The following is a 57,671-nucleotide window of genomic DNA, read 5'->3' as shown; positions in this document are numbered from 1 at the left end:
GGCCGCCTACCAGATTTTCCGCGACGCCAACACCACTGCCGTGTTCCAGTTTGAATCGACGGGCATGAAAAAAATGCTCAAAACGGCGCATACGACCAAGTTTGAAGAACTCATCGCCTTCGTGTCGCTCTACCGTCCCGGCCCGATGGACAACATCCCCGACTTTGTCGCCCGTATGAAAGGCGGCAAGTTCGAGTATATCCATCCCCTGCTCGAACCGGTACTCGAACCGACCTACGGCATCATGGTGTATCAGGAACAGGTGATGCAGGCCGCGCAGATTATCGGCGGCTACTCGCTAGGCGGGGCTGATTTGCTGCGCCGCGCGATGGGTAAGAAAAAACCCGAAGAAATGGTGAAACACCGCGGAATCTTCGCCGAAGGCGCCGCCAAACAAAACATTCCGCGCCAGAAAGCCGACGAAATTTTCGACTACATGGAAAAATTCGCCGGCTACGGTTTCAACAAATCCCACGCCGCCGCCTACGCCCTGATTTCCTATCAGACGGCCTGGCTCAAAGCCCATTATCCCGCCGAATTTATGGCCGCCACCATGTCGAGCGAGCTGGACAACACCGACCAGCTCAAGCATTTCTACGACGACTGCCGCGCCAACGGCATCAGTTTCCTGCCGCCCGACATCAACGAATCCGACTACCGCTTCGTGCCCAATGCCAATAAGGAAATCCGCTACGCTCTCGGTGCGATTAAAGGCACGGGCGAAGCCGCCGTCGAAGCCGTTATCGCCGCGCGCCAAGGCGGCGGGAAATTTACCGGACTGCTCGATTTCTGCGAACGCGTCGGCAAGGACCACGTCAACCGCCGTACCATCGAAGCCCTCATCAAAGGCGGTGCGTTCGACAGCATCGAACCCAACCGCGCCATGCTGCTGGCCAACATCGACCTGTCCATGGCCAACGCTGACCAAAAAAACGCCAACGCCAATCAGGGCGGTCTTTTCGACATGATGGAAGACGCCATCGAACCCGTCGCCCTTGAGCCGTGCGAAGCCTGGAGCGAATCAGAAAAACTCGCCGAAGAAAAAAACGTCGTCGGTTTCTACCTCTCCGGCCACCCGTTCGGTCCCTACGCATCCGAAGTGCGCCTCATCGCCCCGACCAAATTAGGCCGTCTGAAACCGCAGGACAGCGCCCGCGTCGCTGGTTTCGCCACCGCCGTGCGCACCATGATGGGCAAACGCGGCAAAATCGCCTTCGTCACCCTCGAAGACCAAAGCGGCCAAGTCGAAATCCTCATCAGCGGCCAAACCCTCGAAGAGAGCGTCGACATCCTCAAAGCCGACCAAGTATTAATCGTCGAAGCCAAAATCAGCCGTGACGATTACGGCGGCGGCGACGGCCTGCGCATCATGGCCAACCACGTCATGACTCTGCAAACCGCCCGCGAACGCTACGCCCGCAGCCTCAGCCTCGCCCTGCGCCCCGGCCACAATATCCCGCGCCTCGCTGAAATCCTTGCCGCCAACCGCCAAACCGTGGGCAACGCCGTTCCGCTGCAACTGTCGTACAGCAACGACCACGCCTCCGGCGCGCTGAAAATCCCGCCCAAATGGATGGTCAAAGCCAACGCCGCGCTGTTCCACGATTTGGAAGAATTATTGGGGAACCGCGCGGTTAGGGTGCATTGGTAGGATTGGGGGATAAAAAAAAGGCCGTCTGAAAATTTTTTCAGACGGCCTTTTTCAGGTGTGGTATTTAAGTTTGATATAAATTATTTCCCATTTGTTCATATTAAAATTTTCTCCTAAAAAACAATTTACTTGTTTGAGTAGTATAATTTCACAGGGTTTTGTGTAGTATGAGCTTGTGGTATCTTTGTTTCGTTTGTTAAAAAACATTAATTTCAAACCATCAAAAGAGGTATTCAAAATGGACGGCTTTACCCAGACCCTGAGTACGGGAACGCTCTTGGGGATTGCAGCGGGCGCGATTCTGCTGATTCTGCTGCTGATTGTAAAATTCCGTATCCATGCGCTGGTGACGCTGGTGTTGGTCAGCCTGCTGACGGCGGTGGCGACGGGGCTGCCGACGGGTAGTATTGTGAACGATGTTTTGGTGAAAAACTTCGGGGGCACGCTCGGCAATGTGGCGCTGCTGGTCGGTTTGGGAGCGATGCTTGGGCGGCTGGTGGAAACGTCCGGCGGCGCGCAGTCGCTGGCGGATGCACTGGTGCGGCTGTTCGGTGAAAAACGCGCGCCGTTTGCGCTGGGCGTGGCTTCGCTGATTTTCGGTTTCCCGATTTTCTTTGATGCGGGTTTGGTGGTGATGCTGCCGATTGTGTTTGCCACCGCACGCCGCATGAAGCAGGACGTTCTGCCTTACGCGCTGGCTTCCATCGGCGCGTTTTCGGTGATGCACGTTTTCCTGCCGCCTCATCCTGGGCCGATTGCGGCGTCTGAGTTTTACGGCGCGAACATCGGTCAGGTTTTGATTCTCGGCCTGCCTGCGGCGGTAATCACGTGGTATTTCAGCGGTTATCTGCTCGGTCAGGTTTTGGGCAGACGCATTCATGTGCCCGTTCCCGATTTGTTGGGCGGCGGCGCCTTGGATAACGATGTGCCGAAAGCGCCGGCCAAAGCGGGTACGGTAATCGCCATCATGCTGATTCCGATGATGCTGATTTTCTTGAACACCGGTTTGGCGACGTTGATTGCCGAGGGCGTGGTCGGCAAGGATGAGGCTTGGGTACAGGCGTTGCGGATGATTGGCTCGACACCGGTTGCGCTGCTGATTTCGGTATTGGTTGCGCTGTTTGTCTTGGGTCGTGCGCGCGGCGAAAAAGGCAGCGCGCTGGAAAAAACCGTTGACGGCGCATTGGGGCCGGTCTGTTCCGTGATTCTGATTACCGGTGCGGGAGGGATGTTCGGCGGCGTATTGCGCGCATCGGGCATCGGCAAAGCACTGGCTGACAGCATGTCTGATTTGGGTATTCCTGTTTTGCTCGGTTGCTTCTTGGTTGCATTGGCACTGCGTATCGCGCAGGGTTCGGCCACTGTTGCCCTGACGACTGCCGCCGCGCTGATGGCGCCTGCCGTTGCCGCCGCAGGTTACAGCGACTGGCAGGTTGCCTGCGTAGTTTTAGCGACCGCCGCCGGTTCGGTCGGTTGCAGCCATTTCAACGATTCAGGCTTCTGGTTGGTCGGCCGCCTGTTGGATATGGACGTTCCGACCACCCTGAAGACGTGGACGGTCAACCAAACGCTGATTGCCCTAATCGGCTTCACGCTGTCTGCCCTGATGTTTATGGCCGTCTGAAAAAAGGAGGCATCAAATGACCGTACACTTCGTTATCATGGGCGTCTGCGGCTGCGGTAAAACCACCGCCGCCCTCGCCATGCAAAAACATCTCGACTGTCCCTATGCCGAGGGAGACGAGTTTCATACCCAAGCCAACCGCGACAAAATGGGCGCCGGCATCCCGCTGACCGACGAAGACCGCTATCCGTGGCTCGGTAACCTGCGCGACTGGATGACGCAGCAGGCCGAATCCGGCGCGGCGCACACCGTCGTTACCTGCTCGGCTCTCAAACGCCAATACCGCGACATCTTGCGCGGTGCAAAAGGCAAAGTCGCCTTCGTCCACCTCTCCCCGCCGCACGACACCAACCTCGAACGGATGCTGGCGCGCAAAGGGCACTACATGAAAGCCGAAATGCTGACTTCGCAACTGGCGATTCTGGAAGAATTGGGCGCAGACGAATACGGCATCAAAATCGACAACGCCGGCGCGCCCGAAGCCGTCGAAGCCGAAATTCTGGCGTGGCTCAAGACGGAAAACCTGCTTTGATGCGGAACGGACGTCAGGCATAAAAAAGGCCGTCTGAAACTTCGATGGTTGGTGAGCGGGAGGCTTAGTAACCGGGTTTCAGACGGCCTTTTATTTCGGCGATTGCCGCAACGGCTCGGGCAGGCGGAGCCGAAAATGAAGTATGCAGTACCGGCTTCGTGCGCGTTTTCTCTAATTTAATGCCGTCTGAAAACCTATTTTCTTTTTCAGACGGCATCAATTTATTGCCTGCGACCGTTGCAAAAATCAAAAAGACCGTCTGATACTTCGTCTACGTTCAGTGCAAGCACTTCGGCTACGCTCAGCACCAGAACTTTCACGAACGTCATTCCCGCGCAGGCGGGAATCCACGTTTGATTTTCTGCAACTGTGTTGAAACAAAATATTGCCTGTTTTTAACCGTAGATTCCTGCCTGCGCGGGAATGACGTCTGTTGAAAGATTAACCGTTTCAGACGGCATCATGCCGTCTGAAAACCGAAAAGGCCGTCTGAAAACCCATATCGGATTTCCAGACGGCCTTTTGTTCAAACGGCTTCGGTTTTAGGCGTAATGGCGCTCTTCGCTTTTGCCGTCCACATTATCGGCGCAGCGTTTGCACACGGTTTCGTGGCCGGCGACGCTGCCGATGTCGTCGGTGTAGTGCCAGCAGCGTTCACATTTTCTGCCTGCGCTGGCGCGGGCGGTGGCGGCGAGTTCGTCGCCTTTGTTGACGGCGGCTTTGGAAACCAAGAGGGCGAAGCGCAGCTCGTCGCCGAGGGCTTTGAGATAGCGGTAGGTTTCTTCCGGCGCGGTGATTTCGACTTCGGCCTGAAGCGATGAGCCGATGGTTTTGTCGCTGCGCAGCGGTTCGATGGCGGCAGTCACGGCTTCGCGCACTTGGCGGACAACCTGCCATTTTTCCAGCAGCGCGGCTTCGGCTTTTTCGTTGACGGCGGGGAACTCGTGCCAGGTGTGGAACAAAACGCTGTCTTCTTCGCCGCCGCCGATGATGTCCCATGCTTCTTCTGCGGTGAAGCAGAGGATGGGGGAGATCAGCAGAATGAGGCTGCGGGTGATGTGGTAGAGTGCGGTTTGGGCGCTGCGGCGGGCGTGGCTGTCGGCCGGGGTGGTGTAGAGGCGGTCTTTGAGGATGTCGAGGTAGAACGCGCCGAGGTCTTCCGAGCAGAAGGCGACGATGTCTTTCACGGCGAAGTGGAAGGCGTAGCGCGGGTAGTAGTCGCCCGCGAGGCGCTCTTGCAGTTTGCGCGCGAGGATGACGGCGTAGCGGTCGATTTCGACCATCTGGTCTTGCGGAACGGCGTGTTCGATGGGGTTGAAATCGCTCAGGTTGGCAAACAGGAAGCTCATGGTGTTGCGGATGCGGCGGTAGCTTTCGGTCACGCGTTTGAGGATTTCTTTGGAAATCGCCAGCTCTCCTGAATAGTCGGTGGAAGCCGCCCACAGGCGCAGGATGTCGGCACCGAATTCGTTATAGACTTCCTGCGGGGCGACGACGTTGCCGACGGATTTGGACATTTTTTTGCCCTCGCCGTCCACGACGAAACCGTGGGTCAGCAGCTGCTTGTACGGTGCGCGGCCAAGCGCGGCGCAACCGGTCAGCATGGAGGACTGGAACCAGCCGCGGTGCTGGTCGCTGCCTTCGAGGTACAGATCGGCCGGCCATGCCAGTTCGCCGCGCTGTTTCAGCACGGAAAAGTGGGTGCTGCCGGAATCGAACCAAACGTCCATGGTGTCGGTGAGTTTGTCGTATTGCGCGCAGTCTTCGGCGCTCAGCAGTTCGGCTTTGTCCAAGCTGAACCACGCCTCGATGCCTTTTTCTTCGATGCGTTGCGCGACTTTTTCCAAAAGCGCAGCGGAATCGGGATGCAGTTCGCCCGTTTCTTTATGCGCGAAAAACGTCATCGGCGTGCCCCAGTTGCGCTGGCGCGAAACGACCCAGTCGGGACGGCCTTCGATCATGGCTTCCAAGCGCGCGCGACCCCATGCGGGGAAGAATTCGGTGTCGTCCACCGCTTTCATGGCTTTGTCGCGCAGGGTTTTGCCGTCTGAACCGGCTTTGTCCATGCCGATAAACCATTGGCCGGTGGCGCGGTAAATCAGCGGGGTTTTGTGGCGCCAGCAGTGGGCGTAGCTGTGCTCGATTTTGGTGCTGCACAGCAGACAGCCTGTTTCGGCGAGCCACTCGAGAATCACGGGATTGGCTTCCCATACGGTCAAACCGGCTACACGCGGCAGTTCGCCGATATAGCGGCCTTCGCCGTTGACGGGGTTGTAAAGCTCGATGCCGTATTTGTTGCAGACGAAATAGTCTTCCAAACCGTGCGCCGGCGCAGTGTGTACCAAGCCCGTACCCGATTCGGTAGTCACGTGGTCGCCGTTGAGCATCAGGATGTCGCGTTCTAAAAACGGATGGTTCAGATGCAGATTTTCCAAACGGTCGCCCGTGGTTTCCGCCAAAATGCTGATGCCGTCTGAAAACCCGTAGCGTTTGAGCGCATCTTCGGCCAAATCTTTGGCCAAAACCAGTTTGCCTTTGGGCGTGTCGATTAATTGGTAAACCACTTCCGCGCCGGCGGAAACCGCTTGGCTGGCGGGCAGCGTCCACGGCGTGGTCGTCCAAATCACAGCAAAGGCTTCGCCGTCGATGTTGTCCAAACCAAACGCAGCCGCCAGCGCGGCGTTGTCTTGGAACGGATACGCCACGTCGATGGCCGGCGAAACTTTGTCTTTATATTCCACTTCCGCTTCCGCCAGCGACGAGCCGCAGTCCAAACAAAACTGCACCGGCTTCGCGCCGCGGTAGAGATAACCCGCTTTGTAGATTTCGCCCAGCGTGCGCACGGTGTCGGCTTCGGTTTTGAAATCCATGGTCAGGTAGGGGTTGTCCCAATCGCCCAAAACGCCCAAGCGGACGAAGTCTTTTTTCTGGCGCGCAATCTGCTCGGCGGCATATTCGCGGCAGAGTTCGCGGAACTTCGCTTCGGGCATACTTTTGCCGTGCAGCTTTTCCACCATCACCTCAATCGGCAGGCCGTGGCAGTCCCAACCCGGAACATACGGCGCATCGAAACCCGCCAGCGTTTTGCTGCGGATGATGATGTCTTTCAGGATTTTGTTGACGGCATGACCGATGTGGATGTCGCCGTTGGCATACGGCGGGCCGTCGTGCAGAATAAATTTCGGCCGCCCCTGCGCCTTTTGGCGCAGCTTCTGGTAACGCTTGAGCTCGTACCAGCTTTTCAGCCAGCCGGGTTCGCGTTTGGCCAGATTGCCGCGCATCGGAAACGGGCTTTCGAGCAGATTGACGGTTTTGCTGTAATCGGTCATGGTGGTTCTCGCGGATTGGGATAAGTTAAAACAGTTTTCAGACGGCATCAGGCCGCCTGAAAGAATAATATTAAGGAAGTCATTGTAGCGGAAAAGGGCTGTTTTTATAAGGGGTTTGGGGCGTTTGAAGTATCGGGAACAATATTAAAGTCAGGCCGTCTGAAGTTTTCAGACGGCCTGTGTCGTTGCGGAGGAATTACGGCTGCCAGGCTTGGGCTGCCTCGATGTCTTGCGAAATCTGTGTTTTCAGCGCTTCAATACTGTCAAATTTGGTTTCGTCGCGGAGCTTGTGCAAAAAGCGTACGTTCAGGCGTTGGCCGTATAAGTTTCCTTCAAAATCAAATAAATGCACTTCCAATTTCTGCGCACGGCTGTTGCTGACCGTCGGGTTAAACCCGAAACTCGCCACGCCGCGTTTGGTGCCGAAACTGCCGTCGGCCTCGGCAACAAATACGCCGCTCAAGGCGTAACGGTGGGGAGGGAGCTGGATATTGGCGGTCGGTGCGTTGATGGTGCGGCCGAGTTTTTTACCGTGCCGGACTTTGCCGCTCAATATATAGTCGTGCCCCAGCAGTTTGCCTGCATATTCCAAAAGGCCGTCTGAAAGCGCTTGGCGGACGGCGGTGCTGCTGGTGCGGACGTCTTCCACCAAAACAGACGGTGTGCGCTCGGTATCGATGTCGGGCTGCGCCGCCAGCATTTCAAAATCTCCTTTGCGGCCGGCACCGAAACGGAAATCGTCGCCAATCAATAAGTATCGGGTATTCAAGGCCTTGCGGAGCAGGGCGTCGATAAAGTCCTGCGCAGTCATGTCGGCAAATGCCTGATTGAAACGCAAGACCCAAACCGTATCCACGCAGCCGGTTTGGCGCAGAAGCTCTAATTTGGTACGCAGCGGGCTCAAACGGCTGGACGGCGTTTGCCGCATTTTGCAGGCAAAAAACTCTTTCGGCTGCGGTTCGAATAAAACGGCAACGACAGGCAAACCGCGCATATCGGCTTCTTGTTTGAGCTTTTGAAGAATATGCTGATGCCCCAAATGGACGCCGTCGAAATTGCCGATGGTTACCGCCGAATCTTGCGGAAATTCAGGAGGATGATGCAGGCCGAGCCGGATGTTCATAATGGATAGTGGTTTGGTGTAATAATAGGCGGCTATTGTAAACGGAATCTTTAAGCGGATAAACAGGACGGATTTTGCGGTTTGTATCGGGCCGGTCAGAAGACGGTCTATTTCAGGCGGTCCCGGTTTTTTTACGGGAGGTTGGGATTGGGGTGAAACAAAATACGTTTGTAAAACAGCGGGTTTGTATTTTTTGGTGAAATAGTTTCCGGGATATGGTTGACGCTGAGTGGTGGGGGTGTGTATAGTTCGGTTCTTCGCTGCTTTTGCAGCGGTTTTTTCGGGCCGGAGTTTGGTCCGGAAGCGTTCTTTAACAGTACAGATTACCGATAAGTGTGGGTGCTTGGGCCCCACACTGTTTGAAAGACAGGCAAGAAAAAAATCTTGTCGGTTTCTTTGAAGCAGACCAGAAGTTAAAAAGTTAGAGATTGAACATAAGAGTTTGATCCTGGCTCAGATTGAACGCTGGCGGCATGCTTTACACATGCAAGTCGGACGGCAGCGGGGGAGTGCTTGCACTTCTGCCGGCGAGTGGCGAACGGGTGAGTAATGCATCGGAACGTACCGAGTAGTGGGGGATAACTGTCCGAAAGGATGGCTAATACCGCATACGCTTTGAGAAGGAAAGCGGGGGATCGCAAGACCTCGCGCTATTCGAGCGGCCGATGTCTGATTAGCTGGTTGGTGGGGTAAAGGCCTACCAAGGCGACGATCAGTAGCGGGTCTGAGAGGATGATCCGCCACACTGGGACTGAGACACGGCCCAGACTCCTACGGGAGGCAGCAGTGGGGAATTTTGGACAATGGGCGCAAGCCTGATCCAGCCATGCCGCGTGTCTGAAGAAGGCCTTCGGGTTGTAAAGGACTTTTGTCAGGGAAGAAAGGGTTTGGGCTAATACCCCGGGCATATGACGGTACCTGAAGAATAAGCACCGGCTAACTACGTGCCAGCAGCCGCGGTAATACGTAGGGTGCGAGCGTTAATCGGAATTACTGGGCGTAAAGCGGGCGCAGACGGTTCGTTAAGCAAGATGTGAAATCCCCGGGCTCAACCTGGGAACTGCGTTTTGAACTGGCGGACTAGAGTGTGTCAGAGGGGGGTAGAATTCCACGTGTAGCAGTGAAATGCGTAGAGATGTGGAGGAATACCGATGGCGAAGGCAGCCCCCTGGGATGACACTGACGTTCATGCCCGAAAGCGTGGGTAGCAAACAGGATTAGATACCCTGGTAGTCCACGCCCTAAACGATGTCAATTAGCTGTTGGGGCACTTGATGCCTTAGTAGCGTAGCTAACGCGTGAAATTGACCGCCTGGGGAGTACGGTCGCAAGATTAAAACTCAAAGGAATTGACGGGGACCCGCACAAGCGGTGGATGATGTGGATTAATTCGATGCAACGCGAAGAACCTTACCTGGTCTTGACATGTACGGAATCCTTCGGAGACGGAGGAGTGCCTTCGGGAGCCGTAACACAGGTGCTGCATGGCTGTCGTCAGCTCGTGTCGTGAGATGTTGGGTTAAGTCCCGCAACGAGCGCAACCCTTGTCATTAGTTGCCATCATTAAGTTGGGCACTCTAATGAGACTGCCGGTGACAAGCCGGAGGAAGGTGGGGATGACGTCAAGTCCTCATGGCCCTTATGACCAGGGCTTCACACGTCATACAATGGTCGGTACAGAGGGTAGCCAAGCCGCGAGGTGGAGCCAATCTCACAAAACCGATCGTAGTCCGGATTGCACTCTGCAACTCGAGTGCATGAAGTCGGAATCGCTAGTAATCGCAGGTCAGCATACTGCGGTGAATACGTTCCCGGGTCTTGTACACACCGCCCGTCACACCATGGGAGTGGGGGATACCAGAAGTAGATAGACTAACCGCAAGGAGGTCGTTTACCACGGTATGCTTCATGACTGGGGTGAAGTCGTAACAAGGTAGCCGTAGGGGAACCTGCGGCTGGATCACCTCCTTTCTAGAGAAAGAAGGGGTTTTGGCATCCACACTTATCGGTAAACTGTATAGAAGATGCAGGACGGTACCGCATGGTACGGTCAAGGACCTTGGGTTTGTAGCTCAGCTGGTTAGAGCACACGCTTGATAAGCGTGGGGTCGGAGGTTCAAGTCCTCCCAGACCCACCACAAGACGGCAGCCGGAAGGTAGTACACTGGGGGCATAGCTCAGTTGGTAGAGCACCTGCTTTGCAAGCAGGGGGTCATCGGTTCGATCCCGTTTGCCTCCACCATTACTTCCCAAATCAAAGCAGATTGAAGAGTCTGTTTTGATTTGCGGAGTAGATGGCAATATCGAACGCATCGATCTTTAACAAATTGGAAAGCCGAAATCAACAAACAAAGACAATGTCGGTTTGATTTGAAGATTCTGTTTGCAAAAGCAGGCAGGTTGGAGAAGCAAACCACAGTATTTGGGTGATGATTGTATCGACTTAACCCTGAAACACAAAAGGCAGGGTTAAGACACAACAAGCAGTAAGCTTTATCAAAGTAAAGACTTCAAGCCAAGTTGCCTAGTCAACGGGAACGAAAGCGGAGTCAGAGAGGTTCTTGAAATGATAGAGTCAAGTGAATAAGTGCATCAGGTGGATGCCTTGGCGATGATAGGCGACGAAGGACGTGTAAGCCTGCGAAAAGCATCGGGGAGCTGGCAATAGAGCTATGATCCGGTGGTGTCCGAATGGGGAAACCCACTGCATTCGGTGCAGTATCCCTACCTGAATCCATAGGGTAGGAGAAGCGAACCCGGAGAACTGAACCATCTAAGTACCCGGAGGAAAAGAAATCAACCGAGATTCCGCAAGTAGTGGCGAGCGAACGCGGAGGAGCCTGTATACGATAGCCGTTGAGATAGAAGAACAAGCTGGGAAGCTTGACCATAGTGGGTGACAGTCCCGTATTCGAAATTTCAACGGTGGTACTAGGTATACGAAAAGTAGGGCGGGACACGTGAAATCCTGTCTGAAGATGGGGGGACCATCCTCCAAGGCTAAATACTCATCATCGACCGATAGTGAACCAGTACCGTGAGGGAAAGGCGAAAAGAACCCCGGGAGGGGAGTGAAACAGAACCTGAAACCTGATGCATACAAACAGTGGGAGCGGACAAGTTCCGTGACTGCGTACCTTTTGTATAATGGGTCAACGACTTACGTTCAGTAGCGAGCTTAACCGGATAGGGGAGGCGTAGGGAAACCGAGTCTTAATAGGGCGACTAGTTGCTGGGCGTAGACCCGAAACCGAGTGATCTATCCATGGCCAGGATGAAGGTGCCGTAACAGGTATTGGAGGTCCGAACCCACGCATGTTGCAAAATGCGGGGATGAGCTGTGGATAGGGGTGAAAGGCTAAACAAACTCGGAGATAGCTGGTTCTCCCCGAAAACTATTTAGGTAGTGCCTCGAGTATGAGACTGATGGGGGTAAAGCACTGTTATGGCTAGGGGGTTATTGCAACTTACCAACCCATGGCAAACTAAGAATACCATCAAGTTGCTCCTCGGGAGACAGACAGCGGGTGCTAACGTCCGTTGTCAAGAGGGAAACAACCCAGACCGCCAGCTAAGGTCCCAAATGACAGATTAAGTGGTAAACGAAGTGGGAAGGCCCAGACAGCCAGGATGTTGGCTTAGAAGCAGCCATCATTTAAAGAAAGCGTAATAGCTCACTGGTCGAGTCGTCCTGCGCGGAAGATGTAACGGGGCTCAAATCTGTAACCGAAGCTGCGGATGCCGCAAGGCATGGTAGGGGAGCGTTCTGTAGGCCGAAGAAGGTGTGTTGTAAAGCATGCTGGAGGTATCAGAAGTGCGAATGTTGACATGAGTAGCGATAAAGCGGGTGAAAAGCCCGCTCGCCGAAAGCCCAAGGTTTCCTACGCAACGTTCATCGGCGTAGGGTGAGTCGGCCCCTAAGGCGAGGCAGAAATGCGTAGTCGATGGGAAACGGGTTAATATTCCCGTACTTTGATTCAATGCGATGTGGGGACGGAGAAGGTTAGGTTAGCAAACTGTTGGAATAGTTTGTTTAAGCCGGTAGGTGGAAGACTTAGGCAAATCCGGGTCTTCATAACACCGAGAAGTGACGACGATTGTCTACGGACAAGAAGTAACCGATACCACGCTTCCAGGAAAAGCCACTAAGCTTCAGTTGGATCAGAACCGTACCGCAAACCGACACAGGTGGGCAGGATGAGAATTCTAAGGCGCTTGAGAGAACTCGGGAGAAGGAACTCGGCAAATTGATACCGTAACTTCGGGAGAAGGTATGCCCTCTGACGTGAAGGACTTGCTCCGTAAGCGTTGGAGGGTCGCAGAGAATCGGTGGCTGCGACTGTTTATTAAAAACACAGCACTCTGCTAACACGAAAGTGGACGTATAGGGTGTGACGCCTGCCCGGTGCTGGAAGGTTAATTGAAGATGTGAGAGCATCGGATCGAAGCCCCAGTAAACGGCGGCCGTAACTATAACGGTCCTAAGGTAGCGAAATTCCTTGTCGGGTAAGTTCCGACCCGCACGAATGGCGTAACGATGGCCACACTGTCTCCTCCCGAGACTCAGCGAAGTTGAAGTGGTTGTGAAGATGCAATCTACCCGCTGCTAGACGGAAAGACCCCGTGAACCTTTACTGTAGCTTTGCATTGGACTTTGAAGTCACTTGTGTAGGATAGGTGGGAGGCTTAGAAGCAGAGACGCCAGTTTCTGTGGAGCCGTCCTTGAAATACCACCCTGGTGTCTTTGAGGTTCTAACCCAGGTCCGTGATCCGGATCGGGGACCGTGCATGGTAGGCAGTTTGACTGGGGCGGTCTCCTCCCAAAGAGTAACGGAGGAGTTCGAAGGTTACCTAGGTCCGGTCGGAAATCGGACTGATAGTGCAATGGCAAAAGGTAGCTTAACTGCGAGACCGACAAGTCGAGCAGGTGCGAAAGCAGGACATAGTGATCCGGTGGTTCTGTATGGAAGGGCCATCGCTCAACGGATAAAAGGTACTCCGGGGATAACAGGCTGATTCCGCCCAAGAGTTCATATCGACGGCGGAGTTTGGCACCTCGATGTCGGCTCATCACATCCTGGGGCTGTAGTCGGTCCCAAGGGTATGGCTGTTCGCCATTTAAAGTGGTACGTGAGCTGGGTTTAAAACGTCGTGAGACAGTTTGGTCCCTATCTGCAGTGGGCGTTGGAAGTTTGACGGGGGCTGCTCCTAGTACGAGAGGACCGGAGTGGACGAACCTCTGGTGTACCGGTTGTGACGCCAGTCGCATTGCCGGGTAGCTAAGTTCGGAAGAGATAAGCGCTGAAAGCATCTAAGCGCGAAACTCGCCTGAAGATGAGACTTCCCTGAGGGTATAACCCTCCTGAAGAGCCGTTCGAGACCAGGACGTTGATAGGTCGGGTGTGGAAGCGCGGTAACGCGTGCAGCTAACCGATACTAATTGCTCGTGAGGCTTGACTCTATCATTTGAAGAATTTCAGAGATAAAAGCTTACTGATGATTTGATCATCACCATACAGTTGATTTGCCAATCCTGAGGGATTGCGGCTTTACCGGTTTGTACAGTTTAAGTTTGGCGGCCATAGCGAGTTGGTCCCACGCCTTCCCATCCCGAACAGGACCGTGAAACGACTCAGCGCCGATGATAGTGTGGTTCTTCCATGTGAAAGTAGGTCACTGCCAAACACCCATTCCCAGCCCCCGACGATGTCGGGGGCTTTGTTTTTGGACGGAGCAAACGGTGGAGAAAACAAAGAGAGGGTGCAAAAGAGGCGATGCAGGGGAGGCGGATAAGAGCGGGTAAGGGGGTAGCCGATGGGGGAGGAAGGGGTTGTGCTGTCAGTCAGGAAAGGGAGGGCTGTAGGAAGGGAAAGTGAGTGAGAAGAGAGTGAGGGGCGGACGGGAATGCAGATAAGGGAAAAAGACAAACGGTTCCGGTGTTGTTCGGATGAAACATTTGATGACTATAAATGCCACGATAATCAGAAAGGGTTTAAAACGGCGTGGAAAGTTATTTATCATAACGACTGGTGCATCGGTGCAGCCGCGGAAAAACAGCCGGCGGTTGGGCGGATGCGGTGAGTGTTTGGACATTACGGATTTCACAGGAAACGGAAAAAAATCATGAAAAAATTCATTTTTGCTGCGGTAGCGGCATTGGGTACAGCGCTGTCGCTGGCGGCAGTCAACATCAATACTGCGGGTGAGGCCGAGCTGGAAACGCTGCCGGGTGTGGGTCCGGCCAAAGCGAAGGCGATTGTGGCCTACCGTAGTCAGCACGGACAGTTTAAGAGTGTGGACGAGCTGAAGAACGTCAAAGGCATCGGCGAAGGCATTTTTGCGAAGCTGAAGGCCGAGGTGGCGGTTGGCGGTGCGCCTGCGAAGAAGGCAGCCGTACCGGCAGTGAAACAGCCGGTGGTGAAGAAATAGGGCAGATCCTGCCGGAGGCCGTCTGAAACCGGAAACGGGGTCGGGCGGCCTTTGCTGCATCTGCGGGACGGAAAAAAGGTCAAAGTTCCGGTAGTCGGTTAGAAATACGGAATACCTGATGCCGTCTGAAACGGTTCAGACGGCAACCGAAGTTATTTCCATGTCTGTTATAGTAAAACGGCACACGGCAAAGTAGACAAAAGGGAAACAATGAAACAGATTCATCCGCAAACACGGCTTTCCGGCTTTACCTTGACGGAACTGTTGGTCACGCTGGCCATTACCGGCATTTTGGCGACGGTTGCCTATCCGCTCTATCGGGATCATGTCCGTGCTGCGAATCTGCGGGCTGCCCATGCGGCGCTGTTGGAGAATGCGCAGTTTATGGAGCGGTTTTATGCGCAGCGGGGGAGTTTTAAGGCGAATTCGACGACCTGGCCGGAGTTGCCGGTTAAGGAGGCGGGCGGATTCTGTATCCGTTTAAACGGAAATCCGCGTGGGGCGCGGGCGGATAAGTTTATGCTGAAGGCGGTGGCGAAGGATCATGAGGGCGAACCGCGGGTGCTGAAGCTGGACGGGGGTTTGTCGGCGGTGTTGTGCGGGCGTTCGGACAGCCGGTGTACGGACGGGAAGGCGTATTTCGGCGGGGGCGGGGATAAGGAGTGCCGGCCTTTCGGGTAAAGCCTTGGATGAAGGTGGGGGCCTTTGTAAAAAAACAGCCCAAAACGGGTACCCCCGTTTTAGACCGGTAATTTCTACGGCTCGGGCCGTCTGAAAATTCAGACGGCCTTTGTTTCCTTCAAAATTAAACCACAATATTCACCAAACGTCCGGGAACGACGATGATTTTTTTGGCGGCTTTGCCTTCCATAAAGCGGGCGGCGCCGTCGGTTGCCAGCGCGGCGGCTTCGAGGTCGGCTTTGGATGCGTCGGCGGCGACGGTGATTTTGCCGCGCAGTTTGCCGTTGACCTGAACCATGATTTCGATTTCGGATTTGACCAGCGCAGCTTCGTCAACTGTCGGCCAGCCGATGTTCCACAGGTTTTCAGACGGCCTCAGGCTGCTCCAGAGGGTTTCGCAGATGTGCGGCACAATCGGCCACAGCAGGCGCACGGCGGTTTCTAAGACTTCCTGTGCGACGGCGCGGCCTTGTTCGCCGGCGGTGTCGGTTTTGTCGAACTGGTTTAAGAGTTCCATCACGGCGGCGATGGCGGTGTTGAACTGCTGGCGGCGGCTGTAGTCGTCGCTGACTTTGGCGATGGTGCGATGCAGTTTGTGGCGCAAGTCTTTGAGTTCTTTACTCAAACCGTCTTGATTGCCGCTGAACGCCGCAACCGCGCCGCCCTGTTGCAGGTATTCATACACGGTGCGCCAGAGGCGGCGCAGGAAGCGGTGTGCGCCTTCGACGCCGCTGTCGCTCCATTCCAGCGACTGTTCGGGCGGGGCGGCGAACATCATGAAGAGGCGCGCGGTGTCGGCGCCGTAGGCATCAATCAGGGCTTGCGGATCGACGCCGTTGTTTTTCGATTTCGACATTTTTTCCGTACCGCTGATGACGACGGGAAGGCCGTCGGCTTTCAATACGGCGGAAACGGGGCGGCCTTTTTCGTCGAAACTCAGCCCGACATCGGCGGGATTGATCCAGTCTTTGCCGCCTTTGTCGTTTTCGCGGTAATAGGTTTCGCAAACAACCATACCTTGAGTGAGCAGGCGTTCGAACGGCTCGTCCACTTTGACCAAGCCTTCGTCGCGCATCAGTTTGGTGAAGAAACGCGCGTAGAGCAGATGCAGAATGGCGTGTTCGATGCCGCCGATGTATTGATCGACCGCACCCCAGTATTGCGTGGCTTCGGGGTTGACCATACCATCTGAAAACTTGGGCGACATGTAGCGGAACTGATACCAGCTCGATTCCATGAAAGTATCCATGGTATCGGTTTCACGCTTGGCCGGCTTGCCGCAGCAGGGGCAGGCGGTTTCGTAAAACTCGGGCATTTTTGCCAGCGGCGAACCCATACCGTCGGGCACGACGTTTTCAGGCAGAACGACGGGCAGTTGGTCGGCGGGGACGGGGACGTCGCCGCATTGTTCGCAATGGACGATGGGAATCGGGCAGCCCCAGTAGCGTTGGCGCGAAATACCCCAGTCGCGCAAGCGGTATTGGGTTTTCGGTTCGCCCGCGCCTGATGCCTGCAGTTTTTCCGCCATCGCGTCATAAGCCGTCTGAACGCTCAATCCGTCAAACTCGCCGCTGTTGATTAATTTGGTGTGTTCTTTTTCGGCATACCAATCCTGCCATTGCGTTTTATCGTATTCAGACGGCCTGTTGTCCAGATCGACGACTTGCGTAATCGGCAAATCATATTTCAGCGCAAACGCAAAATCGCGCTCGTCGTGGGCGGGAACGACCATTACCGCGCCGTCGCCATAGCCCCACAAAACGTAGTTGGCAATCCACACTTCCAGCTTGTCGCCGTTGAGCGGATTGATGACGAAACGGCCGGTCGGCAGACCTTTTTTTTCCATTGTCGCCATATCGGCTTCGGCCACGCTGCCGGCTTTGCATTCGGCGATAAACGCCTGCAATTCAGCATTGCCTTCGGCGGCGGCGGTTGCCAGCGGATGCTCGGCGGCAACGGCCACAGCACACGCGCCGAATACGGTGTCGGGGCGGGTGGTGTAAACCTGTACAAATTGCGCCGCATCGCCGTTCAAACCCGCTTTACTGGTTTCATCGACAGCGAAACGGATGGTCATGCCGCGCGATTTGCCGATCCAGTTGCGCTGCATGGTTTTAACCTGTTCCGGCCAGTTTTCCAATTTATCCAAATCATTGAGCAGCTCTTCGGCGTAATCCGTGATTTTGAAGTAATACATTGGGATTTCGCGTTTTTCGACCAATGCGCCGCTGCGCCAGCCGCGCCCGTCGATTACCTGCTCGTTGGCCAAAACGGTCTGATCGACCGGATCCCAGTTGACCGTGCCGTTTTTGCGGTACACGATGCCTTTTTCAAACAGCTTGGTAAACAGCCATTGCTCCCAGCGGTAGTAATCGGGTTTGCAGGTGGCGATTTCGCGCTGCCAGTCGATGGCGAAGCCCAGACTTTTGAGCTGGGTTTTCATGTATTCGATGTTGTCGTATGTCCAAGCTGCGGGCGCGACGTTGTTTTTCATCGCCGCGTTTTCAGCCGGCATTCCGAACGCATCCCAACCCATCGGCTGCAACACGTTGAAACCGTTGAGCAGCTTGAAACGGCTCAGTACGTCGCCGATGGTGTAGTTGCGCACATGCCCCATGTGCAGCTTGCCGCTCGGATAGGGGAACATTGAGAGGCAGTAGTATTTCGGTTTGGAAGCGTCTTCGGATACGTTGAACAGGCGGGCTTCTTCCCACTTCGCCTGCGCCGCCGGCTCGATGGCGGACGGTTGGTATTGCTCTTGCATGATATTGTCGCTCTGAAAAAGGCGTTGAATAAAAAATAAGCCGTAATTATAGCCCATTCAAGGAGTTGGCGGTATGGCGGATTGAACGCAGAAGGCCGTCTGAAAACACCGGCTGCCGAGCGTAGCGGTTCGACTAAGCTCGCCAACCATCAAAGTTTTCAGACGGCCTTCAGTAGGATTTCCGATATTATTTTCTCTGCTTGAAAACGGTATAAAGAACGGCAGTAAGAACGCCGACGGAAATCAGACTTTCCAGCAGTAATTTTAAAGGGGATTTATCGGGATAAAGCAGAATATTGGCTGCCGATACTGTCAAAACACCCAAGACAGACTTTAACAGCAGTTTCATTGAAATAGTGCCTGCGGCTGGACTATCAGCGGCGCATTTCGCCCTGAATCGCCCGAATATTGGCTTCTCGGTCTTTCACCGCCTGATTCAGACGGCTGATTTTCGCCACATCGCCTTTTTTCTGCGCTACGCTCAACTGCGCTTTGGCGCGCACCAGCGCGGCCTGCTCGTTGCGCACTTCGTTTTGCAGAATCTGCTTGCGCGTCAGCTGCGGCTTGGATTTGGCCGCAGGGGCGGCAATAACGGGGGCGGGGATGATTTTGGCTTTGCGGTTGAGTTCGGCGGCACGCTCTTTGGCCGATTTCAAATCTGCCGTTCCCGCCGTTCCGCCCTTGCGAAGTTTGATGTTCAGGCGGGGATTGGCCGCATCGGCGGAATTGGTTACGCTGCCGCTTTGTTTGCTTGTCAGGATTTTGATGTCGTCGACCTCGGGCGCGGCTTCGCCGGGCGGCTCTTTCAGGTTGATTTTTTCGGGCTGCGCCTGTTGGGCGGTTTCATCGGAGATTTCCGCTGTGCCGTCGGTTTGGGAGGCCGTGCAGTCTTTGCCGACTTTTTTATTGGTAAAGACGGGCGTGCCGTCAACGTTGCAGATATAGTTTGCCGCCTGCGCCTGCCATGTAGTCAGGCCGAGAATCAATGCAGGAAGCAGTCGGGTGTAAATCGTTTTCATGCTGTTGTGTGTCTTTTCAATAGGAGCGGCCATTATACTATGCCGTCTGTTAACTGCTTGACGGGAACGGTTAACGCTTTTATTTTTTCAGACGGCCATTCTTTACCCAAAGGCGCAGAGATTTCCAGCGTGCTGCCGTGCCGGTCCAAACAGATTTTCCAGGCATGAAGAAACAGGCGCGGCGCCGGGCTGCCGCCGTAGCGGCTGTCGCCCAGAAGCGGGCTGCCGAGGCTTTTCGCCGCAACGCGCAACTGATGGGTTTTACCCGTGTGCGGCTCGAGAATAAACAGCCGCAGGCTGTTTTCCAAGCCGAAACTCTGAAAGCGGGTCACGGCAAAATTTTCCGCCGCACGCGTCAGCTTCCACGAACCGCGCCGCGATTTTTCCATTCCGCCCTTAACCCAGCCCTGCTTTTTCGACGGCTTGCGGTCGCTCAAAGCCAGATAGGTTTTCTTCACCGCCTTGTCCGTAAACATCTGCGCAAGTTCAGACGCCGATTCTGCGTTTAAAGCCAACAGCAAAACCCCGCTCGTTTCCTTATCCAAGCGGTGCACCAGCCAAAGCCGCGCCACACCAAGCTGCGCGGCCAAATCGGGCAGCAGCGATTCCTGCTGCACCGCCACCCCGCAAGGCTTGTTAACCGCGACAAAATCTTCGTTGCGAAACAGAATCTCAAACATTTTCAGACGGCCTAACCCAGCGCAATTCCCCGCCCTGCCAGCGTCACCAAGCCCAATACGCAAAACAGCACGCAGGCCGCGATGCGCACAGCTTTGGCGGGAATTTTCTTCATCAGCATCTCGCCCAGATACACTACCGGCACATTCGCCAGCATCAGCCCCAGCACGCTGCCCGCCACCACCATAAACAATGCCTGATATTTCGCCGCCAGCAACACCGTCGCAATCTGCGTTTTATCACCGATTTCCGCCAGAAAAAACAGCACCACCGTCGCACCAAACGCCCCGTATTTCAGCCATTTGCTGTCGGGATTATCGTCTTTGTCTGGCAGCAGCAGCCACAGCCCGACCGCAATAAAACTGCCGCCGACGATCCATTTCACCATCTCGGGTGACACAAACTGCGCCAGCCACACGCCCAAAGAAGCCGAAACCAGATGGTTTAACAGCGTCGCCACAAAAATGCCCGCCACAATCGCATTTTTCTGCGCAAAACGGGCGGCAAGAAACAAGGCCAAAAGCTGGGTTTTATCACCGATTTCGGTGATGGCGACGCCGAGCGTCGAGGAAAGGAAGGCTTCCATTTTTTAGATACTCAAACCGAAAACGCGGGCGGGAAAGCGCCGCAGATACCGCCCGCGCGGGTATCTGCAACGCTTACGTCTCGCCGGTCTTCCGTTTGGCAGAAGATGCCGCGGCCACGCACAAGGGCGATGATGTTGACCGGGGCTCTGGGAAAATTCAGATAGCTACTCCCGTAAGAGTGGCGGAATTATAATGAAAGACGTTAGGTAAAACAAGGCAGGCCGTCTGAAAACCGCCGCTGCGCCGTTTTCGGACGGCCTTTATTTGTCCCGCCGCCCTTGAGTTTCCTGCCACCGCCCATATTATAGAATCCGATTTCATTACATTTTCATTCAGACCAAACCATGAGCAACAAAGACTATTACGAAACGCTGGGTGTCGCCAAAGGCGCTAGCGACGACGACATCAAAAAAGCCTACCGCAAGCTGGCGATGAAATACCATCCCGACCGCAATCCCGACAACAAGGAAGCGGAAGAGAAATTTAAGGAAGTTCAAAAAGCCTACGACACGCTTTCCGACAAGGAAAAACGTGCCGCATACGACCAATTCGGCCATGCCGCGTTTGAACAGGGCGCCGGCGGATTTGGTGGCGCGGGCGGGTTCGGCGGATTTGGCGGCGGCTTCGGCGGTGCGCAGGGCTTTGATTTCGGCGACATTTTCAGCCAGATGTTTGGCGGCGGCGCAGGCGGCGGACGCCAGCCCAATTATCAGGGAGCAGACTTGCAGGTCGGCGTGGAAATTACGCTCGAAGAGGCCGCCAAAGGTATCAAAAAGCGCATCAACATTCCGACTTACGAAGAATGCGACGTCTGCCACGGCAGCGGCGCCAAGCCGGGAACATCCGCTTCAACCTGTTCGACCTGCCACGGATCGGGAACGGTGCACATCCGTCAGGCGATTTTCCAGATGCAGCAGACCTGTCCGACCTGTCACGGCACGGGACGCGAAATCAAAGACCCGTGCGTCAAATGCCGCGGCGAAGGGCGTACCAAAACCAGTAAAACCGTGGAAGTCAACATTCCCGCCGGCATCGACGACGGACAACGCATCCGCCTGAGCGGCGAGGGCGAACCCGGCCAACACGGCGCACCCGCCGGCGATTTGTACGTCAACGTGCGCGTGAAAGAACACAAAATCTTCGAGCGCAACGGCTTGGATCTGCATTGCGAACTGCCCATCAGCTTCGCCGTCGCCGCGCTCGGCGGCGACGTGGAAGTGCCTACGCTTGACGGCAAAGTCAAACTCAACATCCCGAAAGAAACCCAAACCGGCCGCCGTATGCGCGTCAAAGGCAAGGGCATCAAATCGCTGCGTTCCAGCGCCACGGGAGATTTGTACTGCCACGTTTTGGTCGAAACCCCCGTCAACCTGACCGATCGCCAGAAAGAGCTGTTGGAAGAATTTGAAAAAATCTCCACCGGTCTTGACCGCAGTCAAACACCACGTAAGAAGTCGTTTTGGGATAAAGTAGGCGATTTGTTTGACTGATTTTTGTCGTGTTTTATCAGAAGATTGGTAATGCCGACGGAAAACAGAGGCCGTCTGAATATTTTTCGGACGGCCTCTGTTTTTGTTTGGTGTGAGTGTCAGGAATTAAAAATCGACGGTTAAAAATTAATTAAAACCAAAATTGGTAGAAAAACAGTTTGTGTTAGGAGGAAGAGGTAAGCGTTATGTGCAAAAAAGCACCGCAGAAAACGGTGCTTTTAAAATTTGGCGCGGCGGACGGGGCTCGAACCCGCGACCCCCGGCGTGACAGGCCGGTACTCTAACCAACTGAGCTACCACCGCGCATTTCAACGCATAAGCGGTGAAAGGGAAACTGGTGGGTGATGACGGAGTCGAACCGCCGACATTCTGCTTGTAAGGCAGACGCTCTACCAACTGAGCTAATCACCCGAAACTTCTTAATTAAAAAGCACCGTTAAACGGTACTTTTGGAATTTGGCGCGGCGGACGGGGCTCGAACCCGCGACCCCCGGCGTGACAGGCCGGTACTCTAACCAACTGAGCTACCACCGCGCATTTCAACGCATAAGCGGTGAAAGGGAAACTGGTGGGTGATGACGGAGTCGAACCGCCGACATTCTGCTTGTAAGGCAGACGCTCTACCAACTGAGCTAATCACCCGTTTACGCAAAACTGCGAAGACGTTATTAAATCAAAAAACCGTTTGTTACGCAAGTTTTATTTGCGGGGAATCAGGCTTTTCCCTGCAAACTCCAGTTTTCAAAAGAAATAATTTCTTCTTTTCGGCCGGCAACCACCAAAATGTCGCCGGATTGGAAACGGAAGTCGGGATCGGGGTTTTCGATGCGGCCGGTATTGCGGCGGATAAACAGCAGTTTGAGGTGTTTGCGGTCTGTCGGCAGCTCGTGGATGCTTTTGCCGATGGCGTGGGCTTCGCCGACGAGGGTAAACGCGTGGCGGCTGATGTTGTGGCTTTCTTCGGAAAACGTGGTTTCGTCATCGCTGCCGACAAACAGATCCTCCAGCGAGGCGTAACGGCTGCGGCGGATGTTCATCAGGGTTTGGTAAACGCGGTTGTACGGCACGCCGTTGGCGAGCATGGCGTAGGCGGCGAGGGCGAGGCTGGTTTCTTTGGTGTCGGAAACGGCTTCTTCGGCGCCCATGTCGGTGAAGTGTTTGACGTAATCGTCGTCGATGGCGCGGGCGTAAACCTGCATACCCGGGTGCATCGCCATGATGTTGTCGAGAATGTGTTGGGTTTCGTGCATATTGTTGATGGTTAAAACAACCATTTTGGCGCGTGCCAGGCCTGCGGCTTCGAGCACTTCGCGGCGTTTGGCGTCACCGAACGCCACCGGCTCACCCGCGCTGTGGGCGATATGGACGCGCTCGGCGTCGAGGTCGAGGGCGAAGTAGGGAATGTTTTCCTGCGCGAGGATACGGCCGATGGTTTGTCCGCCGCGTCCGAAACCGATGATGAGGACGTGTTCGGATTTGCTCATGGTTTCGACCAGCATGGCGTGCAAATCGACGGCTTTTAAGTCCCAATCGTTGGATTTAAACAGCAGCGAAACGATTTTGTCGCTGCTTCCCAAGAGGAACGGCGCGGCAATCATGGAAAGCAGAATGGCCGCGGTAGCGGCTTGTTCCAGCGCGGGCGAAACCATGTTGATTTTGCTGGAAACCGCCAGCATCACGAAACCGAATTCGCCGCCTTGCGCCAGATACAGCGCGGCTTTCAGACTGTCGGCGTTTGGGTGCTGCATACGGCGGGCAATCAGGAAAATGACCAGCGCTTTCAGAAGAATCAACACGGCAAACAAAACCAGCACCATCTGCCAGTTGCTGCCGAGCGCCTGAATGTCGAGCTTCATGCCGACAGTGATAAAGAAAAAACCGAGCAGAATGTCGCGGAACGGACGGATGTCGTCTTCCACCTGAAAGCGGTATTCGGTTTCGGACAACAGCATTCCAGCCACAAACGCGCCCAACGCCAGCGACAGACCGGCCGATTCGGTCAGATAAGCCACGCCCAGCGTCACCAGCAGCACATTAATCATAAAAAGTTCGGACGATTTGCGTTTGGCGACCAGTCTGAACCACGGCGACATGATTTTATTGCCGACAACAAACAAAATGCCCAGCATCGCCGCCATTTTCAGCGCGGCTAAACCCAACTCTACCCAAAGGCTGCCTTCGCTGCCGCCAGAGAGCGCGGGGATTAAAATCATCAGCGGCACGACGGCGATGTCCTGCATCAGCAGCACGCCCATTGCCATCTGGCCGTGCGGCTGGTCAAGTTCGGACTTTTCCGAAAGCAGGCGGCTGACGATGGCGGTGGACGACATCGCCAGCGCGCCGCCGACGGCAAACGCCCAGTTAAACGGCGTGCCCGCAATCATCAAAACGCCCATCACCGCCAGCATGGTCACGCCGACCTGCAAACCGCCCAATCCGAACACCAAACGGCGCATGGCTTTGAGCTTGGGCAGCGAAAATTCGAGACCGATGCTGAACATCAGAAACACGATGCCGATTTCGCCCAAATAATCCGTAGCCTCGCTTTTCGGAATCAGGCTCAGCATACCCGGGCCCGCAATAAAGCCGACCAGCAGGTAGCCCAGCATGGACGGAACATTGAATTTGCGGCAGAAAATCACGGTGATGACCGAAACGAGCAGAACGATAACGACGGGGGCGAGCGAGATGTGTGGCATGGGCGCAGTTTCTGTAGCGTAGGGTTTCAGACGGCATCGGCACGTCAGAACGGCGGACAGGCCGTCTGAAAGATTGGTTGGGCGCGGCGATGCGGCGGCGGGTTGTTGTGTTGTTTTGGGGTTGGACGGCGGTGTTTTCAGACGGCCTGTTTGTTGCTTGCGAAAATTTCAGATTGAGACCGTTGCGAAAACCGAAGAGACCGTCTGAAATTTTCACAGACGTTATTCCTGCCTGCGCGGGAATAACGTCTGTAGCGGGTTTTCCCTTTTTCAGGCGGCATCCAACCGTCTGTTTTTTGATTTTCCAAAAAGCTCAGACCGTCTGAAAAAATCGCCGAAAAATGCAGAAGTCATTCACGCAAACGGCGTTTCGATTATAGCAAGAAACACCGCAGGATAATGTTTTATCTAATAAAAAGGCCGTCTGAATAAGTAAACATTCAGACGGCCTTTGCAAAAATAATACACTTCGGAATTATTTCTAATCTTACGGCATCAGCATCCCGCCGTTGACGTGCAGCGTTTGGCCGGTAATGTATTTCGCCTGGTCGCTTGCCAAAAACAAAACCGCATCGGCGATGTCTTGCGCGTCGCCGAATTTGCCCAGCGAAGTTTGCGCTTCAAACATTTTGCGCGTTTCTTCAGGCAGGACACGGGTCATGTCGGTGTCGATGAAGCCCGGCGCCACGCAGTTGACCGTGATGCCGCGGCTGCCGGCTTCGCGTGCCAGCGATTTGGAAAAACCGATTAAGCCCGCTTTGGCGGCGGCGTAGTTGGTTTGGCCGGCATTGCCCATTACGCCGACAACCGATGTGATGTTGATGATGCGGCCGGCGCGCTGTTTCATCATGCCGCGCAACACTGCTTTAGACGCGCGGAACACTGATTTCAGGTTGATCTGCATGATGTCGTCCCATTCTTCTTCTTTCATGCGCATCAACAGGTTGTCGCGGGTAATGCCGGCGTTGTTGACCAAAATATCCAGTTTGCCGAATGTTTTTTCAATGTCGGCAATCAGCGCTTCGATGCTGCCTTCTTCTCCCGCATTCAGCGCGCGCCCCTGACCGCCCCATTGCGTCAAACGCTCGCTGATGGCCGCCGCGCCGCTTTCAGAGGTTGCCGTGCCGACAACCGTTGCGCCGGCCGCAGCCAGTGTGTCGGCAATCGCTGCGCCGATACCGCGTGATGCGCCGGTTACTAGGGCAATTTTGCCGCTCAGGTCTTGCGTGCTCATGATGAATCCTTTTTGATGGTTGATCTTCAGACGGCTTTATAGCATAAATAGGTTTTTTAATCTAATTTTGTGGGGAAAGACCGTCTGAAACGGGAACGGATGTTTCTTTCAGACGGCCTTTCTGTCTAGGCGGAATCCAACGGCTGATAAGGCGGAATATCCAACAGGTAATGCAGCCAGTTGCGAAAACCGTATTTGGCGTAAATTTCAGACGGCAACTCGTGATAGGAGCGGGTAAGGAAATCAGCCAGTTTGCTTTCCGCTTCATTATCCCAAATCAGAATATTGTCGGGATGGTAAAAATCGTAAGCCACGACCTGCGGGTTGGAGGTAATCAGTTTTTTACGGTAACACATGGCATCGAAAATGCGGAACGACAAGCCTTGATGGTCGGCGCTGACAAAGTCGGTTACGGCAGAGGCCGTCTGAACTTTTTGCAGGTTTTGCTCGAAGCTTAAAATGCTGCTGCGGTCAAGATAAGTCATGCCTTCATCGCCGAAGACTTGGCAGGCGCGGCCGTTTTTGCTGTAAATGTGGAAATCCAGCGGTAGATCCAGACGGCGTGCGGCTGCAATAAAGCTGAGAATTTCGGCGGCGCGGCTGGGGTCGTCGCCGCCGAGAAAGTAGATACCGCCCGATGTGTTTGCGGTTTCCGGCAGCGGGTAGTCGAAATGGAAATTGGTGGCCGTCTGAAAACCGTATTGCGGGTATTTTTCTGCATCTTGGCGGTCGAAGACGAAAAAGCGGTCGAAATAGGGCAGGTAGTCGAAAATATCGGGAAAACGGTCGATACCGTCCCATTGGTAGTTGATGCATGTTTCGCTGTGCGCGCGGATTTGGGCAATGATTTCTTTGGGGTAAATGTTGGCGCGGATACAGAGGGCATACTCGGCTTTTCGGCCGCCCAATGCCATCAGTTTGCGGTTGATGTCGGCTTGATAGCGGCTGAAGCGCAAGGCTTTTTTGTAATTGCCGTCATGAGTAATGTATTTGTGATACAGGTTTTTCAGACGGCTGAAAGGGCTGGGATAGTAGGAATCGCGGTTGTTGTAGCAAAGATTAATGACCTCGAAGCCGTGGAAACGCAGGTTGGTTTCGATGCAGCGGTCGAGACCGTAAAGATACGGGCAGGCGAGGATGACGGTTTTTTTCATGAGGCGTTTCAGACGGCCTGAGGCTGTTTATTCGGGCAAACTGATTTTCTGATGCGGTTCGATGTCGAGAATGTAGTTAATCCAGTTGCCGAAGCTGTATTTTTGATAGATTTCGGGCGGGAATTCGTGTAAAGGGCGTGCTATAAATTCGGTAAGGCCGTCGAGGTGTTCGCCGTCCCAGACAAATACGTTGTCGGGGTGGTAGAAGTCGTATTTTTTGATTCCGGCGTTGGTGGTGATGAGTTTTTTGCGGTAGCCGAGGGCTTCAAACGGGCGGAATGAGAGGCCGTTGTGTGCCGGTGTTTTGAAATCGACCAATATTTCGGCCTGTTGTGCGGCTTTGAGGTTGTCTTCGAAACGGCGGATGCCGATGAAGGTGCGGATGTTTTCGGGATAGAGGCGGCGCAGCTCGGCTTCGGACATGTCGAGGCCGCCGATGGCGAGGTCGGTTTTCAGACCGAGTTTTTCGGTTTCGCGGGCAAACGCGGTAATGGCGGCGCGGCGCGGTTCCATATGGAAACCGACGAAGTAGATGTCGTTGGGCGGGGTCTCGGGGAGGTTGATGTTGTGGTCGAAATAGAAATTGGTGGCGGGCAGGTAGTTTTCAGACGGCCTGATGTCGGCAGGGTCGAAAACGTAGAATTTATCGAACAGGGCGGCGCAGTCACGGATATTGGGGAAGCGGCTCATGCCGTCCCATTGGTAGTTGACCGTATTGCCGCGCACGCGCCGTTTGACGTCTTGCAGAAATTCGGGGGTGTAGGTGTCGCCGCGGATAAACAGGGCATAATCTGCGCTGCCGCCCGCTGCGTCGAGCTGCTGTTCGAACGATTCGGTCAGCAGTCGGGATTTCAGGCGGCGTTTGGCGTGTTTGTCGCCCAAAGCCTGCCTGATTTTGACGCTCAGGCGGGAGGCAAACGAGGGGTAGCGGAATTCTTGGCCGTCAACGGCGATGTTGATGACATCGAAACCGTGATAAGTCAGGGCGGACTCGATGGTTTTGTGGATTTGGTTGTCGGCGGGCATTCCCAAAACAATGGTCGGTTTGCGGTCGTTCATGGCGCGGCCTTACTCGGTTTCTGCGGTTTGCAGCGGGATGCCGAGCAGCCGGTATGCCCAATGTTTGAAGGAATATTGCTGTTTGATTTCAGACGGCACGGGGCGGTAAGGCCGTCTGAAAAAGTCTTTGAGGTCGTCTAAGGTGTTGCTTGTCCAGATGAAGATGTTGTCGGGATCGTAGAAGTCGGTATCGGCAACGGTTTGGTTGGTGGTAATGAGTTTTTTCTCAAAACGCAGGGCATCAAATACGCGGAACGACAGGCCGTAGTGGTCGAATTGGGCGAAATCGACGATGGCTTTGGCGCTTTTGGCTTTTTCCATATTTTCTTCGTAACTCAAGGCGGTGGAGCGGTCGAGGTAGGTGATGCCGTCGATACCGAAAACACGGCGGGCACGGTCGTCTTTGCAGTAGATGTGGAAATCCATCGGAATGCAGAGCCGGCGGGCTTCTTCGATAAAGAGTTTGGTACGCTCTTCGCGGCGGGATTCGTAGCCGCCGAGAAAATACAGGGCATCGTTGGGCAGGCTGCTTTCAACGGGGAGGTCGAAGAAGAAGTTGGTGGTGGCTTTCAGACGGCATTCGGGGTAGCGTTTGACGTCTTCGGGGTCGAATACCCAGCATTGGTCGAAATAAGGCAGGTATTGGAGGATTTCGGGAAAACGGCCTATGCCGTCCCATTGGTAGTTGACGCAGACTTCGCTGTGTTCGCGGATTTGGGCGATGATTTCTTTGGGGTAGATGTCGGAATGGATGCAGAGGGCGTAATCGGCCTTCCGTCCGCCCAATGAAGCGAGTTTTGCACGAATGTCCGGCTGAAAAGGCAGATATTTCAGCGTTTTTTTGTAGTTTTTATCTTTGGTAACGATTTTGTGGTAAGTGCTCAGCAGCCGGCAGCCGAAATGCGGGTAGCGCGAGTCGCGGTCGTCGTAACAGAGATTGATGACGTCGAAGCCGTGAAAGCGGAGATTGTTTTCGATTTGTTGGTCGAAGCCGTAAATGTGGGGCATGGCGAGAATGACGGTTTTTTTCATAGCGCGTGCTTGATGACAAATCGGTTTTTTTGAAGTGTAGGTGCGTTCAGACGGCCTGTCGTCAAAACAAGGCCGTCTGAAAGTTTTTATGGATGCGCTTCGATAAATGCGGCGAGCTGCTCGGAATTGGTGAGCGCGGTGCAGACTGCTTCTTTGTTTATCCGTTTTGCCAAGCCTGCCAGCACTTTGCCGGGACCGCATTCGGCGGATTCGGTAATGCCGTCCGAAACGAGGGCGTTGACGGTTTCCGTCCAGCGCACGGGGCTGTAAAGCTGGCGCACCAGCGCGTCTTTGATTTGCGCGGCGTCAGAGTGGGCGGCGACGTCGGCATTGTGGACAACGCGGATTTGCGGGGTTTTGATTTCGACGTTTTGCAGCGCTTCGGCCAGTTTGTCAGCAGCAGGTTTCATCAGGCTGCAATGCGAAGGCACGGAAACGGGCAGCGGCAGGGCGCGTTTGGCTCCGGCGGTTTTGGCCGCTTCCATCGCGCGTTCTACGGCGGCGGCGTTACCTGCGATAACGACTTGGCCGGGCGAGTTGAAGTTAACCGCTTCCACCACTTCGCCTTGCGCGGTGTCGGCGCAGATGGTTTTCACCTGTTCGTCTTCCAATCCCAAGATGGCGGCCATTGCGCCGACGCCTTGCGGAACGGCGGACTGCATCAGTTCGGCGCGCAGGCGCACAAGTTTGACAGCATCGGCGAAATCCAATGCACCGGCGGCAGCGAGGGCGGTGTATTCGCCGAGGCTGTGCCCTGCGACAACGGCGGGTGCTTTGCCGCCTGTTTCGAGGTAGGCGCGGTAGGTGGCGACGCCGGCGGCTAGCATAATCGGCTGGGTGTTGACGGTTTGGCCGATGATTTCGGCGTCTTCGCCGTTGATCATCGCCCACAGGTCTTGGCCGAGTACGGCGGAAGCTTCGTCAAACGTGGCTTTTACGACGGCTTGTCCGTCGAAGCCGTTCATCATGCCGAGGCTCTGCGAGCCCTGACCGGGAAAGAAAAATGCAAAAGACATGATATTCCTCAGTTTTTCAAGATGGAAAGAATGGGATTATCGGCATAATGTATCAGCAGGGCATAGGTAATGGCAATATTTACGGCGATTGTAAACCAAAAAATATAAACAAACGGGACTTTTTGGGTTTTGTGGTTGAACGCGGTGCGCGCGGCGAGTGCGCCCGGCCAGCCGCCGAACAGTGCGTAGGCGTGCAGCTTGTTTTCGGGAATGCGGCCGGCGTAGGCGCGGCTGTTTTTATCGGTTTTCTGCGCAGTCAGTTTGTCGTCGCGGTAGAGGAAAAACGTGATGACGCTCAACACCAGATAAACGGCGGCCAGTTTGTAGGAAAAATAAGCTGTGGCGAGCAGGTAGGCGGCGCCGGTGAAAATTTTGGTCAGCAGGTCGGAAATCAAAATATCGGGGCTTCCTTCGTCCGGTTTCTGTTCGCCGAACAGACAGTTTTCATCACCGCGTAAAACCACGCGCACAGCCTGCCGGCGCTCGCCTTTGACGGGCGGCTTGCAGTAGAAGCTGACAGCCTGGCCGTTTTTCGGGCGGCGCGATTGGTAATGGAACGCGCTGATGTGGAAAAACGCATTTTGGTGTTCGTCACCGTAGCGGATAAAGCCGAACCCTTTTTCGTCGTTCCAATTCAGAATGGTTCCGTTCAAAACGCGGTTGGCCGGCGGCGCAGCGGCTTCGTCATACTCGACAAGCGGATCGTCGGGCATAGGCGCAGATTCGCGCACGACGGATTGCAGCGGCGCGGCTTTGGCTTCGGCGGGCGTTTTGTGAATGGGAATGTCAGAGCGCGCGGGTGCGGTTTGCAGGTTTTCAGACAGCCTTTGCATGGCCTGTTTTTCAGACGGCCTGACGGTTTGCGCGGCGGATTCGGGCGGAACGTAAGCCTGAATGGCGGCTTCGGTCAGCATCCATTGGCCGTTGCGGTGTTGCTGCAATACGCCTTCGACGCAGTCGCCGACTTTGGGAATACGGCTTTGGTCGGTAAGAAATGCGCCGATGACGAACACGGGCTGGCCGGGAAAATTTTCATCGTGGCCGAAACCGCCGTTTTTGGAAAAATCCCAGTCTTTCAAAGTGATGCGCAGGATCTGGCCAGGTTTGTAGTCGGGTTTGAGCAGCTCGACCTGGCAGGCGGTGGGGCGCTCTTTCGAGCTGTCTTCGGAAAAACAGACGCGGTCACCCGTTTTCGGAAAAAGATAGCTGCCGGCCAATGCGGCTTTATCGGCGAAAAAGCGGCGGCCTGAGTCGTCGGCGATAATCGAACCGCGCTGCATGGCGTCAAACCAATGGACGATGGTTCCGTAATGTAATTGTGGATTCATTTTTATCGTTTCAATCTTGTCAGTCGGGATACAGCCGAATCGTTTGATTTTTAAAGGCAAACGGCCGGATGAAATATCCGGCCCGAATTTTGCTGCCCGCAGCGTGTGCGTTTTTGCTATGGTCAACAAAATTATTGTTGCGTTAAAGACATATGGAAGTATAGCAACGAATGCCGAAATATGCTTTTGAAATAAAACAGTCGGGTTGCCTGAATGGCAAAACTGCAACGGTTTGCCGTTCAGACGGCATTTGGGATTGTGTGAAAATAAGAAACGTCCGCCCGGATGCTGTCTGAAACGGTTAATTTTTCAACCGACGCCATTCCCGCGCAGGGGATCTGCGTTTGATTTTCTGAAGCTTATTTTAAAACAAGATTGCCTGTTTTAGCTGTGGATTCCCGCTTGTGCGGGAATGACGTCCGTGAAAGTATCAGACGGCCATTCTGATTTTTGCAAAGGTCTCGGCTTTTGGGATTTTGTAAAATAAGAACGCAAATGTTGCGGATGAAGAAAGGCCGTCTGAAAACCAAACCGCTTCTTTCAATATACAGTAAAGTTTTCAGACGGCCTTTTGCGCTTAAACAGCCGAATCAGTATTTCACCAAAACCGCGCCCCATGCGAAGCCGCCGCCGATGCCTTCGAGCAGCAGGTGTTGGTCGCGTCGGATTTGGCCGCTTTGGATACCGGCATCTAAGGCCAGCGGAATCGAGGCGGCGGAGGTGTTGCCGTGATCTTGTACGGTCAGGATGACTTTTTCAGACGGCAGGTGCAGGTGTTTGGCAGTAGAGTCAATGATGCGTTTATTGGCCTGATGCGGAACCAGCCAGTCGATTTTGTCGGTGGTAAAACCCGCTTCGCGAATCACGTCGTCGGCGACTTTCGCCAGCATTTTGACCGCGAATTTAAACACGCCCGGGCCGTCCATTTTAACGTAGGGCGAACCGCAGATCTTTCCGCCGGCAATCTGGCCGGGTACTTTTAAGAGGTCGAGATAATTGCCGTCGGCCTGAAGTTTGCTGTGAATAATGCCCGGCTCGTCGGACGCGCCCAGCACTACCGCACCGGCGCCGTCGCCGAATAAAACGCAGGTGGCGCGGTCGTTCCAGTCAACAATGCGGCTGAACGTTTCTGCGCCGATGACCAGTGCTTTTTTCGCCATGCCGCTTTTGATATAGGCATTGGCAGTGGTCAGCGCATACATAAAGCCTGCGCAGACGGCCTGCACGTCAAACGCGGGGCTGCCGTTGGTGATGCCGAGTTTCTGCTGGATGATGGTGGCGGTGGAAGGGAACTGCATATCGGGTGTGGCGGTGGCGACGATGACGAGGTCGATTTCGTCGGCGGAAAGATTAGCGGCTGCCAATGCGCGGCGTGCGGCGGCGGCGCCCAAATCGCTGGTTTTTTCGTCATCAGCGGCGATGTGGCGGAATTTGATGCCCGTGCGCGTGGTAATCCATTCGTCAGAAGTATCGACTTTTTTGGCTAAATCGTCGTTGCTGACACGGTTGGCGGGGAGATGGCTGCCTGTGCCTAAAATTTTGGCATACTGCATGGAAAATCCTTCGGGCGGGTTGCTTTTACGGCGGGTATTGTAAGCGAAAACCTTAGCGTTTTGAAACAGCAAACACGGGTTTTTGCAGGGGATTTTCGGAATATTTCAAACGAATAATATATTGTGTTTTCAGGTGTTTTTATGATTAAAGCGAGAGGCCGTCTGAAAACGGCACGCTTGCTTTTTCAGACGGCCTCTCGCTTGCGGACGTGTTAACATCGCTTCTTTTTTCTATTCCAGCAACCATGCAGATTCGCAAAACACTCGCCGAAATTTCCGCTATGTTCGCCAAACAGAGCGGAAAAACCATCACTTTCATGCAAACTGCGCCGGATAAAATCCGCGCCCGCTACCTCGCCGATTTGGATTTGACGCTGGCCGGACACGGCGGCGATTATCTGCTGTTTGACTATCATTTGGGCTGGGGCGCGGCTTTGCTGGCGAAAACGGTCGGCGGCATTTTCGGCAGCATCCGCACGAAAAAGCTGACGGTCGATACCGCCAAGCAAACCGTGCGCCTGAATCTGGCGGCGTTCGCCGAATTCCGCCCCGCGCTGGAAACGCGGCGCATTGCCGCGGCGCGGATTGAAGATGGAATTTTGACTGTGGATTTGGCGGATGATTGAAGCGCGGGAAAAGAAAGTGAAAAAAGTCACAGGCCGTCTGAAAAATGTTTTTCAGACGGCCTGTGACTTTAAAAAACAAACAAATCAAACCTGAAAATGTATAAGCGTCCTTCTTCCTGCACAGGCGGACCGGCAGGCGAAATTCACGCAACTTTTTGTTTTAAAAACATTACCTATCTCAAACTTCTGGATTCCTGCCTGCGCGGGAATGATGTCCATAAATGAAGTCCATAAAAGTTCTTGCACTGAGCGCAGTCGAAGTGTCAGACGGCCTTTTTCATTGCGCAGTGTTACGCGTCGATATTTTGCGCCACGAGTGCGTTGTTTTCGATAAATGCGCGGCGCGGTTCGACTTCGTCGCCCATCAGGGTAACGAACACTTCGTCGGCGGCGATGGCGTCTTCGATGCGTACTTTCAGCAGGCGGCGGACGTTCGGATCCATAGTGGTTTCCCAAAGCTGCTCGGGGTTCATCTCGCCCAAGCCTTTGTAGCGCTGGATGCTCATGCCTTTTTGGGCGGCGCCCATCAGGATGTCCAGCGCTTCTTCAAAGTTGCCGACGGCTTGCTCGTTTTCGCCTTTGAACAACACGGCCCCGCTGCCGATCATGCCCTCGAGCATGGCGGCGGTTTGGGTAAGGGTTTGGTAGGCTTTGCTGCTGAGGAACTTCGGCTCGATGTAGCTGATCATCACGTTGCCGTGCAGCTTGCGGGTGATTTTGATGAAGTGGCTGCCTTCGTGGCCTTCGATGCGTTCGAGTGCGACTTCTTTTTCGTCCAACAGGGCGGAGAGGTCGGCGATGGCGCGGTCTGTACTTTCGGCGGTGGCCAAGTCAATCGGTTTGGCATGCAGCATGGCGTTGAGCACGAGGTCGTCGATGACGCGGCTTTCTTGGGCAACCACGGCTTTGGCCTGCAAAAATTGTTTGGCGGTTTGCGCGAGGGTTTCGCCTTCGATGGTGCGGCCGTCTGAAACGATTTTGGCTTTATCGACAGCCAAGCTCAGCAGCCATTGGTCTTTTTCGTTTTCATCTTGCAGGTAACGCTCTTGCTTGCCGTGTTTGGCTTTGTAGAGCGGCGGCTGGGCGATGTAGATGTAGCCGCGCTCTACCAACTCGGGCATTTGGCGGTAGAAGAAGGTGAGCAGCAGCGTGCGGATGTGCGCACCGTCCACGTCAGCATCAGTCATGATGATAATGCGGTGGTAGCGCAGTTTTTCGGGATTGAACTCTTCTTTGCCGATGCCGGCGCCCAGCGCGGTAATCAGCGTGGCAACTTCTTGGCTGGCCAGCATTTTTTCAAAACGCGCTTTTTCGACGTTCAGGATTTTGCCTTTGAGCGGCAGAATGGCTTGGAATTTTCGGTCACGCCCCTGCTTTGCCGAACCGCCCGCCGAGTCGCCCTCGACGAGGTAAAGTTCTGACAGGGCGGGATCTTTTTCCTGACAGTCTGCCAGTTTGCCGGGCAGCCCCAAGCCGTCCATCACGCCTTTTCTGCGTGTGATTTCGCGGGCTTTGCGCGCAGCTTCGCGGGCGCGCGCAGCATCGACGATTTTACCGGTAATGATTTTGGCTTCGGTCGGGTTTTCTTCCAAAAAGTCAGTCAAGGCTTGGTTGATAACTTCGTTCACCACTGGCCCGATTTCGCTGGAAACCAGTTTGTCTTTGGTTTGCGATGAGAATTTCGGGTCGGGCAGTTTTACCGACAACACGCAGGTCAAGCCTTCGCGCATATCGTCGCCCGCCGTTTCGATTTTGGCTTTTTTGGCGATTTCATTGGCTTCGATGTAGTTGTTGATGGTACGCGTCATCACTTGGCGCAGCGCGGTCAGATGCGTGCCGCCGTCGCGCTGCGGGATGTTGTTGGTGAAACACTGCACGCTTTCCTGATAGCTGTCGTTCCACTGCATCGCCACTTCCACGCCCATGCCGTCTTTTTCGCCCGACGCGTAGAAGATTTTTTCGTGCAATGGCGTTTTTTTGCGGTTCATATACTGCACAAAACCGGCCACACCGCCCGACAAGGCAAAGCTTTCGTGTTTGCCGTCGCGCTCGTCAGTCAATTCGATGTCCACACCGTTATTCAGGAAAGACAACTCGCGGATGCGTTTGGCCAGAATGTCGAAACTGTATTCGACCGTACCGAACGTCGCTTCGCTGGCGCGGAAGCGCACGGTGGTGCCTTTTTTGTCGGTATCGCCGACGACGGCCAGCGGTTTTTCCGGCGCGCCGTTGATGAATTTGACGAAATGTTCTTTGCCGTCGCGGCAAATATTTAAAGTCACCCAATCGGATAGTGCATTCACGACGGAAACGCCCACACCGTGCAGGCCGCCTGAAATTTTATAGCTGTTGTTGTCGAATTTGCCGCCCGCGTGCAGGATGGTCATGATAACTTCGGCGGCGGAAATACCCTCTTTAGGGTGGATGCCCGTCGGCATACCGCGCCCGTTGTCGGAAACGCTGACGGAGTTGTCGGCATGGATAATCACGCGGATTTTGTCGCAATGGCCGGCGAGCGCTTCGTCGATGGCGTTGTCCAATACTTCAAACACCATATGGTGCAGACCCGATCCGTCCTGCGTGTCGCCGATGTACATACCCGGACGCTTGCGGACGGCTTCCAAACCTTCAAGCACCTGAATGCTGTCGGCGCCGTATTCTTCTTTCTTCTGCTCAGTCATGATGTCGTATCTTTTTGGTTTTGATTTTAAAGAAATTCCGTGTCAGGCCGTCTGAAAACGGCGGGGCAGCCGGATGCGGCTGCGAAGCCCGCTATTATACCTGATTTTGTTGGATATTTCAGCCCTGCGGCATGGTAAAAGGCCGTCTGAAAATGTGGGTTTTCAGACGGCTTGTGTATGGCGGCTGCGGGCATCAGATAAAGCCCAGCCCGCGCATCATCCAAATCACCAAATGAACCATGGTTGGTCCCAGTAAAACCATAAACAGCCCCGCGATAATCATGGTCAGGCTGGCCATGACGCCCTCGGTTTCGTGGCGCTGACCGGCGCGTGACGTACCAAAACCGTGGGCGGCGTTGCCGAAAGCCACGCCGTTGGCGGTGCGGAAGCGGATTCGGGTCAGGGCGAGAAACAGGTCGCCGAAAATCATGCCGACAAAACCCGTGATGATGGTAAACAGGGAAACCAGCGCGGCCGAGCCGTGGATTTCGTTGGCCAATACCACGGCAAACGGCGTGGAAATCGAGCGCGCCATCAGGCTGTTGGTCACTTCGTCGCTGAAATGGAACAGGCGTGCCATCACGAAAGCGCTCAAGATGCCGACAAACATTCCGACCACGATGGAAACCATCAGAATCGGCAGTTGGCGCAGGATAACCTCGCGGTTTTCGTAAATCGGCACGGCAAACGCGACGGTAACGGGCGTGAGCAGAAAAACGATGCCCTGCGTGTATTTGTGGTAGGTATCATACGAAATGCCGCAAACCAGCAGCAAAATAATGGTGCAGGCCGATACTGTTACCACCGGCGAAAAAATCATCAACGGCTTGCGGCGGTAGAGTTTTTTTGCCACTACATAAGCAACACACGTCCAAACCAAGCAAAATAATGCAACCCAATCCATTTTCTTCCCTTTAAGCGTGATATTTTTTATACAGTTTGCGTTTCATGCGGTAGCAAAACATCATCGTCAGCGCGGTCGAAACCATCACCAAAGCCGTCCCCACCACAATCGTTACCGCCAACTGCCAGCCCTCGGAAAGCAGCAAATCCCGATATTGCAACACGGAAATCATAATCGGGATAAAGAAAAACACCAGCTCGCCCAATGCCCACTTCGCCCCTTTTTCCACCATGCCAACTTTAATCACGCCGGTCGACAGCAAACCCAGCATCACAAACAAACCCAATACGCCGGACGACAAAGGCAGATGCGCCAACCTGACGACAACATCTGAAGCAAACCACACCAAACCAATCAAAACAAGCTGCAATGCCGTCTGAAAAATACGGTTCATAATCCTACTCATTCAATTGCAAACAAAAACAGGCGTTGATTATAGCGGTTTGTTTTTTGCATAATATGAATTATTCACATCAAAATTATGCAGAAACAGAATAATGGATTTCAAAAGCCTACACTGCTTGGTCGAACTCGTGCGTCGGCAGAGTTTTTCCGACACCGCCGCCGCGCTGAACCTGACGCAGCCGACCGTCAGCAAAATGATTCAATCGCTCGAAAACGAATTGGGCGTGCCGCTGTTTCATAAAGAAAACGGACACAAAAAACGCCGCATGGAACTGACACCGATTGGCAGCGAAGTTTATCAGCACGCCTTAAATTTATTGCACGAACGCGATTTACTGCTCCAACGCATCGATGACTACCGCCAAATCAAAAGCGGCACGCTGCGCATCGGTTTGACTTTGTTGGGCAGCGATTTATTGGGCAACTCATTTTCCCGCTTCCACCAAAAATGGCCTGAAATCCAACTTTCCTTTTTAGAAGAAGGCTCGCTCGCCATCGGAAAAGCCCTGCGCGAAAACGAAATCGATGTCGGGCAAATGCTTGCTCCCGTTCACGAAGACTTTGAATTTATTACCCTTTGCGACTATCCGCTGATGGTCATCATGCCGCGCGAAAAAGTGCGCAAACAATCCGCTTTCACGCTGCGCAGTTTGAAACACGAACCGTTTATCCTGTTCGGCACCGGTTTTTCACTCAACCAAACCATTCAGACGGCATGCCGGCAGCAAGGCTTTACACCCAACGTAATTTGCCGAACCAGCCAATGGAATCTGCTCGCCGATATGGTTGGACACAATATGGGAATCGCCCTGCTGCCCGAGTATTACGCCAATAAAATGAACCCCGAAGTCTTCGCCGCCGTGCCGCTGGTCGAACCCGAAATCCGCTGGAAACTGACTATGGCGTGGAAAAAGCACCAACGCCCAGCCCCCGCTCTGCGCGCATGGCTGGAGATTGTCCGTAGCGAATTTGTGTCGTTTGAATAGACGGATGCCGTCTGAAAATATAGTGAAATTCCTGAAAAACCAAAAGACACAGGCTGGGCTTCAGTCCGCGTAGGTACGGTTAGCTTTGCCCCAAGCAAAGCGTAACCGTACAAATATTGATGCCGTCTGAAAACATGATAATTTTTCAGACGGCATTTTATGGTTCAACGGCGTTCGTACGGTTACACCGCTTGGAAGCGGCTAGCCGCTCCTGCGTTTCTGCCTCGAACTGTTGAACAAATCAATTCAATCCATTCGCCGATTTCCATCCACATTTTTCTACTTCCTTTCATATCATTTCCGGCGGAAATGCCGTCTGAAAACCGGCATTTTTCCACGTTTACAGCAATCCTGCCTGACCCAGCGCAGGGTCGGTTGCGCGGGCGGCGACGGCATCGGCAACGGTTAACCCTAGTGCGGCGGCCATGCCTTCGCCGTAGGCAGGGTCGCAGGCGTAGCAGTTGCGGATGTGGCGGTATTTGATGAAGTCGGGTGCGTCGCCCATCGCGGCGGCGGTGTTGTCAAACAGGGATTGTTTTTCCTTGTCGTTCATCAAGTTAAACAGCGCGCGCGGTTGGCTGAAGTAGTCGGCATCGTCTTGGCGGTAGTCCCAATGCGCCGCGTCGCCGCTGATTTTTAGAGGCGGCTCGGCGTATTGCGCCTGTTCCTGCCATTGTCCGAAACTGTTGGGTTCGTAATGGATGGTGCTGCCGTAGTTGCCGTCGGTGCGTCCCTGTCCGTCGCGGGCGTTGCTGTGTACGGGGCAGCGCGGGGCATTGACGGGGATTTGGTGGTGGTTCACGCCCAGTCGGTAGCGTTGTGCGTCGGCGTAGTTGAACAGGCGCGCCTGCAACATTTTGTCGGGCGAAACACTGATGCCGGGAACGAGGTTGCTCGGTGCGAATGCGGATTGTTCGACATCGGCGAAGAAGTTTTCGGGATTTTTGTTCAATTCAAACTCACCCACTTCAATCAGCGGGTAGTCGCTCTTCGGCCAGACCTTAGTCAAATCAAAAGGATGGTACGGCACTTTTTCGGCATCGGCTTCGGACATGATTTGCACGAACATCGTCCATTTCGGAAACTCGCCGCGTTCGATGGCCTCGTATAAATCACGCTGGTGGCTTTCACGGTCTTCGGCGATGACGGCAGCGGCTTCTTCGTTGCTCAGGTTTTGGATGCCTTGTTGGGTGCGGAAGTGGAATTTCACCCAAAAGCGTTCGTTTTGCGCGTTGATAAAGCTGTAGGTGTGGCTGCCGAATCCGTGCATATGGCGGTAGGATTTCGGGATGCCGCGCTCGCTCATCACGATGGTTACTTGGTGGAAGGCTTCGGGCAGCAGCGTCCAGAAGTCCCAGTTATTAGTGGCGGAACGCATATTGGTGCGCGGGTCGCGTTTGACGGCTTTGTTCAAATCGGGAAACTTGCGCGGGTCGCGCAGGAAGAACACGGGCGTGTTGTTGCCCACCATGTCCCAGTTGCCCTCTTCGGTGTAAAACTTCAGGGCGAAACCGCGGATGTCGCGCTCGGCATCTGCTGCGCCGCGTTCGCCTGCCACGGTGGTAAAACGGGCGAACATTTCGGTTTTCTTACCGATTTGGCTGAACAGCTTGGCTTTGGTGTAGCGCGTGATGTCGTGTGTTACGGTAAACGTGCCGAATGCGCCGCTGCCTTTGGCGTGCATCCTGCGTTCGGGAATCACTTCGCGCACGAAGTTGGCGAGTTTCTCGTTCAGCCACAAGTCCTGCGCCAATAATGGACCGCGCGCGCCTGCAGTGAGCGAGTTTTGGTTGTCGGCAACGGGCGCGCCGTTGTTCATGGTAAGGTGGGTTACGGGGCATTTGTGTTGGGACATAATGTATTCCTTTATCAGTGGTTGACGTTTGCAGCGCAGCAGGGCTGCGGGTAATCGGTTTTGCTTTATTGCGGCAGCTATATTCACAGGCTGCTTCCTCACAAACCGAATATTGGAAATCTATTTGCCTATTTCATTATTATCTATTAATAATAAAATTTCGTTTTATTTAAACTATGAGAGAATGTTATCAGTAGTGAACGCTATTGGAAATAATATTCCGATTTATTCTTGCAATTTAATACTATAGCCAAAATAAAACAGATGCCGTCTGAAAATATTTTTCAGACGGCATCTGTTTTATTTTAAAACCGCTTAAATCCGCATCGGCATCACGATGTATTTGAAGTTCGGATTGTTCGGTACGGTAAACAGCGTGGATCGGTTGGCGTCACCGAACGCAAGCTGCATATCGTCGGAATGGATGTTGCGCAACACGTCCATCAGGTAGCCGATGTTGAAGCCGACTTCCAGTTCTCCGCCCTGATAGGCGATTTCTAATTCTTCGCGGGCTTCTTCCTGCTCGTTGTTGGAGCAGACGACGCTCAGCAGGCCGGATTGGAGGAACAGGCGGGCGCCGCGGAATTTTTCGTTGGCGAGAATTGAGGCGCGTTCGAGTGCGCCTAAAAGGTCTGTGCGCGAGAGGACGAAGATTTTGTCGTTGTCGAGCGGAATGACGCGGTTGTAGTCGGGGAATTTGCCGTCGATGACTTTGCTGACAATCACGGTGTCGTTGCAGCGGAAGCGCACTTGGTTGTCGAGCAGCTCGACGTTGATGGCTTCGCTGGGTTGGTTGAGGAGTTTGAACAGTTCGAGCACGGTTTTGCGCGGTAGGATAACTTCGGTTTTGGGCAGGTCGGCGTCGATTTGCGCGGCGGAATAGGCAAGGCGGTGGCCGTCGGTGGCGACGAGGCGGAGCTGGTTGCCTTCGACCTGCATCAGGAGACCGTTGAGGTAGTAGCGGATGTCTTGCACGGCCATGCTGTATTGAACCTGCGAGAGCATGTTTTTAAAGGTTTCCTGAGTAAGGGAAAAGGAGGCACTGACGTTTTCGCCGACGCTCATTTGCGGGAAGTCTTCGGCAGGCAGGGTTTGCAGGGCGAAACGGGATTTGCCGGCTTTCAGGGTCAGGCGGTTGTCGGCCCAGTCGAGGGAAACGACGGCGCTGTCGGGCAGGGCGCGCAGGATGTCTTGGAATTTTTTGGCGTTGGTGGTAATGCGGAAATCGCCGGATTGGGCTTCGGGGCCTGCGGTGTTGATTTGGATTTCGAGGTCGGTCGCGAGGATGTTGGTCTGCCCGCCGCTGCCTTCGATGAGGACGTTGGAGAGGATGGGCAGGGTGTGGCGGCGTTCGACAATGCCGGTTACGGCTTGGAGCGGTTTGAGCAGGCTGTCGCGGTCGGCTTGTAAAATTAACATGGGGAAGTCCTTTGGATTTTGTTTGGTTTTGTCGGTATCGGATTAGTTTTCAGACGGCCTTTCCGTGTTTCACGGCCGTCTGAAAAATCAGAACATCAGTTCTGTATCATAATCAGCAGTTTTTCGTAATCCTGCGCCAACTCGGGGTCGTCTTCGCGCAATTTCGCCACGGCTTTCACCCCGTGCATGACCGTGGTGTGGTCGCGCCCGCCGAACGCATCGCCGATGGAAGGCAGGCTCAGATTGGTCAGCTCTTTGGTCAGGCTCATCGCCACCTGGCGCGGGCGGGCGATGTTGCGGGTGCGCTTTTTGCCGAGTATGTCGCTGATTTTGATGCGGTAATACTTGGCGGTGGCGTCGATAATGATGTCGGCGGTAATGACTTTGTGCCTGACCGCAATAATATCCTGCAAGGCTTCGCGCGCCAAGTCGATGTCGATGGGCTTGTTCATAAATCGGCTGCTGGCGCTGACGCGGTTGAACGCGCCTTCCAGCTCGCGCACGTTGGAGCGTATCAGGTTGGCGATGAAAAACGCAGCTTCTTCGGTCAGGCTGACATTGGCGGATTCGGCTTTTTTCTGAAGAATGGCAACGCGCATTTCGAGTTCGGGCGGCTCGAGTTCGAGCGTCAAACCCCATGAAAACCGCGATTTGAGGCGGTCGTCCATGTCTTCGATTTTGGCGGGCAAAACGTCGCAGGTAAGAATGAGCTGCTTTTTCTCGTTGTGGAAGTGGTTGTAAAGATAGAAGAATTCTTCCATCGTGCGGTCTTTGCCTTTGATGAACTGGATGTCGTCGATAATCAGCAAATCGTATTGTTTGAACTGCTGTTTGAACGTATCAAAGGTGTTGGTGCGCGCGGCGACCATCAGGCTGCGGATGTAGTCGTCGGCGTGCATATAGCGCACTTTTGCATCGGGCTTGTTTTTCAAAAGCTCGTTGCCGATGGCCTGAACAAGGTGGGTTTTACCCAAGCCCGTGCTGCCGTAGAGGAAAAACGGGTTATAGCTCTGACCCGGATTTTCCGCGATAGACTGCGCAGCGGCGGCGGCGATGCGGTTGCCCTTGCCCTCGACCAGCGTTTCAAATGTGTAGTCGCACGAGAGGTTGGTTTGGTTGTAGCGCGATTCTTCCGCCTCGCGTTTGGCTTCGGTTTTGACTTTGCCCGGCGCGCGTTTGCTGTCGGCGGGTTCGGCTTTCTGCTGCGATTCGGCAGGCAGCGATTTCAAGCGCGCGGCAACGATGTCGGCGGCGGATTTTTTGGCGGCGGGTTTGGCGCTGCGTTCGGTTTCAGACGGCCTGTTCTCGTGCGCAATACCGGCTTTCGGCGCATCGGCTTCGTTGTTTTTGGCTTCGCTGTTTTCAGACGGCACGGCAATGTTTTCATTTCCATCAGCCGCGCTTTCCGCCATTTCATAATGCCGTCCCGTGCCTGCTTTAAACGCAAACGCCGCCTGCTGCGGAGCCAGCTCGGCGCGCACGGCGTCGATTTTGGCGGCAAACTGCGATTTGAGCATATTGCAGGCAAACTGGTTTTTGCCGTACACCACCCACGCGCCGTCTTCCTCGCCCACGGTCAGCGGCGCAATCCATTGCTGGAACTGCTGCTGCGGCAGGGTATCGTGGAGTTTGCGCAGGCATTGCGGCCAAAATTCAGCTAAGGTCATGGAGCGGCTCACGGTCGGAAAGATGGGTAGGGTGAGGCCGTCTGAAAAAGAAAATGGCGGGAAAAATGCAAAAAATCAGAAGGATAAACAGCGCAACTGATTTCTTCAGACGGCCTGTTGTGCGGAAATACACAGGTCTTGCGATTATACCGATTTTTATCCACAGCCGCAGTAGAATTTTTATCCACAGGCGCGCGACGGACATTGCGGCGGGTGCGCGGAAAATTTTGCCGCAAAGTTTTATATTGATTGACAAAAGCGGCAAAATCGGTTGTAATCTGCGGTTTAATTCTCTACCGAATTTTAGGAAAAATCATGAAACGTACTTATCAACCTTCCGTTACCAAACGCAAACGCACCCACGGCTTCCTGGTCCGCTCCAAAACCCGCGGCGGCCGTGCCGTATTGGCTGCGCGCCGTGCCAAAGGCCGCAAACGTTTGGCTGTGTAATCTTGGATTACGGTTTCGGCAAGCGTTACCGCTTATTAAAAACGGATGATTTTTCATCCGTTTTTGCGTTTAAAAAGCGGCGCAGCAGCGCGATGCTTCAGGTTTACCGTTCGGAAGCCAACGGTCTGAATCATGCGCGGCTGGGTTTGGTGGTCAGCAAAAAAACCGCCAAGCGCGCGCATGAGCGCAATTATATGAAACGGGTCTTGCGCGACTGGTTCCGCTTAAACAAAGCCACATTGCCCCCGCAGGATTTTGTGGTCAGGGTCGCGCGCGCGTTCAACCGCGAAACCGCCGCTGAAGCCCGCGCCCAGCTGGCGCAACTGCTGGCGAAGCGATAATGGCAGATTTACCCGCCAAACTGCTGCTCGCGCTGATTAAGTTTTACCAATATGCAGTCAGCCCGCTGATTCCGCCGCGCTGCCGCTTTACGCCGACCTGTTCGCAATACGCGTTGGAAGCGGTGAGAAAATACGGCGCGTTGAAAGGCGGCTGGCTGGCGTTCAAACGCATCTGCCGCTGCCATCCGCTCGGCGGCTGCGGACACGACCCTGTACCGTAGGTTGGCAGAGCCGTCTGAAAAAACGGGCGCCTGTTTTTAATCAAACCGCCCGGCAGGCGGATACGGGCGGCGGCTAAGTTTCCTTTTATTTTTAACGGACTACTATATAATGCCGTCTGAAACAGCGGCGCAAGCCCTGTCCCCCTTGTTTAATTTGGGAAATTCTCATGGATTTTAAAAGACTTATGGCATTTTTTGCCATTGCTTTGGCGATTTTGATGGGTTGGGAAAAACTGTTCCCGTCGCCGAAGCCCGCGCAGCAGGCGCAACAGCAAGCCGCGCAACGGCAGCAGGCCGCCGCGGCAACCGCAAAGGCCGAAGCCGCGCTGGCGCCCGCTGCGCCGATTACCGTGATGACCGATACGGTCAAAGCCGTTATCGATGAGAAAAGCGGTGATTTGCGCCGGCTTACGCTGTTGAAATACGAAGCCAACGGCGACGGCAACAAACCGTTTGTTCTATTTAACGACAGCAAAGAATATACCTATGTTGCCCAGTCCGAACTTTTAGACGCGCAGGGCAACAATATTCTGCAAGGCGTGGCCTTTACTTCGCCGCAGAAACAGTACACCCTCAACGGCGACAAAGTCGAAGTCCGCCTGACCGCGCCCGAAACCAAAGGTTTGAAAATCGACAAGGTTTACACCTTTACCAAAGGCAGCTATCTGGTCAACGTGCGTTTCGACGTGAACAATGCCGGTGCGCAGCCCGCCAACTTGACCGCCGACTACCGCATCGTGCGCGACGGCAGTAAGCCCGAAGGTCAGGGTTATTTTACCCAGTCTTATGTCGGTCCCGTGGTGTACACGCCCGAAGGCGAGTTCCAGAAAGTGCAGTTTTCCGACTTGGACAGCGATGCCAAATCCGGCAAAAACGAAGCTGATTACGTCCGCAAAACCCACACCGGCTGGCTGGGCATGATCGAGCACCATTTTATGTCCACCTGGATTCTTCAGCCCAAAGGTGCGCAGCAGAGCGTTTGTGCGGCCGGCGACTGTCGCATCGACATCAAACGCCGCGGCGACAATCTGTATAGCGCGGCTGTGAGCGTGCCGATGGCGGCTGTTCCCAATGGCGGAAAAGGCACGATGTCGGTCAACCTCTATGCCGGCCCGCAAACTACCAGCGTGATTGCCGACGTTGCCGACAATCTGCAACTGGCGAAAGACTACGGCAAAGTGCATTGGTTTGCCTCGCCGCTGTTCTGGCTTCTGAACCAACTGCACAACCTAATCGGCAACTGGGGCTGGGCGATTGTCGCGCTGACCTGCATCGTCAAAGCCGTGTTGTTCCCGCTGACCAACGCTTCTTACCGCTCGATGGCGAAAATGCGCGCCGTCGCGCCCAAACTGGAAGCACTGAAAGCCAAATACGGCGACGACCGCATGGCGCTGCAACAAGCCATGATGCAGATGTATAAAGACGAGAAAATCAACCCGCTGGGCGGCTGCCTGCCCATGCTGTTGCAGATTCCCGTGTTCATCGGCCTTTACTGGGCGCTGTTTGCCTCGGTCGAACTGCGCCAAGCGCCGTGGCTGGGTTGGATTACCGACCTGAGCCGCACCGATCCTTATTACATCCTGCCGCTGATTATGGCTGTGACCATGATTGCGCAAACCTACCTCAACCCGCCGCCGACCGACCCGATGCAGGCGAAAATGATGAAAATCATGCCGATTGTGTTCTCTGTCATGTTCTTCTTTTTTCCCGCAGGTTTGGTGTTGTACTGGGTGGTCAATAACCTGCTGACCATCGCCCAACAGTGGTACATCAATAAAAGCATTGAAAAACAGCGCGCGCAAGGCGAAGTGGTTTCTTGATGCGGTATTAAGTAAAGATGCCGTCTGAAATTTTCAGACGGCATCTTTTGTTTTCGGTAATGGTGTCTGCAAATAATGGGTACGGATTTTCAATTCCTTATTCTGCATGCAATACAAAAATCGTCGGGCGCTTTTTCAGATTCGGCAACCCTTTCAATTTGCGCCAAGCGGCGACGGGCTGGCTGATGATGCTCTGTGTCGGCAGTGTCAGGTCGCAGGCGGTGCAGAGGCGGGTTTCGGGATGGAGGTGGGCAACGGCGTCGGCGAGCAGGGCGTCGTTGCGGTAGGGCGTTTCGATGAAAAGCTGGGTTTCGCAGCATTGGCGCGAACGCTGTTCCAACGCATTGAGCGCGGCGATGCGCTCGTTTTTTTCAGACGGCAGGTAGCCTTTAAACGCGAAATTCTGTCCGTTTGCGCCCGATGCCATCAAGGCCAGCAGCAGGCTGGAGGGGCCGACCAGCGGGCGGACTTCAAAACCGCGGCGGTGCGCCAGCGCGACCAAATCCGCACCCGGATCGGCGACGGCGGGGCAGCCGGCTTCGCTGAGCAATCCCATACTGCGGCCGTTTTGCAAGGGGCTTAGCAGCTCGGGTAGCGTTTTTTTGTCGGTGTGTTCGTTGAGCGTTTGCAAGTTTAACTCGCGTATCGGCGTGGTAATGCCCAGATGTTTCAAATGGGCGCGGGCGGTTTTTTCCGCTTCGATGACAAAATCGGTCAGGCCGGTAATCTGCGCCTGTTCGTGCGGCAGCAGACAGGGAGTGTCGGGTGCGCCGAGCGGGGTTGGGATGAGGTAGAGAACGGGGTTCATGATGTCCTTTCAGGCCGTCTGAAAACGGCGCCTGCCTAGATTTTCAGACGGCCTTTACAGAATTTCCACGCCTTCGTTGCGCAGAAAATCAATTAGTCGGAACAACGGCAGACCGATCAGGGCGTTTGGGTCGCGGCTGTCGATTTCCTCAATCAGCGCCGTGCCCAAGCCCTCGCTTTTCGCCGCGCCCGCACAATAGACAGCGTCGGGTTCGCGCGCCAGATAAGCGCGGATTTGCGCGTCGGTCAGCGTGCGCATGGTTACGGCGGTGTAATCGACGTGGGTTTGAATGCGGTTGGCGGCGGTATTCAAAAGCACGACGGCGCTGTAAAATTCAATCTGTTTGCCGCTGAGCGAAGCAAGCATTTGTTGCGCTGCGGCGACGTTCATCGGTTTGCCGAGCTGGCGGCCGCCGCACCATGCCACTTGGTCTGCGCCGATAACCAGCGCGCGCGGAAATTGCGCAGCCAGCGAACGGGCTTTGCCCTCGGCCAGGCGCAGCGCAGTTTGTTCCGCATTTTCGCCCGCTTGCGGCGTTTCGTCGAAGTCGGGCGAGGCCGTCTGAAAATCCAAACCCAGCCGCGTCAGTTGCGCGCGGCGGAATATCGAACCCGACCCTAAAACCAAAGGCAGTTTTTCACTCATTTTTGCTTAAAAATATTGACGTTAGACAGCCGAAATTATATCATACCCCGTTTATGTCAGACCCTAATTTGATTGACCCGAAGGTTTTCGCCGACGAAAAGCAGGCGCTGCAGGGCGGCTTCCGGCTGGACGAGTTGGACGAACGTGTTTGGTCGCACGACTTTTTCGCCGACAGAAAAAGCGCGGTTTCGTTTACGCTGCAAGGCGGACAAGACCGGCTGCACAGGCTGTTTCTCGATTTGACGGTAAAAGCGGAAATGCCGCTGGTTTGCCAGCGCTGCATCAAGCCCGTGCCGTTTGAATTAAACGATACCTGCCGGATTTTTCTGTTTGCCGACGAAGAAAGCCTCGACGAAGCCATGCTCGCCGACGACGAGTTGGAGGGTATGCTGCTGCAAGACGTTTTGGATGTCCGCAGCCTGGTGGAAGACCAGATTCTGATTGCGCTGCCTTATTCCCCGCGTCACGAAGATTGCGGCAATTCGGCGCTTGACGAGGTCAATCGGGACAAACCCAATCCTTTTGCCGTATTGGCGGGTTTGAAAAAATAGGCGGATGCCGCTGATTAGGTAAGATTAGGTTTACAGTTATTTATTTTAGGAGCTTGAAATGGCCGTTCAACAAAACAAAAAATCCCCCTCTAAACGCGGTATGCACCGCTCACACGACGCGCTGACCGCGCCTGCGCTGTCTGTCGACGGCAACACCGGCGAAGTACACCGTCCGCACCACATTTCGCCCAACGGTATGTATCGCGGCCGCAAAGTCGTTAAAGCCAAAGGCGAATGATTTTTCCCGACTGACTGAAAGCCAGCCTATTGCCATGCAATACTGGCTTTTTTGCATTACGCCGCCAAAGGCGGGTCGCTTTGTTCACTTGAAAATCGGGCAAGACCATGAAACAGAAAATCTGGTACACCTACGACGACATCCACCGCGTCATTAAAGGCTTGGCGGAGAAAATCCAAAATTCGGGCGTCCGTTACGATGCCATGATTGCCATCGGCGGGGGCGGCTTTATTCCCGCCCGTATGCTGCGCTGTTTTCTGGAGATTCCGATTTACGCCGTGACAACCGCTTATTACGACAGCGACAACGAAGGCCAAGTCACGGAAGAAGTGAAAAAAGTGCAATGGCTCGATCCCGTACCCGATGCGCTGAAAGGCAAAAACGTGCTGGTGGTCGATGAAGTGGACGACAGCCGCGTTACGATGGAATTTTGTCTGAACGAGCTGCTCAAAGAGGATTTCGCCACCGTCGGCGTTGCCGTTTTGCATGAAAAAATCAAAGAAAAAGCCGGCAAAATTCCCGAAGGCATTCCCTATTTCAGCGGCTTGACCGTGGAAGACTGGTGGATTAATTATCCGTGGGACGCGGAAGACATCGACGAACACAACCGTTTGGCCAAAGAGGGCTGCTAAACGCCGCAGGCCGTCTGAAAAACGTGCAAACGGCAGTTGGCGGTACAAATTTTTCAGACGGCCTTTGGGTATCCTTTGGGTATTTTGCAAAAGTTTCGGTCTGTTTAAACAGCTGTCTGAAAGCGGTTTGCGTGAATCGTTTTTCAAGCAATGCCGTCTGAAAACCATTTGTCGCAGAAGCGTCAAAACTGCCCCGTTCATTGGGACGAAGCGGTTTTGCCGATAGCTTAATTTTTGATTTTACTGACGTTTCCTGATTTCAGGCGGCCTGATGTGCCGATGCCGTCTGAAACCATAAAACGGAGAACCTTATGATTACATTGGCCGTAGATGCCATGGGCGGCGATGCCGGCCTGGCGGTTACCGTGCCCGGCGCGGCTGCTTTTCTGAAGCGCCAGCCAAACGTCCGTTTGATGATGGTCGGTGACGAAGCCGCCGTCGGCAAAGCCCTGCGCGAAGCAGGTGTGCCGATGGAGCGCGTCAGAATCGTTCATGCCGCTCAAGTGGTTGAAATGGACGAAGCGCCGCAGCTGGCGCTAAAAAACAAAAAAGATTCCTCTATGCGCGTTGCCATCAATCAGGTCAAGGAAGGAGTTGCGCAAGCTGCCGTATCCGCAGGCAACACCGGCGCACTGATGGCGACTGCGCGTTTTGTGCTCAAAACCATCCCGGGTATCGAACGCCCTGCGATTGCCAAATTCCTGCCTTCGGGCGAAAACCACCTCACGCTGATGCTGGATTTGGGCGCGAATGTGGACTGCACGCCCGACCAACTCGTGCAGTTTGCCGTTGTCGGCAGCGAGCTGGTGCAGGCGCTGCATCCCGAAAGAGGGCTGCCGCGCGTCGGCCTGCTCAACGTCGGCACGGAAGACATCAAAGGCACGGATACCGTCAAACAAACCTTCAAGCTGCTGAAATCCGGCAAGCTGAACTTTATCGGCAATGTTGAAGGCAACGACGTATTCAACGGTAAAATCGACGTCGTCGTCGCCGACGGCTTTGTCGGCAATATCATGCTGAAAACCATCGAAGGTGCCGTCAAATTCATGGGCGGCGCAATCAAGCAGGAATTTCAGCGCAACTGGTACAACAAACTTGCCGCCGTCGCTGCCTTGCCCGCGCTCAAAGGCATGAAGAGCAAACTCGATCCGCGTAAATTCAATGGCGCCATTTTCCTCGGCCTGCGCGGCGTCGTCGTCAAAAGCCACGGCGGCACCGACGAAGTCGGCTTTATGTACGCGCTCGAAGAAGCCTACCACGAAGCCGAAGCCGCCAGCCTGTCGAAAATCGAACAGGGTGTCGCCGCCCAGCTCGCCGCATTGGAAGAGGTGCGCGAACAGGAAGCCGCATTGGAAACCGCCGTTACCCATATCGGTACGGCGGCGGAGTGAATGGAGGTCATCTAAAAAATTATTTAACTGTATGATTTTATGGGAAATTAAATTTTAATGTAAGGCCGTCTGAAAGTTTTCAGACGGCCTTTGCTTTTCTCAGGTGCGGGTAAAACGGATTGGGGTTATTCGGTTTTATTTTCTGCCGAATGTTTGTGATGCCGGACATGCACAATCAGCAAGTTGATGAACAAAATCGGGCTGCCATAGTGAAGCAGGTGGGAATTCCGGTGCCTATGAGGGTGGCGGCGATAACCGTCAGCCAAAACAGCGTAGTCATTTCGGCTTTTTTAGTGCAGTTGTTCCGATGCAGGAAATGTACGCAGAGGCCGTCTGAAACCCCTTGTTTTTTTCGGACGGCCTCTACCAAATCCCTGTTTCCCAAGCAGGCATCCGCTTTGCCAAAGCCCCGCAAAACCGCTATCCTTTCCCCTTTTTGCAAACCCCAAAACCATCACCATGAACATCACCCGAATCATCGCCTCCGAACTCTCCGCCACCGTTTCCCAAATCCAAGCCGCCGTCGATTTGCTCGACGAGGGCGCAACCGTGCCGTTTATCGCCCGCTACCGCAAAGAAGCCACGGGCGGGCTGGACGATACGCAGCTGCGCACGCTGGCCGAGCGTCTGCAATACCTGCGCGAACTGGAAGAACGCAAAGCCACCGTGCTGAAAAGCATTGAAGAGCAAGGCAAACTTTCAGACGGCCTGCGCGAGCAAATCGAAGCCTGCGACAACAAAACCGCGCTGGAAGATTTATATCTGCCCTACAAACCCAAACGCCGCACCAAAGCGCAAATCGCGCGCGAAAACGGTTTGCAGCCGCTTGCCGACGTGCTGCTAGCTGACCAGTCGCAAGACCCGGAAACCGCCGCAAATGCCTACCTGAATGAGCAGGTGCCTGATAGCAAAGCCGCGCTGGACGGCGCGCGCGCGATTCTGATGGAACAGTTTGCCGAGGATGCCGAACTCATCGGCCGTCTGCGCGACAAGCTGTGGGCGGAAGCGGAAGTCCATGCGCAAGTGCTTGAAGGCAAAGAAAAAGACGGCGAAAAATTCAAGGATTATTTCGACCACCGCGAACCCGTGCGCACCATGCCCAGCCACCGCGCGCTGGCGGTTTTGCGCGGCCGCAACGAAGGCGTGCTGACCGTCGCGCTCAAATACCAGCCGGATGAAACGCTGGTTACCGAGCAAAGCGCGTATGAAAAAATCATCGCCGCGCATTTCAAGATTTCAGACGGCCACAAATGGCTGCGCGACACTGTGCGCCTGACCTGGCGGGCGAAAATCTTCCTATCGCTCGAACTCGACGCCTTGGGCCGTCTGAAAGAAAACGCCGACAGCGACGCAATTACTGTGTTTGCACGCAATCTCAAAGACCTGCTGCTTGCCGCGCCCGCCGGCCGCCTGCCCACCCTCGGCCTCGACCCCGGCTACCGCACCGGCATCAAAACCGCCGTGGTGGACGACACCGGCAAGCTGCTCGACACCGCCGTCGTCTATTTACATCAGGAAAACAACGCCTTGGCAACGCTCGCAGCCCTCGTGAAAAAATACGGCATCAAACTGATTGCCATCGGCAACGGCACCGCCAGCCGCGAAACCGACAAACTGGCGGGCGAACTCATCAAAGGCCTGCCGGAAGCGGGCTTGCACAAAATCGTCGTCTCCGAAGCCGGCGCATCCGTCTATTCCGCCAGCGAACTGGCCGCCAAAGAATTTCCCGAACTCGACGTCAGCTTGCGCGGCGCGGTTTCCATCGCCCGCCGCCTGCAAGACCCGCTCGCCGAACTCGTGAAAATCGACCCCAAATCCATCGGCGTTGGCCAGTACCAGCACGACGTCAACCAAACCCAGCTCGCCAAATCGCTCGATGCCGTGGTGGAAGACTGCGTGAACGCCGTCGGCGTGGATGTGAACACCGCCTCCGCGCCGCTGCTCGCCAGAATTTCAGGCCTAAACAGCACCTTGGCGCAAAACATCGTCGCCTACCGCGACGAAAACGGCGCGTTCGACAGCCGCCGCAAACTCCTCAAAGTGCCGCGCCTCGGTGAAAAAACCTACGAGCAGGCCGCCGGATTTTTGCGCATCAACGGCGGCAAAGAACCGCTCGACGCCAGCGCCGTACACCCCGAAGCCTACCCCATCGTCGCCAAAATGCTCGACGACCTGCACATCAGTGCCGCCGACCTCATCGGCAATCGCGACAAAATCCGCCAAATCAAACCCGCCGCCTACACCACCGACCAATTCGGCCTGCCCACCATCATGGACATCCTCGCCGAACTGGAAAAACCCGGCCGCGACCCGCGCGGCGAATTTCAGACGGCTTCATTCGCCGAAGGCATCAACGAAATCAGCGATTTACAGGCAGGCATGATACTGGAAGGCGTCGTCTCCAACGTCGCCAACTTCGGCGCATTCGTGGACATCGGCGTGCATCAGGACGGCCTCGTCCACATCTCCGCGCTCGCCGACAAATTCGTGCAAGACCCGCGCGAAATCGTCAAAGCCGGCGATGTGGTAAAAGTGAAAGTGCTGGAAGTCGATGCCGCGAGAAAACGCATCGCGCTGACCATGCGCCTGAACGACGACGCAGACAGCGGTTCGCCAAAAAACGGCAGGCCGTCTGAAAACGCCGCGAGAAACAACCGTTCAGGCAGCCTGAAAGATAAAGGGCAAAGGGAAAAAAACGTGGGCAATACCGCGATGGCGGATGCGTTTGCGAGGTTGAAAAAGTAAGGCCGTCTGAAAATGTGCCTGTCTGAAAAAACACTCCGACGGATTTCAGACAGGCATTTTGCATTTTAAGTAGATGGCAAGTAGCCCCACTATCTAAAGCTAAGGTTGTATTAAAGAGCCAGCCGAAAGCGTAACTGGTGATGGCTTGATAGGGAGTCAATTGCCTTAATTAAGTGTAAAAATTTTGCTTAACTACCTTTTTCATGCTATTTTTGGAAAAAATTTCCAAAAATAGCATGAAAAAGGGCTTTGTATGCTTATTGACTTCGCTGTGAGTAACTACCGTTCTTTCCGTGAACAACAAAATTTCAGTATGGTAAAAACAAAAGGTGATGAACAGCCAAGTAATACTTTCCGTATTGAAAGTATTAAGGGACTGGAACTGTTGAAAACATCAGCAATTTATGGCGCAAATGCAAGTGGAAAATCTAATTTCCTCAAAGCATTAAAAACAATGAAACGTATTGTTACCAATACTTCTCAACGTGGAGACAAACTGCCGCTCATTCCGTTTAAATTAGATAAAGCTTATCTAACTGAACCCACAGAATTCGAGATTACTTTTATTGTTCAAAATATTCGCTATCAATATGGGTTTAGTGCAACCGAAACACAGATTTTTGATGAATGGCTGTTTGCGTACCCTAAAGGCCATTCCCAAAAATGGTTTGAACGGGTGTGGGATGATGAAGAAAAAAAATATCATTGGAAGTTCAGTTCTTTTCTCTTAGGTACGAAACAGGTTTGGCAGCAAGCGACTAGAGATAATGCCTTATTTTTATCAACAGCAGTTCAGTTAAATAGCGAGCAGTTAAAGCCGCTATTTGATTGGTTCGATAATAACCTACTATTTAGTGGAGTTGATGGATTTGGACCTGAATATACTGCTCATCAATGTAATGAAGGTAAAAAAGAAAAAGTGATTAAGCTGTTAAAAGCTGCAGATTTTAATATTCACAATATTAACGTAGAAACAGAAGATTTTGATCCTTCTTTTTTTCCTGAGGATATGCCTGAAACATTGAAAAATCATTTGTTTGAAAAATTGAAAGATATTAAACACCTTAAATTAAAAACTGTTCATTACGATAATGATGGGAGTGAGGTGAATTTTGATTTCAATGATGAATCAGATGGCACTCAAAAATTCTTTTCATTTGTTGGTCCGATTTTAGATGTATTGGAAAACGGTTATACACTATGTATTGATGAACTGAATGTGAATATGCATCCTAAACTGGTTCAGTTTTTGGTTGAGTTATTCCATGACCAAGCCAGCAATCCGAAAAATGCCCAATTAATTTTTACCACGCATGAAACATCCATTTTGAATCAAAACGTTTTCCGTCGCGATCAAATTTGGTTTTGTGAAAGAGATAATAAACAGTCCTCTATCCTTTATCCTTTATCAGATTTCAGTCCCAAAAAGGGAAAAGAAAACTTGGAAGCAGGTTATTTATCCGGTCGATATGGGGCACTACCGTTTATCCATGCTTTTGATTTAGGGAGATAGTATGGGTAGCGATGATTTGTTTAAAAAGAAGAGAAAAGCTAGAAATACAAAAGAACTGAAACGGCAAAAAGATCGCAAATCATACAAACGGATTTTAATTGTTTGTGAAGGAGAAAAAACTGAACCGAATTATTTTATCGGTATACGGAGCTACTATCGTTTACATACAGCAAATATTGAAATCAGTGGTGATAAATGCGGCTCTGATCCTAAAAGTATTGTGAAGTATGCCAAACAGCGTTTTGGAGAGGAAAAAAACATAGGTAATGCCTTTGATGAAGTTTATTGTGTATTTGATAAAGACAGGCATACAAACTATCAAGAAGCAATAAATGAGCTGAAAAACAGTAGGGATAAAAATATCTTCCATGCTATAACATCTGTTCCGTGTTTTGAGTATTGGCTATTGTTACATTTTGAATATACAACTAAACCATACTCGGAACCGGCAGAAGTAATAAAACATCTAGAACAGTATTTGCCTGATTATGAAAAAGGAAAATTTGATATTTTTAAAGATTTAAGTGATTTAGATAAACAGCTAATGCATGCAATTGCATATGCGGAAAAAGCATTAAAAGAAACAGAAAGAGAAAATACTGATAACCCCTCAACACAAGTACATATTCTGGTTAAACGTTTAAAGAATTTAAATGAGCAATAAGGTTTCTTTGAAGGAATATATTATGTAATTTTATCACGGCGGTTCTGCAAAACCGCCGTTGTGATTGGCTGGTGCGGTATATCCATGAATTTCGCGAGGCCTATAGGGAAACTTTGCGGCATTGCCCGTTTGAAACCGTTGCGGTTACCGTCCTGCCCGACCATTTCCATCTGGTGCTGCGACTGCCTGACAACCGCAACGATTTTTCGCGTATCGTGCAGGTTCTGAAAACCAATTTTTCCAAACGCCTGCCTGAAAGCTGCCGCCGTCCGAATGCCAGCCAAAACGGGAAACGTGAAGCGGGCATTTGGCAGCAGCGGTTTTGGGAACATAAAATCCGTGACGATGCGGATTTGGAACGTCATGTTTTTTATACTTATTTCAATCCGGTAAAACACGGCTTGGTGCGGCAGGTGCGCGACTGGCCGCATTCTTCGTTCCACCGCGATGTGCAAAACGGGTTGTTTCCCGCCGATTGGGGCGGATGCCTGTCTGAAAATGTGCGGAATCTTTATCATGAGTAGGGTAAGTGTAAACCTGCCGTGTTGATTAAAGTGATAAATAATGGTGGGCTTACACCCACCCTACCGAAAGGCCGTCTGAAAAATGGCCATCGCCCCCCTTGCCCCCGTTCCCCCGTCCAACGCCACGCTTCTGATGCTCGGCTTCTTCCCAAAGTTGTAGGTACAGACCAAGCACAAAATAGCTGCGTATGAGAAAATTGTTTTATCAAACATTTAGGCAGCCTGAAAAAAACATGACTGACAACACCTTAATCCTCTACACCACTTCAGACGGCCTGTCCCAATTTATCTTGCGCGAGCTGGGCGGACAGCTTTGGCTTACGCAGGCGGAAATGGCCGAGCTGTATCAGACCAGCAAACAGAACATCAGCAAGCATATTGCCGCTGTTTTATCGGAAGGCGAATTGCTTGAAGCGGCAACTGTCAACTTTCAGTTGACAGTTCAAAACGAAGGCGGTCGCGAAGTCAGTCGTGAAATCGCACATTATTCGCTTCCGATGATTATCGCCGTCGGCTACCGCGTCCGTTCTACGCGCGGCACGCAGTTCCGCCAGTGGGCAACGCGCACTTTGGGCGAGTATCTGCAAAAGGGGTTTGTGCTGGATGACGAGCGTTTGAAAAATCCGCCGGTCGGCACGGTGCCGGCGCCGGATTATTTCGACGAATTGCTGGAACGCATCCGCGATATTCGTGCCAGCGAAAAGCGGGTGTATCTGCGTGTGCGGGAAATTTTCGCGCTGGCCGCGGATTATCAGCCGAGTTTTAAGGAAACCACGCAGTTTTTCAAAGTGATTCAAAACAAACTGCATTTTGCCGCAACGGGGCAAACGGCTGCCGAATTGGTGTTTCATCGTGCCGATGCGGACAAACCGTTGATGGGGCTGACCCATACGGCAGACGGCGGAGTGCGCAAAAAAGACATCAAAACCGCAAAAAATTATTTGCAGGAAAACGAAATCGGCGAATTAAACCGCATCGTCACCATGTGGCTGGATTTTGCCGAAGACCAGGCGCTGCGGAAAAAACAGGTTTTTCTGCGCGATTGGGTGGAAAAGCTGGATCAGTTTCTGCAATTCAACGACCGCGAAGTGCTGCAAGGTGCAGGAACAATCAGTAAAAAGCAGGCTGATGCCAAAGCGGAAGCCGAATATGAACGCTATCAGGCGGCGCAGCGGCAAATCAGGGAGATACGGGGAGAGCAGGATATTGCCGAACTGCTGCGTTATCGCGATGAAAGGCCGTCTGAAAAATGACTATTGAAACCCACCCCTTGCCGCCGTTCACCCCGCCTAACGCCAAGCTGCTGATGCTCGGTTCTTTCCCGCCGCCGCGCGCGCGTTGGAAGATGGAGTTTTATTACCCGAATTTTCAAAACGATATGTGGCGGATTTTCGGGTTGGTGTTTTTCGGGGACAAGGATTATTTCGTTGCCGAGGGCGGCAAGGCGTTTCGGGAAACGCTGTTGCGCGAATTTCTGGCGGATAAGGGGATTGGGGTTTACGACACGGCGTATCGGGTGCGGCGGTTGCAGGGCAATGCGTCGGATAAATTTTTGGAGGTTGTCGAAGCGGTAGATTTGGCGGCTTTGCTGGATAAGATGCCG

Annotated in this window: 46 protein-coding genes, 6 tRNA genes and 3 rRNA genes (2 of these 55 running past the window's edge); 28 read left to right on the top strand and 27 right to left on the bottom strand. The window is 53.8% G+C overall.

What is annotated here, in order from left to right; translation table 11 throughout:
* From dnaE to BG910_RS12950, 4 genes are all read left to right on the top strand, one after another.
* On the top strand, positions 1–1,651 hold the end of the coding sequence (gene dnaE, locus BG910_RS04345) for a DNA polymerase III subunit alpha (protein ID WP_089035786.1). Its footprint begins 1,781 nt before the window's first position; only the last 1,651 of its 3,432 coding nucleotides appear in the window; the start codon falls outside the window, past its left edge; it ends in the stop codon at positions 1,649–1,651.
* Positions 1,652–1,889: 238 nt separating this feature from the next.
* The gene (locus BG910_RS04340; protein ID WP_089035785.1) at positions 1,890–3,275 is read left to right on the top strand and encodes a GntP family permease; all 1,386 of its coding nucleotides are present in this window, start codon (positions 1,890–1,892) and stop codon (positions 3,273–3,275) included.
* 16 nt (positions 3,276–3,291) lie between these two features.
* Positions 3,292–3,807: a gluconokinase gene (locus BG910_RS04335; protein ID WP_089035784.1), complete on the top strand. Its 516-nt coding sequence runs from the start codon at positions 3,292–3,294 to the stop codon at positions 3,805–3,807.
* Between the two features lie 423 nt (positions 3,808–4,230).
* Positions 4,231–4,353 (top strand): hypothetical protein, encoded by a 123-nt coding sequence (locus BG910_RS12950; protein WP_267897812.1) that lies wholly within the window; start codon positions 4,231–4,233, stop codon positions 4,351–4,353.
* Here BG910_RS12950 and ileS read toward each other — a convergent pair.
* Together ileS and ribF are read right to left on the bottom strand one after the other, a co-directional pair.
* Positions 4,350–7,136, bottom strand: coding sequence for an isoleucine--tRNA ligase (gene ileS, locus BG910_RS04330; protein WP_089035783.1), 2,787 nt, complete (start codon positions 7,134–7,136; stop codon positions 4,350–4,352). The two genes, BG910_RS12950 and ileS, sit on opposite strands and share 4 nt — an antisense overlap.
* A gap of 196 nt (positions 7,137–7,332) precedes the next feature.
* Complete coding sequence (gene ribF / locus BG910_RS04325) at positions 7,333–8,259, bottom strand: bifunctional riboflavin kinase/FAD synthetase (RefSeq protein WP_089035782.1); 927 nt, start codon at positions 8,257–8,259, stop codon at positions 7,333–7,335.
* A 430-nt stretch (positions 8,260–8,689) separates the two neighbouring features.
* Here ribF and BG910_RS04320 point away from each other — a divergent pair.
* The 7 genes from BG910_RS04320 (at position 8,690) to BG910_RS04290 (ending at position 15,369) form a co-directional block, all read left to right on the top strand.
* Positions 8,690–10,230, top strand: a 16S ribosomal RNA gene (locus BG910_RS04320).
* 90 nt (positions 10,231–10,320) lie between these two features.
* A tRNA-Ile gene (locus BG910_RS04315) sits at positions 10,321–10,397 on the top strand.
* Between the two features lie 28 nt (positions 10,398–10,425).
* Positions 10,426–10,501, top strand: a tRNA-Ala gene (locus tag BG910_RS04310).
* 331 nt (positions 10,502–10,832) lie between these two features.
* Positions 10,833–13,720: ribosomal RNA gene (locus BG910_RS04305) — 23S ribosomal RNA — on the top strand.
* 110 nt (positions 13,721–13,830) lie between these two features.
* A 5S ribosomal RNA gene (gene rrf / locus BG910_RS04300) occupies positions 13,831–13,944 on the top strand.
* The 16S, 23S and 5S rRNA genes sit together here with 2 tRNA genes alongside, the layout of an rRNA operon.
* 438 nt (positions 13,945–14,382) lie before the next feature.
* Positions 14,383–14,688, top strand: a complete 306-nt coding sequence (locus BG910_RS04295) for a ComEA family DNA-binding protein (protein ID WP_089035781.1) — start codon at positions 14,383–14,385, stop codon at positions 14,686–14,688.
* Between the two features lie 210 nt (positions 14,689–14,898).
* Complete coding sequence (locus BG910_RS04290) at positions 14,899–15,369, top strand: type IV pilin protein (RefSeq protein WP_089035780.1); 471 nt, start codon at positions 14,899–14,901, stop codon at positions 15,367–15,369.
* 124 nt (positions 15,370–15,493) lie between these two features.
* On the opposite strand, the gene leuS is transcribed toward BG910_RS04290, so the two are convergent.
* The 5 genes from leuS to BG910_RS04270 all read right to left on the bottom strand — a co-directional run bounded on the left by leuS (position 15,494) and on the right by BG910_RS04270 (position 20,416).
* Positions 15,494–18,133 (bottom strand): leucine--tRNA ligase, encoded by a 2,640-nt coding sequence (gene leuS, locus BG910_RS04285; RefSeq protein WP_089037134.1) that lies wholly within the window; start codon positions 18,131–18,133, stop codon positions 15,494–15,496.
* A gap of 187 nt (positions 18,134–18,320) precedes the next feature.
* Positions 18,321–18,482 (bottom strand): hypothetical protein, encoded by a 162-nt coding sequence (locus BG910_RS12160; RefSeq protein WP_157694022.1) that lies wholly within the window; start codon positions 18,480–18,482, stop codon positions 18,321–18,323.
* A 25-nt stretch (positions 18,483–18,507) separates the two neighbouring features.
* Positions 18,508–19,152, bottom strand: a complete 645-nt coding sequence (locus tag BG910_RS04280) for a hypothetical protein (protein ID WP_089035779.1) — start codon at positions 19,150–19,152, stop codon at positions 18,508–18,510.
* A gap of 32 nt (positions 19,153–19,184) precedes the next feature.
* Positions 19,185–19,832: a TIGR01621 family pseudouridine synthase gene (locus BG910_RS04275; RefSeq protein ID WP_089035778.1), complete on the bottom strand. Its 648-nt coding sequence runs from the start codon at positions 19,830–19,832 to the stop codon at positions 19,185–19,187.
* A gap of 11 nt (positions 19,833–19,843) precedes the next feature.
* Positions 19,844–20,416, bottom strand: coding sequence for a TMEM165/GDT1 family protein (locus BG910_RS04270; RefSeq protein WP_089035777.1), 573 nt, complete (start codon positions 20,414–20,416; stop codon positions 19,844–19,846).
* A 345-nt stretch (positions 20,417–20,761) separates the two neighbouring features.
* Here BG910_RS04270 and dnaJ point away from each other — a divergent pair, with 345 nt between their 5' ends.
* On the top strand, positions 20,762–21,907 hold the full coding sequence (gene dnaJ / locus BG910_RS04265) for a molecular chaperone DnaJ (protein WP_089035776.1): 1,146 nt from the start codon (positions 20,762–20,764) through the stop codon (positions 21,905–21,907).
* Between the two features lie 226 nt (positions 21,908–22,133).
* Here dnaJ and BG910_RS04260 read toward each other — a convergent pair.
* From BG910_RS04260 to BG910_RS04205, 12 genes are all read right to left on the bottom strand, one after another.
* Positions 22,134–22,210 (bottom strand) — tRNA-Asp (locus BG910_RS04260).
* Between the two features lie 32 nt (positions 22,211–22,242).
* Positions 22,243–22,318: transfer RNA gene (locus tag BG910_RS04255), tRNA-Val, on the bottom strand.
* Between the two features lie 46 nt (positions 22,319–22,364).
* Positions 22,365–22,441: transfer RNA gene (locus BG910_RS04250), tRNA-Asp, on the bottom strand.
* A gap of 32 nt (positions 22,442–22,473) precedes the next feature.
* Positions 22,474–22,549: transfer RNA gene (locus BG910_RS04245), tRNA-Val, on the bottom strand.
* A 71-nt stretch (positions 22,550–22,620) separates the two neighbouring features.
* The gene (locus BG910_RS04240) at positions 22,621–24,606 is read right to left on the bottom strand and encodes a monovalent cation:proton antiporter family protein (protein ID WP_089035775.1); all 1,986 of its coding nucleotides are present in this window, start codon (positions 24,604–24,606) and stop codon (positions 22,621–22,623) included.
* Between the two features lie 487 nt (positions 24,607–25,093).
* Positions 25,094–25,840 carry a 3-oxoacyl-ACP reductase FabG gene (fabG, locus tag BG910_RS04235; RefSeq protein ID WP_089035774.1) on the bottom strand — a complete coding sequence of 249 codons (747 nt, stop codon included), beginning with the start codon at positions 25,838–25,840 and terminating at the stop codon, positions 25,094–25,096.
* A gap of 125 nt (positions 25,841–25,965) precedes the next feature.
* The gene (locus BG910_RS04230) at positions 25,966–26,994 is read right to left on the bottom strand and encodes a CgeB family protein (RefSeq protein WP_089035773.1); all 1,029 of its coding nucleotides are present in this window, start codon (positions 26,992–26,994) and stop codon (positions 25,966–25,968) included.
* 27 nt (positions 26,995–27,021) lie between these two features.
* Positions 27,022–28,053, bottom strand: coding sequence for a hypothetical protein (locus BG910_RS04225; protein ID WP_089035772.1), 1,032 nt, complete (start codon positions 28,051–28,053; stop codon positions 27,022–27,024).
* Between the two features lie 9 nt (positions 28,054–28,062).
* Positions 28,063–29,085 (bottom strand): hypothetical protein, encoded by a 1,023-nt coding sequence (locus tag BG910_RS04220; RefSeq protein WP_089035771.1) that lies wholly within the window; start codon positions 29,083–29,085, stop codon positions 28,063–28,065.
* Between the two features lie 86 nt (positions 29,086–29,171).
* The gene (gene fabD / locus BG910_RS04215; RefSeq protein ID WP_089035770.1) at positions 29,172–30,101 is read right to left on the bottom strand and encodes an ACP S-malonyltransferase; all 930 of its coding nucleotides are present in this window, start codon (positions 30,099–30,101) and stop codon (positions 29,172–29,174) included.
* A gap of 8 nt (positions 30,102–30,109) precedes the next feature.
* The gene (locus tag BG910_RS04210) at positions 30,110–31,429 is read right to left on the bottom strand and encodes a DUF1294 domain-containing protein (RefSeq protein WP_157694021.1); all 1,320 of its coding nucleotides are present in this window, start codon (positions 31,427–31,429) and stop codon (positions 30,110–30,112) included.
* Between the two features lie 590 nt (positions 31,430–32,019).
* Positions 32,020–32,982, bottom strand: coding sequence for a beta-ketoacyl-ACP synthase III (locus BG910_RS04205; protein WP_089037133.1), 963 nt, complete (start codon positions 32,980–32,982; stop codon positions 32,020–32,022).
* A 245-nt stretch (positions 32,983–33,227) separates the two neighbouring features.
* On the opposite strand from BG910_RS04205, the gene BG910_RS04200 reads away from it, so the two are divergent.
* On the top strand, positions 33,228–33,608 hold the full coding sequence (locus tag BG910_RS04200; RefSeq protein ID WP_089035768.1) for a hypothetical protein: 381 nt from the start codon (positions 33,228–33,230) through the stop codon (positions 33,606–33,608).
* A gap of 290 nt (positions 33,609–33,898) precedes the next feature.
* Here BG910_RS04200 and gyrB read toward each other — a convergent pair whose 3' ends face one another.
* From gyrB to BG910_RS04185, 3 genes are all read right to left on the bottom strand, one after another.
* Entirely contained in the window at positions 33,899–36,289 is a 2,391-nt protein-coding gene (gene gyrB, locus BG910_RS04195) for a DNA topoisomerase (ATP-hydrolyzing) subunit B (RefSeq protein ID WP_089035767.1), read from the bottom strand.
* A gap of 193 nt (positions 36,290–36,482) precedes the next feature.
* The gene (locus BG910_RS04190; RefSeq protein ID WP_089035766.1) at positions 36,483–37,193 is read right to left on the bottom strand and encodes an LrgB family protein; all 711 of its coding nucleotides are present in this window, start codon (positions 37,191–37,193) and stop codon (positions 36,483–36,485) included.
* Between the two features lie 10 nt (positions 37,194–37,203).
* On the bottom strand, positions 37,204–37,587 hold the full coding sequence (locus tag BG910_RS04185; RefSeq protein WP_232462236.1) for a CidA/LrgA family protein: 384 nt from the start codon (positions 37,585–37,587) through the stop codon (positions 37,204–37,206).
* A gap of 103 nt (positions 37,588–37,690) precedes the next feature.
* Here BG910_RS04185 and BG910_RS04180 point away from each other — a divergent pair, with 103 nt between their 5' ends.
* A complete protein-coding gene (locus BG910_RS04180) occupies positions 37,691–38,584 on the top strand; it encodes a LysR family transcriptional regulator (protein ID WP_089035764.1) in 894 nt (297 codons plus the stop codon).
* Positions 38,585–38,924: 340 nt separating this feature from the next.
* Here BG910_RS04180 and BG910_RS04175 read toward each other — a convergent pair whose 3' ends face one another.
* From BG910_RS04175 to dnaA, 3 genes are all read right to left on the bottom strand, one after another.
* Positions 38,925–40,439 carry a catalase gene (locus tag BG910_RS04175; protein ID WP_089035763.1) on the bottom strand — a complete coding sequence of 505 codons (1,515 nt, stop codon included), beginning with the start codon at positions 40,437–40,439 and terminating at the stop codon, positions 38,925–38,927.
* Positions 40,440–40,754: 315 nt separating this feature from the next.
* Complete coding sequence (gene dnaN, locus BG910_RS04170; protein ID WP_089035762.1) at positions 40,755–41,858, bottom strand: DNA polymerase III subunit beta; 1,104 nt, start codon at positions 41,856–41,858, stop codon at positions 40,755–40,757.
* A 95-nt stretch (positions 41,859–41,953) separates the two neighbouring features.
* Positions 41,954–43,525 (bottom strand): chromosomal replication initiator protein DnaA, encoded by a 1,572-nt coding sequence (gene dnaA / locus BG910_RS04165; RefSeq protein WP_089035761.1) that lies wholly within the window; start codon positions 43,523–43,525, stop codon positions 41,954–41,956.
* A gap of 315 nt (positions 43,526–43,840) precedes the next feature.
* Here dnaA and rpmH point away from each other — a divergent pair, with 315 nt between their 5' ends.
* The 4 genes from rpmH to yidC all read left to right on the top strand — a co-directional run bounded on the left by rpmH (position 43,841) and on the right by yidC (position 46,357).
* Positions 43,841–43,975 (top strand): 50S ribosomal protein L34, encoded by a 135-nt coding sequence (rpmH, locus tag BG910_RS04160; protein WP_002214728.1) that lies wholly within the window; start codon positions 43,841–43,843, stop codon positions 43,973–43,975.
* A gap of 2 nt (positions 43,976–43,977) precedes the next feature.
* Positions 43,978–44,316 (top strand): ribonuclease P protein component, encoded by a 339-nt coding sequence (gene rnpA / locus BG910_RS04155; protein ID WP_089035760.1) that lies wholly within the window; start codon positions 43,978–43,980, stop codon positions 44,314–44,316.
* Complete coding sequence (gene yidD / locus BG910_RS04150) at positions 44,316–44,537, top strand: membrane protein insertion efficiency factor YidD (protein WP_089035759.1); 222 nt, start codon at positions 44,316–44,318, stop codon at positions 44,535–44,537. The genes rnpA and yidD overlap by 1 nt, the downstream gene beginning before the upstream one ends.
* Positions 44,538–44,704: 167 nt before the next feature.
* Positions 44,705–46,357: a membrane protein insertase YidC gene (gene yidC / locus BG910_RS04145; protein ID WP_089035758.1), complete on the top strand. Its 1,653-nt coding sequence runs from the start codon at positions 44,705–44,707 to the stop codon at positions 46,355–46,357.
* A 97-nt stretch (positions 46,358–46,454) separates the two neighbouring features.
* On the opposite strand, the gene BG910_RS04140 is transcribed toward yidC, so the two are convergent.
* Both BG910_RS04140 and BG910_RS04135 read right to left on the bottom strand, forming a co-directional pair.
* Positions 46,455–47,165 carry an SAM-dependent methyltransferase gene (locus tag BG910_RS04140; RefSeq protein WP_089035757.1) on the bottom strand — a complete coding sequence of 237 codons (711 nt, stop codon included), beginning with the start codon at positions 47,163–47,165 and terminating at the stop codon, positions 46,455–46,457.
* 54 nt (positions 47,166–47,219) lie between these two features.
* The gene (locus BG910_RS04135) at positions 47,220–47,810 is read right to left on the bottom strand and encodes a Maf family protein (protein ID WP_089035756.1); all 591 of its coding nucleotides are present in this window, start codon (positions 47,808–47,810) and stop codon (positions 47,220–47,222) included.
* Positions 47,811–47,863: 53 nt separating this feature from the next.
* Here BG910_RS04135 and BG910_RS04130 point away from each other — a divergent pair, with 53 nt between their 5' ends.
* The 10 genes from BG910_RS04130 to BG910_RS04085 all read left to right on the top strand — a co-directional run.
* On the top strand, positions 47,864–48,361 hold the full coding sequence (locus tag BG910_RS04130) for a YceD family protein (protein ID WP_089035755.1): 498 nt from the start codon (positions 47,864–47,866) through the stop codon (positions 48,359–48,361).
* 58 nt (positions 48,362–48,419) lie between these two features.
* Positions 48,420–48,599 carry a 50S ribosomal protein L32 gene (gene rpmF / locus BG910_RS04125; protein ID WP_089035754.1) on the top strand — a complete coding sequence of 60 codons (180 nt, stop codon included), beginning with the start codon at positions 48,420–48,422 and terminating at the stop codon, positions 48,597–48,599.
* 107 nt (positions 48,600–48,706) lie between these two features.
* Positions 48,707–49,231 carry a phosphoribosyltransferase gene (locus BG910_RS04120; RefSeq protein WP_089035753.1) on the top strand — a complete coding sequence of 175 codons (525 nt, stop codon included), beginning with the start codon at positions 48,707–48,709 and terminating at the stop codon, positions 49,229–49,231.
* A 311-nt stretch (positions 49,232–49,542) separates the two neighbouring features.
* A complete protein-coding gene (gene plsX / locus BG910_RS04115) occupies positions 49,543–50,622 on the top strand; it encodes a phosphate acyltransferase PlsX (RefSeq protein ID WP_089035752.1) in 1,080 nt (359 codons plus the stop codon).
* A gap of 459 nt (positions 50,623–51,081) precedes the next feature.
* A complete protein-coding gene (locus tag BG910_RS04110; protein ID WP_089035751.1) occupies positions 51,082–53,367 on the top strand; it encodes a Tex family protein in 2,286 nt (761 codons plus the stop codon).
* Positions 53,368–53,620: 253 nt separating this feature from the next.
* On the top strand, positions 53,621–54,880 hold the full coding sequence (locus tag BG910_RS04105; RefSeq protein ID WP_089035750.1) for an AAA family ATPase: 1,260 nt from the start codon (positions 53,621–53,623) through the stop codon (positions 54,878–54,880).
* 1 nt (position 54,881) lies between these two features.
* Positions 54,882–55,544: an RloB family protein gene (locus tag BG910_RS04100; RefSeq protein WP_089035749.1), complete on the top strand. Its 663-nt coding sequence runs from the start codon at positions 54,882–54,884 to the stop codon at positions 55,542–55,544.
* 71 nt (positions 55,545–55,615) lie between these two features.
* Positions 55,616–56,068 (top strand): REP-associated tyrosine transposase, encoded by a 453-nt coding sequence (locus tag BG910_RS04095; RefSeq protein WP_267897797.1) that lies wholly within the window; start codon positions 55,616–55,618, stop codon positions 56,066–56,068.
* A 233-nt stretch (positions 56,069–56,301) separates the two neighbouring features.
* Positions 56,302–57,321, top strand: a complete 1,020-nt coding sequence (locus BG910_RS04090) for a virulence RhuM family protein (RefSeq protein ID WP_089035747.1) — start codon at positions 56,302–56,304, stop codon at positions 57,319–57,321.
* Positions 57,318–57,671, top strand: partial view of a uracil-DNA glycosylase family protein gene (locus BG910_RS04085; RefSeq protein ID WP_089035746.1) — the 5' portion only. 228 nt of this gene lie beyond the right edge of the window; 354 of the gene's 582 nt are visible here — the first part of the coding sequence; the start codon lies at positions 57,318–57,320; its stop codon lies beyond the right edge, outside the window. The genes BG910_RS04090 and BG910_RS04085 overlap by 4 nt, the downstream gene beginning before the upstream one ends.

Source organism: Neisseria chenwenguii (assembly GCF_002216145.1).
GTDB classification, from domain to species: Bacteria; Pseudomonadota; Gammaproteobacteria; order Burkholderiales; family Neisseriaceae; genus Neisseria; species Neisseria chenwenguii.
The sequence above is the reverse complement of the archived record's forward strand: the minus strand, read 5'-3'. Positions and strand labels throughout refer to the sequence as shown.

Excerpts from the sequence above, each read along its gene's own strand:
- BG910_RS04340 (WP_089035785.1), top strand. The coding sequence starts at position 1,890 with ATGGACGGCTTTACCCAGACCCTGAGTACGGGAACGCTCTTGGGGATT.
- BG910_RS04335 (WP_089035784.1), top strand. The coding sequence starts at position 3,292 with ATGACCGTACACTTCGTTATCATGGGCGTCTGCGGCTGCGGTAAAACC.
- BG910_RS12950 (WP_267897812.1), top strand. The coding sequence starts at position 4,231 with ATGACGTCTGTTGAAAGATTAACCGTTTCAGACGGCATCATGCCGTCT.
- ileS (WP_089035783.1), bottom strand. The coding sequence starts at position 7,136 with ATGACCGATTACAGCAAAACCGTCAATCTGCTCGAAAGCCCGTTTCCG.
- ribF (WP_089035782.1), bottom strand. The coding sequence starts at position 8,259 with ATGAACATCCGGCTCGGCCTGCATCATCCTCCTGAATTTCCGCAAGAT.
- BG910_RS04295 (WP_089035781.1), top strand. The coding sequence starts at position 14,383 with ATGAAAAAATTCATTTTTGCTGCGGTAGCGGCATTGGGTACAGCGCTG.
- BG910_RS04290 (WP_089035780.1), top strand. The coding sequence starts at position 14,899 with ATGAAACAGATTCATCCGCAAACACGGCTTTCCGGCTTTACCTTGACG.
- leuS (WP_089037134.1), bottom strand. The coding sequence starts at position 18,133 with ATGCAAGAGCAATACCAACCGTCCGCCATCGAGCCGGCGGCGCAGGCG.
- BG910_RS12160 (WP_157694022.1), bottom strand. The coding sequence starts at position 18,482 with ATGAAACTGCTGTTAAAGTCTGTCTTGGGTGTTTTGACAGTATCGGCA.
- BG910_RS04280 (WP_089035779.1), bottom strand. The coding sequence starts at position 19,152 with ATGAAAACGATTTACACCCGACTGCTTCCTGCATTGATTCTCGGCCTG.
- BG910_RS04275 (WP_089035778.1), bottom strand. The coding sequence starts at position 19,832 with ATGTTTGAGATTCTGTTTCGCAACGAAGATTTTGTCGCGGTTAACAAG.
- BG910_RS04270 (WP_089035777.1), bottom strand. The coding sequence starts at position 20,416 with ATGGAAGCCTTCCTTTCCTCGACGCTCGGCGTCGCCATCACCGAAATC.
- dnaJ (WP_089035776.1), top strand. The coding sequence starts at position 20,762 with ATGAGCAACAAAGACTATTACGAAACGCTGGGTGTCGCCAAAGGCGCT.
- BG910_RS04240 (WP_089035775.1), bottom strand. The coding sequence starts at position 24,606 with ATGCCACACATCTCGCTCGCCCCCGTCGTTATCGTTCTGCTCGTTTCG.
- fabG (WP_089035774.1), bottom strand. The coding sequence starts at position 25,840 with ATGAGCACGCAAGACCTGAGCGGCAAAATTGCCCTAGTAACCGGCGCA.
- BG910_RS04230 (WP_089035773.1), bottom strand. The coding sequence starts at position 26,994 with ATGAAAAAAACCGTCATCCTCGCCTGCCCGTATCTTTACGGTCTCGAC.
- BG910_RS04225 (WP_089035772.1), bottom strand. The coding sequence starts at position 28,053 with ATGAACGACCGCAAACCGACCATTGTTTTGGGAATGCCCGCCGACAAC.
- BG910_RS04220 (WP_089035771.1), bottom strand. The coding sequence starts at position 29,085 with ATGAAAAAAACCGTCATTCTCGCCATGCCCCACATTTACGGCTTCGAC.
- fabD (WP_089035770.1), bottom strand. The coding sequence starts at position 30,101 with ATGTCTTTTGCATTTTTCTTTCCCGGTCAGGGCTCGCAGAGCCTCGGC.
- BG910_RS04210 (WP_157694021.1), bottom strand. The coding sequence starts at position 31,429 with ATGAATCCACAATTACATTACGGAACCATCGTCCATTGGTTTGACGCC.
- BG910_RS04205 (WP_089037133.1), bottom strand. The coding sequence starts at position 32,982 with ATGCAGTATGCCAAAATTTTAGGCACAGGCAGCCATCTCCCCGCCAAC.
- BG910_RS04200 (WP_089035768.1), top strand. The coding sequence starts at position 33,228 with ATGCAGATTCGCAAAACACTCGCCGAAATTTCCGCTATGTTCGCCAAA.
- gyrB (WP_089035767.1), bottom strand. The coding sequence starts at position 36,289 with ATGACTGAGCAGAAGAAAGAAGAATACGGCGCCGACAGCATTCAGGTG.
- BG910_RS04190 (WP_089035766.1), bottom strand. The coding sequence starts at position 37,193 with ATGGATTGGGTTGCATTATTTTGCTTGGTTTGGACGTGTGTTGCTTAT.
- BG910_RS04185 (WP_232462236.1), bottom strand. The coding sequence starts at position 37,587 with ATGAACCGTATTTTTCAGACGGCATTGCAGCTTGTTTTGATTGGTTTG.
- BG910_RS04180 (WP_089035764.1), top strand. The coding sequence starts at position 37,691 with ATGGATTTCAAAAGCCTACACTGCTTGGTCGAACTCGTGCGTCGGCAG.
- BG910_RS04175 (WP_089035763.1), bottom strand. The coding sequence starts at position 40,439 with ATGTCCCAACACAAATGCCCCGTAACCCACCTTACCATGAACAACGGC.
- dnaN (WP_089035762.1), bottom strand. The coding sequence starts at position 41,858 with ATGTTAATTTTACAAGCCGACCGCGACAGCCTGCTCAAACCGCTCCAA.
- dnaA (WP_089035761.1), bottom strand. The coding sequence starts at position 43,525 with ATGACCTTAGCTGAATTTTGGCCGCAATGCCTGCGCAAACTCCACGAT.
- rpmH (WP_002214728.1), top strand. The coding sequence starts at position 43,841 with ATGAAACGTACTTATCAACCTTCCGTTACCAAACGCAAACGCACCCAC.
- yidD (WP_089035759.1), top strand. The coding sequence starts at position 44,316 with ATGGCAGATTTACCCGCCAAACTGCTGCTCGCGCTGATTAAGTTTTAC.
- yidC (WP_089035758.1), top strand. The coding sequence starts at position 44,705 with ATGGATTTTAAAAGACTTATGGCATTTTTTGCCATTGCTTTGGCGATT.
- BG910_RS04140 (WP_089035757.1), bottom strand. The coding sequence starts at position 47,165 with ATGAACCCCGTTCTCTACCTCATCCCAACCCCGCTCGGCGCACCCGAC.
- BG910_RS04135 (WP_089035756.1), bottom strand. The coding sequence starts at position 47,810 with ATGAGTGAAAAACTGCCTTTGGTTTTAGGGTCGGGTTCGATATTCCGC.
- BG910_RS04130 (WP_089035755.1), top strand. The coding sequence starts at position 47,864 with ATGTCAGACCCTAATTTGATTGACCCGAAGGTTTTCGCCGACGAAAAG.
- rpmF (WP_089035754.1), top strand. The coding sequence starts at position 48,420 with ATGGCCGTTCAACAAAACAAAAAATCCCCCTCTAAACGCGGTATGCAC.
- BG910_RS04120 (WP_089035753.1), top strand. The coding sequence starts at position 48,707 with ATGAAACAGAAAATCTGGTACACCTACGACGACATCCACCGCGTCATT.
- plsX (WP_089035752.1), top strand. The coding sequence starts at position 49,543 with ATGATTACATTGGCCGTAGATGCCATGGGCGGCGATGCCGGCCTGGCG.
- BG910_RS04110 (WP_089035751.1), top strand. The coding sequence starts at position 51,082 with ATGAACATCACCCGAATCATCGCCTCCGAACTCTCCGCCACCGTTTCC.
- BG910_RS04105 (WP_089035750.1), top strand. The coding sequence starts at position 53,621 with ATGCTTATTGACTTCGCTGTGAGTAACTACCGTTCTTTCCGTGAACAA.
- BG910_RS04100 (WP_089035749.1), top strand. The coding sequence starts at position 54,882 with ATGGGTAGCGATGATTTGTTTAAAAAGAAGAGAAAAGCTAGAAATACA.
- BG910_RS04090 (WP_089035747.1), top strand. The coding sequence starts at position 56,302 with ATGACTGACAACACCTTAATCCTCTACACCACTTCAGACGGCCTGTCC.